The 49,601-nt window shown below is 70.7% G+C and carries 42 protein-coding genes (1 of these 42 cut by a window edge); 30 read left to right on the plus strand and 12 right to left on the minus strand.

Annotated elements, in window-relative coordinates:
• Window positions 1-1,495: the 3' portion of an OPT family oligopeptide transporter gene (locus tag U8525_RS16715; RefSeq protein ID WP_374266773.1), read on the plus strand. It extends 401 nt beyond the left edge of the window; only the last 1,495 of its 1,896 coding nucleotides appear in the window; its start codon lies off the left edge, out of view; its stop codon occupies window positions 1,493-1,495.
• A gap of 9 nt (window positions 1,496-1,504) precedes the next feature.
• Here U8525_RS16715 and U8525_RS16720 read toward each other — a convergent pair whose 3' ends face one another.
• The 3 genes from U8525_RS16720 to fusA form a co-directional block, all read right to left on the minus strand.
• Window positions 1,505-2,419: a flagellar motor protein MotB gene (locus U8525_RS16720; RefSeq protein ID WP_374266775.1), complete on the minus strand. Its 915-nt coding sequence runs from the start codon at window positions 2,417-2,419 to the stop codon at window positions 1,505-1,507.
• A 110-nt stretch (window positions 2,420-2,529) separates the two neighbouring features.
• The gene (locus tag U8525_RS16725) at window positions 2,530-4,452 is read right to left on the minus strand and encodes an ABC-F family ATP-binding cassette domain-containing protein (protein WP_374266777.1); all 1,923 of its coding nucleotides are present in this window, start codon (window positions 4,450-4,452) and stop codon (window positions 2,530-2,532) included.
• 103 nt (window positions 4,453-4,555) lie between these two features.
• Entirely contained in the window at window positions 4,556-6,673 is a 2,118-nt protein-coding gene (gene fusA / locus U8525_RS16730; protein ID WP_374266779.1) for an elongation factor G, read from the minus strand.
• Window positions 6,674-6,829: 156 nt separating this feature from the next.
• On the opposite strand from fusA, the gene U8525_RS16735 reads away from it, so the two are divergent.
• Window positions 6,830-7,192, plus strand: coding sequence for a nuclear transport factor 2 family protein (locus U8525_RS16735; protein WP_374266781.1), 363 nt, complete (start codon window positions 6,830-6,832; stop codon window positions 7,190-7,192).
• A 9-nt stretch (window positions 7,193-7,201) separates the two neighbouring features.
• Complete coding sequence (locus U8525_RS16740) at window positions 7,202-7,522, plus strand: hypothetical protein (protein WP_374266783.1); 321 nt, start codon at window positions 7,202-7,204, stop codon at window positions 7,520-7,522.
• An 18-nt stretch (window positions 7,523-7,540) separates the two neighbouring features.
• Here U8525_RS16740 and sthA read toward each other — a convergent pair whose 3' ends face one another.
• The 4 genes from sthA to U8525_RS16760 all read right to left on the minus strand — a co-directional run bounded on the left by sthA (window position 7,541) and on the right by U8525_RS16760 (window position 10,896).
• Window positions 7,541-8,944, minus strand: a complete 1,404-nt coding sequence (gene sthA, locus U8525_RS16745) for a Si-specific NAD(P)(+) transhydrogenase (protein WP_374266785.1) — start codon at window positions 8,942-8,944, stop codon at window positions 7,541-7,543.
• 45 nt (window positions 8,945-8,989) lie between these two features.
• Complete coding sequence (locus U8525_RS16750; RefSeq protein WP_374266787.1) at window positions 8,990-9,784, minus strand: pseudouridine synthase; 795 nt, start codon at window positions 9,782-9,784, stop codon at window positions 8,990-8,992.
• Window positions 9,785-9,829: 45 nt separating this feature from the next.
• On the minus strand, window positions 9,830-10,042 hold the full coding sequence (locus tag U8525_RS16755) for a hypothetical protein (protein ID WP_374266852.1): 213 nt from the start codon (window positions 10,040-10,042) through the stop codon (window positions 9,830-9,832).
• A 107-nt stretch (window positions 10,043-10,149) separates the two neighbouring features.
• Complete coding sequence (locus U8525_RS16760; RefSeq protein ID WP_374266789.1) at window positions 10,150-10,896, minus strand: RNA methyltransferase; 747 nt, start codon at window positions 10,894-10,896, stop codon at window positions 10,150-10,152.
• 271 nt (window positions 10,897-11,167) lie between these two features.
• On the opposite strand from U8525_RS16760, the gene U8525_RS16765 reads away from it, so the two are divergent.
• Both U8525_RS16765 and pbpC read left to right on the plus strand, forming a co-directional pair.
• Window positions 11,168-16,873: an MG2 domain-containing protein gene (locus U8525_RS16765; RefSeq protein ID WP_374266791.1), complete on the plus strand. Its 5,706-nt coding sequence runs from the start codon at window positions 11,168-11,170 to the stop codon at window positions 16,871-16,873.
• A 6-nt stretch (window positions 16,874-16,879) separates the two neighbouring features.
• Entirely contained in the window at window positions 16,880-19,234 is a 2,355-nt protein-coding gene (gene pbpC, locus U8525_RS16770) for a penicillin-binding protein 1C (protein WP_374266793.1), read from the plus strand.
• Here the strand turns inward: pbpC and U8525_RS16775 are convergent.
• Entirely contained in the window at window positions 19,228-21,045 is a 1,818-nt protein-coding gene (locus tag U8525_RS16775) for a CotH kinase family protein (RefSeq protein WP_374266795.1), read from the minus strand. The genes pbpC and U8525_RS16775 overlap by 7 nt on opposite strands.
• Window positions 21,046-21,403: 358 nt before the next feature.
• Between U8525_RS16775 and U8525_RS16780 the strand changes: the two genes are divergently transcribed.
• Window positions 21,404-21,874 (plus strand): hypothetical protein, encoded by a 471-nt coding sequence (locus U8525_RS16780; RefSeq protein ID WP_374266854.1) that lies wholly within the window; start codon window positions 21,404-21,406, stop codon window positions 21,872-21,874.
• 45 nt (window positions 21,875-21,919) lie between these two features.
• Here the strand turns inward: U8525_RS16780 and U8525_RS16785 are convergent, their stop codons facing one another.
• Window positions 21,920-25,558: a tolB protein precursor protein gene (locus U8525_RS16785; protein ID WP_374266797.1), complete on the minus strand. Its 3,639-nt coding sequence runs from the start codon at window positions 25,556-25,558 to the stop codon at window positions 21,920-21,922.
• Window positions 25,559-25,741: 183 nt separating this feature from the next.
• Here U8525_RS16785 and U8525_RS16790 point away from each other — a divergent pair, with 183 nt between their 5' ends.
• Both U8525_RS16790 and U8525_RS16795 read left to right on the plus strand, forming a co-directional pair.
• Window positions 25,742-27,193: an LVIVD repeat-containing protein gene (locus tag U8525_RS16790; protein ID WP_374266799.1), complete on the plus strand. Its 1,452-nt coding sequence runs from the start codon at window positions 25,742-25,744 to the stop codon at window positions 27,191-27,193.
• Between the two features lie 15 nt (window positions 27,194-27,208).
• Entirely contained in the window at window positions 27,209-28,297 is a 1,089-nt protein-coding gene (locus U8525_RS16795) for an EAL domain-containing protein (RefSeq protein WP_374266801.1), read from the plus strand.
• Here U8525_RS16795 and U8525_RS16800 read toward each other — a convergent pair.
• From U8525_RS16800 to U8525_RS16810, 3 genes are all read right to left on the minus strand, one after another.
• Window positions 28,287-29,840 (minus strand): hypothetical protein, encoded by a 1,554-nt coding sequence (locus U8525_RS16800; protein ID WP_374266803.1) that lies wholly within the window; start codon window positions 29,838-29,840, stop codon window positions 28,287-28,289. The genes U8525_RS16795 and U8525_RS16800 overlap by 11 nt on opposite strands.
• A gap of 73 nt (window positions 29,841-29,913) precedes the next feature.
• Window positions 29,914-31,239, minus strand: coding sequence for a flavin monoamine oxidase family protein (locus U8525_RS16805; protein ID WP_374266804.1), 1,326 nt, complete (start codon window positions 31,237-31,239; stop codon window positions 29,914-29,916).
• Between the two features lie 128 nt (window positions 31,240-31,367).
• On the minus strand, window positions 31,368-31,952 hold the full coding sequence (locus tag U8525_RS16810) for a hypothetical protein (RefSeq protein WP_374266806.1): 585 nt from the start codon (window positions 31,950-31,952) through the stop codon (window positions 31,368-31,370).
• Window positions 31,953-32,231: 279 nt separating this feature from the next.
• On the opposite strand from U8525_RS16810, the gene U8525_RS16815 reads away from it, so the two are divergent.
• The 22 genes from U8525_RS16815 (at window position 32,232) to U8525_RS16920 (ending at window position 49,337) form a co-directional block, all read left to right on the plus strand.
• On the plus strand, window positions 32,232-32,516 hold the full coding sequence (locus U8525_RS16815) for a hypothetical protein (protein WP_374266856.1): 285 nt from the start codon (window positions 32,232-32,234) through the stop codon (window positions 32,514-32,516).
• Window positions 32,517-32,657: 141 nt separating this feature from the next.
• Entirely contained in the window at window positions 32,658-33,218 is a 561-nt protein-coding gene (locus U8525_RS16820; protein ID WP_374266808.1) for a hypothetical protein, read from the plus strand.
• 95 nt (window positions 33,219-33,313) lie between these two features.
• Window positions 33,314-33,748 carry a tetratricopeptide repeat protein gene (locus U8525_RS16825; protein ID WP_374266810.1) on the plus strand — a complete coding sequence of 145 codons (435 nt, stop codon included), beginning with the start codon at window positions 33,314-33,316 and terminating at the stop codon, window positions 33,746-33,748.
• A gap of 25 nt (window positions 33,749-33,773) precedes the next feature.
• Window positions 33,774-34,169, plus strand: a complete 396-nt coding sequence (locus U8525_RS16830) for a hypothetical protein (RefSeq protein ID WP_014398430.1) — start codon at window positions 33,774-33,776, stop codon at window positions 34,167-34,169.
• Between the two features lie 9 nt (window positions 34,170-34,178).
• Entirely contained in the window at window positions 34,179-35,015 is an 837-nt protein-coding gene (locus U8525_RS16835) for a sigma-70 family RNA polymerase sigma factor (RefSeq protein WP_374266812.1), read from the plus strand.
• A complete protein-coding gene (locus U8525_RS16840; RefSeq protein WP_233610300.1) occupies window positions 34,897-35,457 on the plus strand; it encodes an ATP-dependent helicase HrpB in 561 nt (186 codons plus the stop codon). Before U8525_RS16835 ends, U8525_RS16840 begins: the two co-directional genes overlap by 119 nt.
• 107 nt (window positions 35,458-35,564) lie before the next feature.
• Window positions 35,565-36,386 carry a type III secretion protein gene (locus U8525_RS16845; RefSeq protein ID WP_374266815.1) on the plus strand — a complete coding sequence of 274 codons (822 nt, stop codon included), beginning with the start codon at window positions 35,565-35,567 and terminating at the stop codon, window positions 36,384-36,386.
• A 113-nt stretch (window positions 36,387-36,499) separates the two neighbouring features.
• On the plus strand, window positions 36,500-38,578 hold the full coding sequence (locus U8525_RS16850; RefSeq protein WP_374266817.1) for a hypothetical protein: 2,079 nt from the start codon (window positions 36,500-36,502) through the stop codon (window positions 38,576-38,578).
• A 24-nt stretch (window positions 38,579-38,602) separates the two neighbouring features.
• Window positions 38,603-39,280 carry a FliH/SctL family protein gene (locus tag U8525_RS16855; RefSeq protein WP_374266819.1) on the plus strand — a complete coding sequence of 226 codons (678 nt, stop codon included), beginning with the start codon at window positions 38,603-38,605 and terminating at the stop codon, window positions 39,278-39,280.
• Between the two features lie 44 nt (window positions 39,281-39,324).
• On the plus strand, window positions 39,325-40,638 hold the full coding sequence (gene sctN / locus U8525_RS16860) for a type III secretion system ATPase SctN (protein ID WP_374266821.1): 1,314 nt from the start codon (window positions 39,325-39,327) through the stop codon (window positions 40,636-40,638).
• 62 nt (window positions 40,639-40,700) lie between these two features.
• Window positions 40,701-41,189, plus strand: coding sequence for a flagellar assembly protein FliH (locus U8525_RS16865; RefSeq protein WP_374266823.1), 489 nt, complete (start codon window positions 40,701-40,703; stop codon window positions 41,187-41,189).
• A 37-nt stretch (window positions 41,190-41,226) separates the two neighbouring features.
• Complete coding sequence (locus tag U8525_RS16870) at window positions 41,227-42,132, plus strand: flagellar hook-length control protein FliK (RefSeq protein WP_374266825.1); 906 nt, start codon at window positions 41,227-41,229, stop codon at window positions 42,130-42,132.
• Window positions 42,129-43,499: a type III secretion system cytoplasmic ring protein SctQ gene (sctQ, locus tag U8525_RS16875; RefSeq protein ID WP_374266827.1), complete on the plus strand. Its 1,371-nt coding sequence runs from the start codon at window positions 42,129-42,131 to the stop codon at window positions 43,497-43,499. Before U8525_RS16870 ends, sctQ begins: the two co-directional genes overlap by 4 nt.
• A gap of 102 nt (window positions 43,500-43,601) precedes the next feature.
• Window positions 43,602-44,312, plus strand: coding sequence for a flagellar biosynthetic protein FliO (locus U8525_RS16880; protein WP_374266829.1), 711 nt, complete (start codon window positions 43,602-43,604; stop codon window positions 44,310-44,312).
• Between the two features lie 10 nt (window positions 44,313-44,322).
• Window positions 44,323-45,147: a type III secretion system export apparatus subunit SctR gene (gene sctR, locus U8525_RS16885; RefSeq protein WP_374266831.1), complete on the plus strand. Its 825-nt coding sequence runs from the start codon at window positions 44,323-44,325 to the stop codon at window positions 45,145-45,147.
• Window positions 45,148-45,163: 16 nt separating this feature from the next.
• Window positions 45,164-45,430, plus strand: coding sequence for a flagellar biosynthesis protein FliQ (fliQ, locus tag U8525_RS16890; RefSeq protein ID WP_014398418.1), 267 nt, complete (start codon window positions 45,164-45,166; stop codon window positions 45,428-45,430).
• Complete coding sequence (locus U8525_RS16895) at window positions 45,427-46,245, plus strand: flagellar biosynthetic protein FliR (protein WP_374266834.1); 819 nt, start codon at window positions 45,427-45,429, stop codon at window positions 46,243-46,245. Before fliQ ends, U8525_RS16895 begins: the two co-directional genes overlap by 4 nt.
• A gap of 27 nt (window positions 46,246-46,272) precedes the next feature.
• The gene (gene sctU, locus U8525_RS16900) at window positions 46,273-47,355 is read left to right on the plus strand and encodes a type III secretion system export apparatus subunit SctU (RefSeq protein WP_374266836.1); all 1,083 of its coding nucleotides are present in this window, start codon (window positions 46,273-46,275) and stop codon (window positions 47,353-47,355) included.
• Between the two features lie 10 nt (window positions 47,356-47,365).
• Window positions 47,366-47,650 (plus strand): EscU/YscU/HrcU family type III secretion system export apparatus switch protein, encoded by a 285-nt coding sequence (locus U8525_RS16905; protein ID WP_374266838.1) that lies wholly within the window; start codon window positions 47,366-47,368, stop codon window positions 47,648-47,650.
• A gap of 46 nt (window positions 47,651-47,696) precedes the next feature.
• Window positions 47,697-48,179, plus strand: a complete 483-nt coding sequence (locus U8525_RS16910) for a hypothetical protein (protein WP_374266840.1) — start codon at window positions 47,697-47,699, stop codon at window positions 48,177-48,179.
• A gap of 3 nt (window positions 48,180-48,182) precedes the next feature.
• Window positions 48,183-48,659: a SycD/LcrH family type III secretion system chaperone gene (locus U8525_RS16915; protein WP_374266842.1), complete on the plus strand. Its 477-nt coding sequence runs from the start codon at window positions 48,183-48,185 to the stop codon at window positions 48,657-48,659.
• Between the two features lie 93 nt (window positions 48,660-48,752).
• Window positions 48,753-49,337, plus strand: a complete 585-nt coding sequence (locus U8525_RS16920; protein WP_374266844.1) for a hypothetical protein — start codon at window positions 48,753-48,755, stop codon at window positions 49,335-49,337.
• Window positions 49,338-49,601: the final 264 nt, after the last annotated feature.

The raw sequence follows: 49,601 nt of genomic DNA on the forward strand, positions 1-49,601 counted from the left end.
CGCGCTGCTGATGCTCACCGGCACGCTGCCGTCGTCCGGCTGGTTGATGGTGTGGTTCGCCGTCATCTCCGCGCTGGGCGTCTTCGCCGCCATCCCCATCAAGCGCCAGCTCATCAACATCGAGGCGCTCCCGTTCCCCACGGGCACCGCCACCGCGGAGACCATCCGCGCGCTGCACGGCCACGGCGAGGTGGCCCGCCGCAAGTCGCGCATGCTGGGCCTGGCGGGGCTGGTGGGCGCGCTCCTGGTGCTGGTGCGCGACGCGCGCTTCACGTGGCTCAAGAACCTGCCGGAGAAGGTGAGCCTGCCGTTCAGCATCCTCGGGCGCGAGGCGGGCAAGTGGTCCCTGTCCTTCGACTTCAGCCTGCTGCTCATCGGCGCGGGCGCGCTGGTGAGCTTCCGCACCGGCTGGTCCATGCTGCTGGGCGCCATCCTCAACTACGGCTTCCTGGCGCCGGCCATGGTCAGCCAGGGCGTCATCCCGGAGGTGACGTACAAGGCCATCAACAGCTGGTCGCTGTGGACGGGCTCCGCGGTGCTGGTGTCGTCCGGCCTGCTGTCGTTCGCGTTCCAGTGGAGGAGCGTGGTGCGCTCGTTCTCCGCGCTGGGCGGGCTGGTGGGGATGAAGCCCAAGGAGGGCGCGCGCGAGGATCCGCTGGCGGACATCGAGTGCCCCCCGTCGTGGTTCCCCCTGGGCTTCGCGCTGCTGGGCCCGGTGGCCGTTTTCCTCATGGCCTACCTGTTCCAGATTCCCTGGTGGGCGGGCGTGCTCGCGCTCCCCCTGGCGGTGGTGATGGGCGTCATCGCGTCGCGCGTGACGGGGGAGACGGACACCACGCCCACGAAGGCGCTGGGCCCCGTCACCCAGCTCATCTTCGGCGGCCTGGCCCCGGGCAACATCCCCGCCAACGTGATGAGCGCCAACGCCACGGGCGGCGTGGGGCTGCACTCGGCGGACCTGCTCACGGACCTGAAGTCCGGGTGGCTCTTGGGCGCGTCGCCGCGTCAGCAGTTCTTCGCGCAGCTGTTCGGCGTGGTCGCGGGCGCCATGGCGGTGGTGCCCATCTTCAAGCTGCTGGTGCCCACCGCGGACGTGCTGGGCACGGAGCAGTTCCCCGCGCCCGCCTCCATGGTGTGGGCCGGCGTGTCGAAGATGCTCGCGTCGGGCGTGTCCGCGCTGCACCCCACCGCGCGCATGGGCGCCCTGTGCGGCGCGCTCCTGGGCGTCACGCTCGTGTTGCTGGAGCGCTGGGCCCACCCGAAGGTGAAGGCCTTCCTCCCCACCGCGTCCGGCCTGGGGCTGGCCATCGTCATCCCCGGCTCCAGCTCCATCAGCCTCTTCGTGGGCGCGGCGCTGGCGGCGCTGCTCAAGCGCCTGAAGCCGAAGCTCGCGGAGGACACCGTGCTGCCCGTCAGCTCCGGCTTCATCGCGGGCGAGAGCCTCCTGGGCATCGCCATCGCGATGGTGAAGGCCTTCGGCTTCATGCCCAAGTAGGCCCCCCGGTCAGTCCACCTTGCTGGTGGCGAAGGACACGCCCGCGACGAAGCGGAAGGTGGGCGTGTCGAACCCCGCGCCCACGCCCGGGCCGCCCAGCACGTACAGGTCCAGGTTGGACAGGGCGTGGCGGCGGATGGCGATGAGCAGCTCCGCCCCCACGCGGCCCCCGTCCAGCGGGATGCCCGTGAGCACGCTCACCTCGCCGCGCGTCGTCTCGCCGTGGAGCGACGTCACCGTGGCGCCCAGGCGCAGCTCATTGCCCGCGACGTCGCGCGGATCATAGGACACGGGCGCCAGGTCCTGGCGCTTGCGCAGGAACACGCCGGCCTCGCCGCCCACCTGGAAGCCCTCGCCCGCGTAGCCCAATTGCAGACGCGGCTGCAACGCGTAGTCCTCGTGCGCCTGCGCCGCGCGGCTGCCCACCGGCAGGCCCGCCGTCAGCGCCACCGCCACGTTGATGGGGGCCCCGCTCGACTGGCGCAGCAGCGCCGCCCGGGCGCTCAGCCACGGCGTAGCCAGTCCTCCGCTCTTCGGCCCGAAGTACTCCAGCGTGGGCTTTCCCCCCTGCGACAGGATGAAGGGCAGCTCGGCGCCCACGTCCAGCCAGGGCAGCACGCCGAAGCCCACCGTCAGGTGGGCGGTCATCTTGTTCTCCACCAGGCCCGTGCCCTCGCCGGGCTCCCAGCGCGTCTGGAAGTGCAGGGGCAACTGCTCGTAGTGGTAGTTCAACGCCACCCGCAGCTGGCCCTGCGCCAGCGTCCGGCCCGTGCCCACCACCAGCGAGCCCAGCGCCTCCGGGTCCAGGTGCAGCCGCTGCAGGTCGAACACGGGCAGCGGGCGCTTGGGGCCGCTTTCCAGCGCGTGGGCGGAGAAGGGGAGGGACAGCAGGGCAGCGGCGAGGACCGAGGCCGGACGAAACACGTGACGACTCCCGAGGCGGAGGGACGCGAACTCTAGCCAGAGTCCCCCCGCTCGAAAATCATGCACGGCGTGCGGCGGTTTGTGATTCCCGCCATGAAAAGCCTGACAACTCAGGACGTGCCGGCGGCCAGGTCCTGCAATTCCTGCCATCGCGCATAGAGCCGGTCCACTTCGGCGGTGGTGGCTTCCAGGGCCTGATTGACTTCCGCGACCTTGGGGCCGTTGCTGTAGACGGCGGGGTCGGCGAGCTGGGCCTCCAGCTCCGCCTTGCGCTGCTCCGCGGCCTCGATGGTGGCCTCCATGCCGTCCAGCTCGCGCTGGTCCTTGTAGGAGAGCTTCCCGGGCTTCTTCGCCGCGGGCCTCGCGGCGGGCTCCTCGCGGGGTTCGTCCTTCTTCGGCGGGGCGGCCTTGAGGGCGGCGGCCTGCGACTGCTCCTTCAGCCGCTTGTACATCTCGTAGTTGCCCTCGTAGCGGGTGACCTTGCCCTCGCCGTCGAAGGAGAGGATGGCGGTGGCCACCTTGTCGAGGAAGTACCGGTCGTGCGTCACCAGCAGCACGCTGCCGGCGAAGTCCAGCAGCAGCCGCTCCAGGATGTTGAGCGTGACGATGTCCAGGTCGTTGGTGGGCTCGTCCAGCACCAGCACGTTGGCGCCTTCCAGGAAGAGCCGCGCCAGCAGCAGCCGGTTGCGCTCGCCGCCGGACAGCGCGCCCACCTTCATGCGCTGCATGGGCACCGGGAAGAGCAGGTCGTCCAGGTAGTCGCGCAGGGCCACCTTGCGGTCGCCCAGCTCCACGTGGTCCTCCCCCTGCGAGGCCGCGTCGTACACCGTCTGCTCCGGGTCCAGCTGCGCGCGCTGCTGGTCGTAGTAGGCGACCCGGGTGTTCTTCCCGATGACGAGCGTGCCGCCGTCCGCGGGCAGCTCGCCCAGCATCACGCGCAGGAACGTCGTCTTGCCCACGCCGTTGGGGCCCAGGAAGCCCACGCGCTCGCCGCGCTGGAGCCGGAAGTCCACGCCGTCCAGCACCTTGCGGTCCCCGAAGGACTTCTTCAGCCCCTCGGCCTCAATCACGGTGTGCCCCAGCCGGGGCGCCGCCGCCACGCGCAGGTCCGCCACCTTGGGGCGCTGGAAGCCCTTCTCCGCCAGCAGCTTCTGCGCCCGCTCGATGCGCGCCTTGCTCTTGGTGCGCCGCGCCTCCACGCCCTTGCGCAGCCACGCGACCTCCTGGGCAATCCAGCGCTCGCGCTTGTGCTCCGCGACCTCCGCGTTCTGCTGGGCCACGAGCTTCTGCTCCACGTAGGCCGCGTAGTTGCCGGGGTAGGAGACCAGGCCGCCGCCGGGCTGGATCTCCACGATGCGGTCCACCAGGTCGTCCAGGAAGTAGCGGTCGTGCGTGACGAGCAGCAGCGCCCCGGGCAGCTTGTCCAGCTCGTCCTCCAGCCAGTCCACGGTGTCCGCGTCCAGGTGGTTGGTGGGCTCGTCCAGCAAGAGCAGGTCCGGGCGCGTGAGCAGCGCGCGGGCGATGGCCACGCGCTTGCGCAGGCCTCCGGACAGCTGCGCCACCGGTCGGTCCCAGTCCTTCACGCCCAGCCGGTCGAGCAGCGTCTTCGCGTGGTGCTCCGTGTCCCAGCCGCCCGCCTGCTCAATCCGGTCGCCCAGCGCGGACAGCTGCTCCAGCAGCTTCGGGGTGGCGTTCGCGGGGTCCGCCTCCAGCCTGCGCGACAGCTCCGCGTGCGCGGCCAGCGCCTCCTTCAGCGGCGCCTGCGACACGGCCAGCTCGCTGGCCACGGTGGCGCCCTCGGGGAACTCCGGCTCCTGGGGCAGGTAGGTGACGCGCGCGCCCCGGCGCAGCTGCAGCTCGCCCAGGTCCGGCCGGGCCGCGCCGGCCAGGATCTTCATCAGCGACGACTTGCCGGAGCCGTTGACGCCCACGAGGCCCACGCGCTCGCCCTCCTCGATGGTGAAGGTGAGGCCCTCGAAGACGGTGCGGCTGCCGAAGGCGAGCTGGACGTTGGCGGCGCGAAGCAGCGTCACGGAAGGGAACCTTTCGAAAGGGGGACGGAAGAAAGCAGAAGGGCGCCCCCCACTTGAAGCGGGGAGCGCCCTTCCTACAGCCAGCGCGGCGTGGGCACCCGGACTACTTGCGGGCGGCCTGCTCCGCGGCCAGCTTCTCCTTGTACTGCGCCATCAGGGCCTCGGCCTCGTTGCGCGGGACCGGCAGGTACTTGGAGAACTCCATCGTGAACTCGCCCTTGCCCTGGGTCGCGGAGCGCAGGTCGGTGGAGTAGCCGAACATCGTGTTGAGCGGCACCTCCGCCACGGCCGTGACGTAGCCCTCGGCGGTGCCCGTCTCCAGGATGGTGCCGCGGCGCTGGTTCAGCTGGCCGACGACGGAGCCCTGGAAGTCTTCCGGCGCCGTGACCTCCACCTTCATGATCGGCTCGAGGATGACCGGCTTGGCGGCGGCGTAGCCCTCGCGGAAGCCCATGATGGCGGCCGTCTTGAACGCCTGCTCGGACGAGTCCACCGCGTGGAACGCGCCGTCGTTGATGACCACGCGCAGGCCCACCACGGGGAAGCCGATGAGGCTGCCCTTCTTCACGGCCTCCTGGAAGCCCTTGTCGCACGCGGGGATGAACTCGCGCGGGATGGAGCCACCGACGATGTCGTCCACGAACTCGTACTGCTGCACGGCGTCCGCGGGCAGGGGCTCCACGTAGCCGCACACGCGCGCGAACTGACCCGAACCACCGGTCTGCTTCTTGTGCGTGTACGCGAACTCGCCCTTCTGGGAGATGGTCTCGCGGTAGGCCACCTGCGGCTTGCCGGCCACCACCTCGCAGTTGTACTCGCGCTTCATGCGCTCGATGTAGATCTCCAGGTGGAGCTCGCCCATGCCGGAGATGATCGTCTGGCCGGACTCCTCGTCGCGGCGCACGCGGAAGGTGGGGTCTTCCTTGTTGAAGCGGTTGAGCGCCTTGGAGAAGTTGGTCAGCGTCTCGCGGTTCTTCGGCGTCACCGCCAGCGAGATCACCGCGTCCGGCACGAACATGGACGTCATCGTGTACTGCACGGTGCCGTCGGTGAACGTGTCGCCGGAGGCGCACTCGATGCCGAAGAGCGCCACGATGTCGCCCGCGGTGGCCTCGTTCACGTCGTGCATCTCCGACGCGTGCATGCGGACGATGCGCGGAACCTTGACCTTCTTCTGGTTCACCTGGTTGATGATGAAGTCACCCTTGGCGACCTTGCCCTGGTAGACGCGCATGTACGTCAGCTGCCCGTAGCGACCGTCCTCCAGCTTGAACGCGAGGCCCACGAAGGGCTTGGTCGGATCCGAATCCAGGACGACCTTGGCCTCGTTGTTCTTCTGGTCCAGCGCCTCGTTGACGGCTTCCTTCGGGTTGGGCAGGTAGCTGCACACCGCGTTGAGCAGCAGCTGCACGCCCTTGTTCTTGTACGCGGAGCCGCACATCACCGGCGTCATCTTCAGCGCGATGGTGGCGCGGCGGATGGCGGCGCGCAGCTGCTCCTCGGTGATGCTGGCGGCGTCCATGAGGAACGCCTCGCCCAGCTCGTCGTCCACGTTGGCGACGCCCTCGAGCATCTCCTCACGGCGCAGCTTGGCCTCGTCCAGCATGTCCGCCGGGATGGCCTCCTCGCGCACGGTCTCGCCGCTCTCACCGTCGAAGTAGTACGCCTTCATCGAGATGAGGTCGACGAGGCCTTGGAAGCGGTCCTCGGCGCCGATGGGGTACTGGAGCTTCACGGCGTGGTGGCCCAGCTTCTCCTTCAGCTGGCCGGCGACGCGGTCGTAGTTCGCGCCCGAGCGGTCCATCTTGTTGACGAACGCGATGCGCGGAACGCGGTAGCGCTTCATCTGGCGGTCCACCGTGATGGACTGCGACTGCACGCCCGACACGGAGCAGAGCACCAGGATGGCGCCGTCGAGAACGCGGAGCGCGCGCTCCACCTCGATGGTGAAGTCCACGTGTCCCGGGGTGTCGATGAGGTTGATGTTGTAGTCGCCCCACATCGCGTACGTGGCGGCGGACTGGATGGTGATGCCCTTCTCACGCTCCAGGTCCATCGAGTCCATGACCGCGCCCACGCCGTCCTTGCCGCGGACCTCGTGGATCTCGTGGATCTTGCCCGTATAGAACAGGATGCGCTCGGACAGAGTGGTCTTGCCCGAGTCGATGTGGGCGGAGATACCGATGTTACGAATCTTCTCGATGGGTGCGTTGGAGGCCACGATCCGGTCCTTCTTCGATTGAAAAAATTGCCTGAGGGAACAGAGCAGGCGGGGCCCTTACTTCCCACAGGACCCAGTTACCAGACAAATCCGCATGACGTGGGGCGCACATCCGCCTACGTTGCGCCGCCCTGTTTCGACTGAGGTGCCATAACAATGAGCGCGAGCGAAAACTTCTCCCTGGCCCGGGCCTGGCTCAAGGCCTTCAACGCCCACGACGTCCCCGCCCTGGTGGCGCTGTACGCGGAGGACGCGACCCACACCTCTCCCAAGATTCGCGTCCTGCACCCGGAGACGGGGGGGCGCCTGGTGGGCCGGCCGGCCCTGGAGCGGTGGTGGAAGGACGCCATCGCCCGGCTGCCGGGCCTGCGCTACGAGGAGACGGCGCTCACCGCGGACGGCGACCGGGTGTTCATGGAGTACCTGCGGCACGCCCCCAACGAGGCCCCCCTGCCGGTGGCGGAGGTGCTGGAGGTGAAGGGCGGGCGCATCGTCGCGTCGCGCGTCTACCACGGCTAAGGTGCCCCCATGGCGATCCCCAACTTCGACCGGGACTTCGGATACCTGGCGCCCTTCCTGGACAAGGTGGCGGCGGCCGCGTCGGACCTGCCGGACGCCTCCGCCCGCGAGGAGCTGGGGCGGCTGATGGCCGAGGAGAAGGTCCGCTGGGAGCGCATCCGGGAGCTGCTCCAGGGCGCCCCGGGGCCGCGCGGCGCCGCCTCCCAGGCGCCCAGGGCCCGGCCGACCGCCGCCGCGTCCCCGCTGGCCCGGGTGTCTGCGGACGAGGTGAACCGGGCGGCCCCCCGCGAGGCGGGCTTCACGGTGGGCAGCCTCAAGGATTCGCGCTAGCGAGCGCGGGCCGGTGGATCAGGCGCTGCTCACGCGGACCTGATCCAACGCGTCGTAGGTGGCGGCCTTGTAGGCCTCCGACAGCGTCGGGTAGTTGAAGCAGGTCTCCACGAAGAGCTGCGCGGTGGCGCCGGTGAGCAGCGCGGTGAGCCCCACGTGCACCAGCTCCGAGGCCTGCTCGCCCAGCACGTGCACGCCCAGCAGCCGCATGTCGTCCTGGTGGAAGAGCAGCTTCAGGAGGCCCTGCCGCTCCCCGATGATCTGCCCGCGCGGGTTGGTGTCGAAGGTGGCGCGGCCCACGACGTAGGGGATGCTGCGCGTGCGCAGGGACTCCTCCGTCTCGCCGGCCATGGACACCTCCGGGATGGTGTAGATGCCGTAGGGCAGGATGGGCGTGAGCGTGCGCTTGCCCGGGCCGAACGCGTGCTCCACGGCGATGCGGGCCTGCTCCATGGAGGTGGAGGCCAGGGCGGGGAAGCCGATGACGTCGCCCACCGCGTAGATGTGCGGGACGGCCGTCTGGTACGCGAGCCCCACCTCGATCTGACCGCGCTTGCCCTGCTTCACGCCCAGCGCCTCGATGCCCAGGCCCGCGGTGTTCGCGGTGCGGCCGGAGGCGACCAGCACCTGGTCCGCCTCCAGCACCTCGCCGGAGGACAGCTTCAGGCGGATGGGCTCCTCGTGGGACTCCGGCACGTGCGCGGCCTCCACCGTCTGCCCCAGGCGCAGCCGCACGCCCAGCGTCTCCATGCAGTCGCGCAGCAGCTGGCCGATCTCCTGGTCCAGGAAGGACAGGAGGTCGTTCTTCACCTCCACCAGCGTCACCGGGATGCCCAGCGCGGCGAACATGCACGCGTACTCGCAGCCGATGACGCCGCCGCCCACCACCACCAGCGTCCGGGGCAGGGTGGTGATGTCCAGGATCTCATCCGAGTCGTGCACGCGCGGGTCGCCGAAGGGGTACAGCGGCGGGCGGTACGGGGAGGAGCCGGTGGCGATGAGGACCGTGCTGGCGGTGAGCCGGGCGACCTCCGCGCCCTCGCGCTTCACCGCGACGGTGTGCGCGTCCACGAAGGCGCCCGCGCCCTGGAACACCGTCACGCCGTGGCGCTGGAGGTTCCGGTGGATGCGCTCGCGCTCCATCTGCTTCACGCGGCGCTCGCGGAAGAGGAAGTCGGAGACGGTGGCCTCGTGGCGCAGCGTCGCGTCCACGCTGTAGAGGCCGCGCGCCTTGAAGCCGGACAGGTGCAGCGCCGTCTCGCGCAGCGTCTTGGAGGGGAGGGTGCCGGTGTTGGCCGCGGTGCCGCCGAGCACCGGCTCCCGCTCCACCACCGCCACCCGCTTGCCCGCGAGCGAGGCCTGCACCGCGCCCCATTCCCCCGCGGGGCCTGAGCCGATGACCACCAGGTCGAAGTCCGCCATGGACCGCACCCTAACCCCACCCAGGGGGGCCATGGCACCCGGAAGTCAGTCCCGGCCCGGGTAGTGCAGCTTCTCGCGGACCTCCGCCTCGGTGAGGAGCCGGAAGCCACCCTCGGGGACGCCGTCCAGGTCGATGTCGCCCACCGCCTCCCGGTGGAGCGCCCGGGCGGGCAGCCCCACGGCGCCCAGCATGCGCTTCACCTGGTGGTGGCGCCCCTCCGTGAGCGTGACCTCCACCGTGTGCGCGTCGCGCACGCGCACCGTGGCGGGGCGGGCGGGGCCGTCATCCAGCGTCATCCCCTGGCGCAGCGGCTCCACCTTCGCGTCGTCCGCGGTGCTGAAGACCGTGGCCACGTAGCGCTTGGGCAGGTTCGTCTCCGGGGACGTGCAGTGGGCCACCAGCTTGTCGTCGTTGGTGAAGAGCAGGAGTCCCGTGGTGTCCACGTCCAGCCGGCCCACGGCGTGCCACGTGAAGCGGTTCAGCTCCAGGGGCAACTGGGGCAGGAGCAGCTCGAAGACCGTGCCCGTGCGGTGCTGGCGCGCGGTGGAGGTCAGCACGCCCGCGGGCTTGTGGAAGGCCAGCACGTGCGTGGGCGCCTGCTTGCGCACCGGCAGGCCGTCCACCTTGAGGACGGCGTCGGGGGGCACGGGCGTCAGGGGCGTGGTCGCCACGCGGCCGTTGACCGTCACGCGGCCCGCCTTGATGGCGGCCTCCGCCTCCTCCTGGGGCATGGCGCCCGCGCGGGCGAGCGCGCGCGACAGCCAGTCCGGCTTCTCCTTGCCCTCCCAGCGGTGGGGGCGGGGCGGGGATTTGGGGGGCCGTTCGGACTTGCGAGCCATGGGCGCGGCACTGTAGCCGCGCTCGGGCGGCGGCGTGGCCTCCAGTTAGTGCCGGACGGGCTCGTCCGGGTCCTCGCCCTCGGCGGAGCCCGGCGTCGGGCCCGGCTCGTCCGCCATGCGGTGGGGCTCCTCCTCCAGCCCGCCGTCCTCCGCCGTCCCGGGCGTGCGGCCGGGCTCCTCCCAGGCCTCCCCGAAGGGCGGCTCCTGACGGCCAGGGCCGGGCTCGGTGCCTCCCACGATCATCGATTCGTACGGCATGTGGTTCACGCGGTGCTCCTTTCCGTGAGGATCCGGTCGTTCTGGGAAAGGTAGCGACGCCCAGGGTTCCCGCCGCGCGCGGGGACGGGGGGCGTCCCCCTGCCTGCTCAGGCTTCGTCCGGAGGCGGTCCGCCGTCGCCGGGGAAGCGCTTGCGCACGGTGTGCAGCGCGGCCAGCCAGAGCCGGGCCTCGTTGCGCGTGAGCCGCGAGCGGCGGAGCGGCGCCACCAGGTCCCGCACCGCCGTGCGCCCGGGCCTGGCGTCCACGAGGAAGCCGCCCGCCGCGAGGAGCGCCTCCAGCGTGGCCTCCACGCGGGCCAGCTCCGCGTCCGTGGCGGCCAGGGGCAGGGGACCCGGCGGCGGCGCGGTGTCCGCGAGGTGGGCCATGCGGACCTCGTAGGCGTAGAGCAGCACCGCCTGCGCCAGGTTGATGGAGGGCTGCTCCGGCGCGGTGGGCACCGCGGACAGGTCGTGGCAGCGCTCCACCTCCGCGTTGGTGAGGCCGCTGCGCTCGTCCCCGAAGACGAGCGCCACCGGCCCCTGCTTCGCCCTCGCCACCAGCTCCTCGCCCACGGCCCTGGGCGCCAGGCGGCGTTTGCCCTCCACCTTCCGGGAGCTGGTGCCCACCACCCAGACGCAGTCGGACACCGCCGCGTCCAGCGTGTCCGGCCGCTTCACCCCCCCCAGCACGTCCTCGGCGTGCACCGCGAGCCGGTGGGCGGGGCCCAGGTCCTCCACCTCGGGCGTCACCCAGGCCCAGTCGGACAGGCCGCAGTTCTTCAGGGCGCGGGCGGCGGCGCCCAGGTTCTCCGCGTTGCGCGGGCGCATGAGGACGAATCGGACGGGCAGCACCATGGCGGCGCACCCTACCGCCCCGGTGGCCGGGCAGGGACCCCAGTTGACCGCCGAGGTGTCTCACCGCCACGCTGCACCGCGAAATCCCGCGTCCCACGCGCAGTCCAGGGGCCACCCGCGAGTGTGGCTGCCCGGACACCCTGTGGGCCCGCGGACGCGCAGGGGGGAGCGCCGGCACGTGGTCGCCGGGCCGCACCTCCCGTGCGCCTCCGAGGACCCCACGCGCGGCACGCGGCATGAAATCGGCTCCGCCGCCACCCCTGGAGGAAACATGTCCCCGCAGTCCGCTGTCCCGCCGAAGGCCGCGCGCGCACCTCGCGCCCGCTGGCTGCTGTCGGCGTTGCTCGTGGGCGCGCTCGCCGCGGGCTGTCCGCAGCAGCCGGAGGCCCCGACGCCCGGCGCGACGTCGCAGGCCCCGGATGCGTCCACGCCGGCGTCAGACTCCCAGACGTCACGGGCCCCGGCGGTGACGCCCTTCATCCACGAGCTGGCCAGCGAGAACGCGCTGCCCACCGGCGTCACCATCGAGTTCGCCCTGCCGGTGCGCCCCCGCTACGAGTCCGTGGACGGCACCGTCGTCACCGTGACGCCGGAGGTGCCCGGGACCTTGCAGTGGACGGGGCCCTCCTCGCTGCTCTTCACGCCGGCGACCGGCTTCCAGGCGGGCGTCACGTACACGGTGTCGGTGGAGCAGGTGAACACCGACGCGGGCCTCCTCAAGCCGCCGTCGCCGCGCGAGTGGCGCTACACCTTCGCCACCTACGCCTTCAAGTTCGCCCAGCTGTCCCCCACGCGCATGGACCTGGTGAAGGGGCAGGTGGAGCTGAACGTGGACTTCACCGGCCCGGTGGACCTGGCCGCCGCGCGCTCGCGCTCCACGTTCCGCCTGGGGGAGACCGTCCTCTCCGACGTGAAGTGGAGCATCCGCGCGGGCCGCCCCAACTCGCTCGCCGTGGTCCTCACCCACCCGAAGCTCAAGGCCGGGGCGACGGTGCGCTACGCGCTGGGCGCGGGCCTGACGCCCTCGGGCTCCAGCAACGCCCCCGCGGCCCCGGCGGCCACCGCCACCCTGCCGCTCAACGGCGGCAAGCGGATGGACATCACCTTCATGAAGCTCGAGGAGGGCACCAACGGCTTCTACGTGGAGCTGAGCTGCCGCGACGTGGAGTCGGACGCGCCGCCCAGCCCCGTCGACGAGCAGTGGGACTCCTACTACTACGACAACGACAACCGGGGCTGCTCGCTGAGCGAGGCCACGGCCCAGGAGGCCATCCGCATCAAGCCGAAGGTGAAGTTCTCCGTGGCCCCGTCGCGCCGCGGCTTCCGCGTCTTCGGTGACTTCAAGCGCGGGCCGTACACGCTCACCCTCGCGGAGGGCACCGTGTCCGAGGGCGGCGGCACGCTCATGGGCGCCTGGTCGCGCGGCATCTCCGTGCCCGCCCGCCAGCCCCAGGTGCGCTTCACCTCCAACGGCCGCTACCTGCCGCGCAGCGCGTGGCGCAACCTGCCGCTGCAACACCTCAACCTGCGCGAGGTGACGCTCACGGTGCGCAACGTGCCGCCGGAGAACCTCGTCTTCTGGATGAGCCAGGAGTACCAGGAGAACGCCGATGAGCGGACGAGCAACGTCCTGGTGGAGAAGGTCCTCCCGCTGAAGGCGACGCCGGACGCGCTGCTCACCACGTACATCGACGTGGCCTCCCTGGTGCCCGCGAACACGCGCGGCCTGGTGGAGGTGCTGGTGCGCTACGGCGACTACCGGGCCGCCGCCCGCATCCTGCTCACCGACCTGAGCCTCGTCGCCAAGCGCGGGGGACCGGCGCCGGGCTCGCAGGACTCGGGCGAGGTGTGGGTCTGGGCGCTGGGCCTGGAGAGCACGGAGCCCCTGGGCGGCGCGGAGGTGACGCTGGTGAAGAAGAGCGGGCAGGTGGTGGCCCGCTGCACCACGCAGGGCGAGGCCGGCTGCCAGCTCAAGGTGCCCGCGCCGGGCGTGGACTCGAGCCAGCCGTTCGCGCTGGTGGCGCGCAAGGGCGACGAGCTCACCTACCTCAAGTACGACGAGCTCAAGACGGAGATCGCCAACTCGGACGTGCAGGGCGAGCCGTACCGCGGGGAGCAGCCCTACCGCGCGTCCGTCTGGTCCGACCGCGGCGTGTACCGCCCCGGTGACACCGCGCACGTGGCGGCGGTGCTGCGCGGCCAGGACTCCCTGGCGCCGCCCGCGGGCATGCCGGTGGAGGTGCGCGTCATCGACTCGCGCGAGCGGGAAATCCGCAAGGAGACGCTGAAGACGAACGCGGCGGGCGTCATCGCGCTGGATCAGCCGTTCGCGGCCTTCCAGGACACGGGCCGCTACTCCGTGCGCCTGAGGGTGGCGGACCGCGACGTGGCCTCCTACGGCTTCAGCGTGGAGGAGTTCGTCCCGGAGCGCATGAAGGTGACCGCCGCCGCGAAGGCGCCGGGCTACCAGCAGGGCACGGCCATCCCGGTGGACGTGGAGGCGGCCTACCTCTTCGGCGGCTCGGCGGAGGGCAGCGAGGTGGAGCTGACGTGCCGCCTGGACCCCGTCGTCTTCGCGCCGAAGCAGAACACGCAGTACACCTACGGCCTCTGGCGCCAGGACGGCGGCACGCCCCGCTCCGTCACGCTGGGCCAGGTGAAGGGCACGCTGGACGCCAAGGGCCAGGTGCTCCTCGAGTGCCCGGCGCAGCCGCAGTCCGGCCCCATCAAGAGCGCGGCGCGGCTGTCCGCCGTGGCCAGCGTCTTCGAGTCCGGCAGCGGCCGCTCCACCATCGGCGAGGCCACGGTGCCGGTGCATCCGGAGGCGTACTACCTGGGCCTCCAGGCCAGCACGCAGAAGGTGAAGGCCAACACGCCCTTCACCGTGTCCGGCGTGGTGGTGGACTGGCGCGGCGAGCTGCTGTCGGGCGGCAAGGCCCCGAAGACGGTGGAGCTGGAGTACCTGCTGCTGGAGGAGAACTACGGCTACTACTACGATGAGGACTCCGGCTACGAGCGCTACCAGCGCTACCTGCGCCCGCAGCGCGAGGGCGCGGTGACGGTGAAGGTGGAGAACGGCCGCTTCAGCGCCAACGTGCTGCCGGGCCGCGACGGCGCGGGCTACCTGGTGCGCGCCCGCGCGGGCAACACCCAGACGGACCTCACCGTCGAGGGCGACGGCCGCTACTACTGGTGGGGCGAGGGCTCGCGCGTGGACCAGACGCCGCGGCCCGCGAAGCCCACGGCGCTGGAGCTGTCCATGCCCGCGAAGGGCAGGGTGGGCGAGGCCCTCACGGTGAAGATGAAGGCGCCCTACCGGGGCCGCGTCCTCTTCACCGTGGAGACGGACCGGGTCATCGCCACGGGCTGGAAGCAGGTGGAGCCGGGCGAGGTGTCCTGGAGCTTCACCCCGAAGGAGTACACGCCCAACGTGTACGTGAGCGCGTTCCTGGTGAAGGACCCGCACCTGGAGTCCGCCCAGGCCTTCATGCCGGACCGCGCCTTCGGCGTGGGCAGCGTCTCGCTGGAGCCGGTGGACTACACGCAGGCCGTCTCGGTGTCGGTGCCCAGGGAGGTCCGCTCCAACGACACGCTCACCGTGGACGTGACGGTGGAGGGCGTGGAGGGCCCCACCTTCGCCACCGTGGCGGTGGTGGACGAGGGCATCCTGTCCCTCACGCGCTTCCAGAGCCCGGATCCGCTGAAGGAGGTCTTCACCCGGCGCGCGCTGGGCGTGGACACCTATGAGACGGTGGGCTGGGCGCTGCTGGTGCCCCCGGGCGGCAACTCCAGCTCCACGGGCGGTGACGAGGGCGGCGCCGAAGGCCGCGTGCAGCCGGTGAAGCCCGTGGCCCTGTGGAGCGGCGTGGTGGAGGTGCCCGCGAGCGGCAGGCTGCGCGTGCCCTTCCAGCTGCCGCAGTACCGGGGCGCGGTGCGGGTGATGGTGGTGACGGCGGGCAGCAAGCGCATCGGCCGGGCCAGCGCGCAGGTGCTGGTGCGCGACCCGCTGGTGCTCCAGACGACGCTGCCGCGCTTCCTCACCCAGAACGATGACCTCCAGATCCCCGTCTTCGTCACGAACCTGTCCGGCAAGGCGCAGGAGGTGAAGGTGACGCTGGCCGCGGAGGCGCTGGCGGTGCCGGGGCTCGCGATGCCGGAGGGCCTGGGCTCGCCCCTGGAGCTCAAGGGCAGGAGCGAGGGCCGCGCGAAGCTGGAGGACGGCAAGTCCCGCACCTTCGTGTTCCAGGGCCGCGCGGTGCAGTCGGTGGGCGCGGCGCGGCTGACGGTGACGGTGGAGGGCGGTGGCTACACGTCGCGCGAGCAGCTGGACGTGCCGCTGTCGCCCGCGGGCCCGCGCGAGCGCCGCATCCAGCAGGTGGAGCTGGCGCAGGGCACCACGGACGTGAAGGCGCTGCTCCAGGGCTGGGTGCCCACCACGGAGCGCACCACCGTCTGGGTGACGAACAACCCGTACGCGAAGTCGCTCCAGCACCTCTCGTACCTGGTGCGCTACCCCCACGGCTGCATCGAGCAGACGACGTCCTCCACGCGGCCCCTGCTGTTCGTGAGCCAGCTGGTGGAGCGCGTGGACCCCACGCTGGTGTCCACGTCGAAGGTGCCGGACATGGTCCAGTCGGGCATCAGCCGGGTGCTGTCCATGCAGACGGCGTCGGGCGGCTTCGCGTACTGGCCGGGCAACACGGAGCCGGTGGCCTGGGGCACGGCCTACGCGACGCACATGCTGCTGGACGCGCGCAAGCTGAAGTACCCCGTGCCGGAGGACCGCCTGGACAGCGCCATCGCGTGGATGGGCGACGAGCTGACCCGCACGGAGGGGCGCGTGGCGCAGGACGGGCACTCGGAGCAGCACGCCGAGCCGTACATGCACTACGTGCTCGCGGTGGCGGGCAAGGGCCGCAAGGCGCGCGCGCTGGCCATGGTGAACGGCCTGGAGGCGGAGGCGAAGAAGCAGCCGCTCACCGGCGAGCAGCAGGAGGACCTCTACCTGCTCAAGGCCGCGCTGTGGCTGTCGGGTGACCGGCGCTACGAGCGCGACCTGCGCAACCCGGACGTGTCCAACGTCACCGACGAGCGGAAGAACAGCTGGTCGTTCTATTCGGACCGGCGCCGCCGCGGCCTGATGCTGAGCACCTTCCAGGACCTCTTCGGCGACGCGCCGGAGGGCGAGCCCCTGGCGCGCATGGTGGCGACGGCGCTCCAGTCGCGCACGTCGGCGTACTACTCGACGCAGGAGCTGGTCTGGGGCATCACCGGCCTGGGCAAGCGGCTCCAGGGCTCGGCCACGACCTTCACTCCGCCCACGCTCACCGTGGCGGGCAAGGCGGTGACGCCCGTCGCGGAGAAGGACGCGCGCGTGTCGGACCGCACGTGGGCCCTGGCCCGCGCCAGCGAGCGCGCCAGCCTGTCGCTGGACCTGAAGGAGAAGGGCGGCGGCAGCGTGTACCTCATCCTCAACAGCGAGGGCGTGCGCACCACGCCGGAGGTGAAGGCGGGTGGGAAGGGCCTGACGCTCAAGCGCACCTGGCGCACGCTGGACGGCACCGCGCTGGACCTGAAGGCCACGCCGGTGAAGCTGGCGGACCTCATCTACGTGGAGCTGGCGGTGACCAACACCACGGGCGAGCGCGTGCAGAACATCGCGCTGGTGGACCGGCTGCCGGCGGGCTGGGAGATCGAGAACGCCCGCCTGGGCCGCGGTGGCGGCGTGGACTGGGCGGACGCGGAGTCGCTCTGGGCGCCGGACTACGTGAACGTGCGCGACGACCGCATGGAGGCCTTCGGCGCGCTGGCCGCGGGCGAGACGAAGAAGGTCGTCTACGCGGTGCGCGCGGTGACGGCGGGGTCGTTCACGCTGCCGTCCGCGGAGGCGGAGGCGATGTACGACTCCTCGCTCTGGGCCCGTGATGCGGCGGGCACGGTGCAGGTGGTGGGGCCCTGGAAGGAAGACCTGCTCTAGGGCTCCATGCTTCGCGTTCGCTTCAGGAAGTGGGCGGGGGTGGCGCTGGCGGGGCTCGTGCTCATGGGCGCGGCCCTGCTGGCCGCCTGGTGGGTGCCGCTGCCGGAGCGGCTGGCGGCGCCCCCCTCGGTGGTGATGGCGTACCGGGACGGGACGCCCGCGTACGTCTTCCTCGCCCCGGACGAGCGGTGGCGCATGCCCGCGCCGAAGGACCGCATCGACCGGGCCTACCTCCGGGCCCTGGTGGCGCTGGAGGACAAGCGGTACTTCCGGCACCCGGGCGTGGATCCGCTCGCGGCCGTGCGCGCCCTCGGGCTCAACCTGAGCCGGGGGCGCCGGGTGTCGGGCGCGTCCACGTTGACGATGCAACTGGTGCGCGTGCTGGAGCCCCGCCCCCGCACGTTCACCTCGAAGGTGATCGAGTCGTTCCGCGCCGCGCAGTTGGAGCTGCGGCTGTCGAAGCAGGAGCTGCTGGACGCGTACCTCCAGTTCGTGCCCTACGGGCGCAACGTGGAGGGCGTGGAGGCGGCGGCGCTCGCGTACTTCGGGCACACGGCCCAGCACCTGAGCCCGGCGGAGATCGCCACGCTGCTGGCGGTGCCGCAGAACCCGAACCGGCGCTTCCCGTCGCCGGACAACCTGGACCGGCTGCGCTCGGCCCGGGACGACATCGCGAGGCGCCTGCTGGACTCCGGCGGCCTGGGGGTGGACGGGGTGTCGCGCGAGGCGGTGCTGGCGGAGGTGCGGGAGACGCCGGTGCCGGGCGTGTTGAAGCCGTTCCCCCGCGAGGCGCCGCACGCGGCGGTGTGGCTCAAGGCGAGGCAGCCGGGGACGACGTGGCTCGCGACGACGCTGGACGCGGGCACGCAGCGCTTCGTGGAGCGCACGCTGGGGGACGCGGCCCGGCGGCTGGAGCGGCAGGGCATCCACAACGGCGCGGTGGTGGTGGTGGACCGCGAGTCCGGCGACGTGCGCGCGCTGGTGGGCAACTTCGACTTCTTCGATGAGAAGAACGGCGGGCAGATCATCGGCTTCGCCACGCCGCGCTCGCCGGGGTCGGCGCTCAAGCCGCTGCTGTACGCGATGGGCATCGACCAGGGGCTGGTGGGGCCGGAGACGCTGGTGCCGGACATCCCGGTGTCATACGGCGGCTACCAGCCGCGCAACTTCGACGGGCGCTTCCTGGGGCTCGTGCGGATGCAGTACGCGCTGTCGCAGTCCCTCAACCTGCCCTTCGTGCGGCTCCTGGAGCGGCTGGGCGTGGAGGGCTTCCTGGGCGCGCTGCGCGGCGCGGGCGTCACCAGCCTGGACCCCCGGCCGGGGCACTACGGCCTGTCCGCCGCGGTGGGGGGCCTGGAGGTGACGCCGCTGGAGCTCGCGGGCGTGTACCTGGCGCTGGCGGGGGACGGGAAGGCGAGGCCCCTGCGCGTGCTGCGGGAGGACGCGCCCACGCGCGAGCCCCCCTCACTGATGTCCCCCGGCGCGGCGTGGCTGACGCGGCAGGCGCTGTCGCTGCGAGACCGGCCGGACTTCCCGGAGCGGCGGCGGCTCACGGGGCTGCCGGCGCGGGTGCACTGGAAGACCGGCACGAGCTTCGGCAACCGGGACGCCTGGGCGGCGGGCTCCGGGCCCAGGCACACGGCGGTGGTGTGGCTGGGCAACTTCGACCACGCCTCCAGCGTGCACCTGGTGGGCGCGGAGAACGCGGCGCCGCTGCTCTTCGACATCCTGGAGGGCGTCGGGCCGCGAGGCACGGCGCTCCACGAGGAGGACGCGACGCCGCCGAAGGACCTGGTGAGCGTGGAGGTGTGCGCGTACTCGGGGCACCTGCCCACGGACGCGTGCACGCAGCGCAAGAAGGTGGACGCGGTGCGCACGGCGGTGCCGACGACGCCCTGCCCGTACCATCACCGCGTGGAGGTGGACGTGGACTCGGGGATGGCGGTGGGCCCGGGCTGCCGCGAGGGGCGCCGCACGGAGTCGCGCGTGTACCTGACCTGGCCGTCCAGCCTGCGCCGGTGGTTGGCGGAGCAGCAGCGCCAGCTGCCGGAGCCTCCGCCCATGGCGCCCGGCTGCGTCGTGGGCGGCGAGCGGGACACGCCCGTCATCCTGTCACCCCCCGAGGGCCAGGTGGCGCTGCTCATCCCCGGCCTGGACGCGGAGGCGCAGAAGGTGCCGCTGGAGGCCGAGGCCGCCCACGACCGCGAGCTGACGTGGTTCGTGGACGGCGCCGTGCTGGGCACGGCGAGGGCCGCCGAGCGGCTGTGGTGGAAGCCGTCCGTGGGCACGCACGACATCCTGGTGACGGATGACCGCGGGCTCACCGCGCGCCGGACGCTGGTGGTCCGCGAACGTCAGTAGCGCATCTCCCAGCCCTTCTCGCCACGGGCGTAGTGCGCGCCCGCGGGCAGCTCGCCGTAGAACAGCGCGTCCTTCATGCCCACGACGGACGCGCCGTCGAACAGGCCCACCTCGCCCTTGGCGGGGAAGGTGATGCCCAGCGCCGCGGCGGTGAGGCGCACCGTCTGGCCCGGCGCCACCGTCGTGTCGCCCAGCACCGCGCCCATGGGGGGCTTCACCTGCGTGGGCGCGTAGTCCCCGCCCGCCAGGCTCACCCGCAGGTTCGTGGTCAACGTCATGCCCCGGAGCGACACCGCCTGCGCGCCGTGGTTGCCCACCTCCACCCAACCCTCGCGCGGGTCGAAGGCCTCCAGCACCAGCGTGGACTGCTGCCCCTTCAGCCGCTTCACCTCCGCCATCACGAACTCGCGGCGCACCGTCACGAAGCGCTTCATGTATGCCTTGCCCGCGGTGAACTTCGCGTAGTCCATGTACCCGTCCCCCTGCATCGAGCTGTCGATCAGCGCGTGGAGCTGGTCGATGTACGGGTCCATCACCTGCGAGGTGAAGAGCTCGGCCAGCGCCTTGTCCAGCCGCGCCTCCAGCCGGGCGCGCAGCTCGGGGTTGAGCACCACGCGCGTGCCCATGTTGGAGAACGTCGGCAGGTAGCCCGGGTAGCTCTGCTGCTCCAGCTTGCGCTGCTGGTACATCTTCTCCACCCAGCCATCCAGCAGCGTGAAGCTGAAGAGCGGGTGCTTCATGTTGCTCGTGGTGGCGGACATGTCCGTGATGGTGTTCTGGTACCACCAGCGCGCATCGACGTTGTTCAGGTCCCAGGGCACGTAGCGCCAGCGGCCGGTGATGTCGTCGTGCATGAAGTAGCTCTCGGAGTCCTCCACGTAGTTGTTGGACATGAGCGCGTCCAACACCATGGAGCGCACGTAGGACTCCAGCTCCAGGTTCTTCTCCAGCGCCTCCACGAGCTGCGGCTCCGGCGTGTGGTTGATGACGTCCAGCACCTCCCACAGCGCGTCGTCCGGCTCGCTCTCGTTGGTCTTCTTCTGCCAGTCACCCTGGTAGGGCACCTTCCACGTCTTGAACTCCGTGTCCTTCCAGCCCGCGCGGTAGATGGTCGGGTCGTCGTCCGGGAACTGCCGCGCCTTGACGAAGGCCTTGTTGACCTGCTCCACCTCCAGGAACACGCCCTCGTAGTGGCCGTTCACGGACAGGCGCACGAAGGTCGCCTTCGACGCCGGCACCCGCATCGCCGCCAGCAAATCGTAGGCGATCTTCTCCGCGAGCATCGACGCGTCGGCGTACTCGGCGATCAGGTTGAGGGACGTGCGGCCCTCGAACTTGTCCCCATCCGCGAAGCTCACGTTCCAGCTCTTCTTGTCGAAGTAGCGCGCGGAGGCGCCGCGCAGCCGCACCTTCACCGGGAACGTCTTGCCGTTCGCCTGGAACGTCGCGTCCTGCTCCCCGGTCAACGGGTCCTTCTTGAACTGCTCCAGCACCTCCGGGGGCATGGTCAGCGCGTACTCCGGCACCGACGTCGGGACCTTCGGCAGCGTGAACGGCCGCTCCACCTCCGGCACGGGCTGCGGATCCGCGCCGCCGCCATCCGCGGGGTCCGGGGTGCCCGAGTCCGCCGCGCCGCCATCGGGAGCCCCGGCGTCCGGAGCGCCCGCGTCGGGAGCGCCGGAGCCCGGCGTGTCGGGATCCGTGATGCCGGGATCCGTCACCGAGGGCGAGGAGTCATCGGGGGTCGACGTGCCGCCGCCGCAGGCGACCAGCAGCATCGAGAGGCTGAGCAGGAGTCTGAGACGCATCATCGCCCGACCCGTGAGCAAGCCCCATGCCTTCCCGCCGGAGTGTCAACGGGCCGCCGCCCCCCGCGCGCAGGCCCCTGGGGGCAGCCCATGGGGCCCGGAGCGCCCAGCGGTAGGAAAACACTTTCCCATCCTGGAATGCTCGCCTGCACTCCCAGGGCGCATGTGACGGACCGCGCGACGGGCCCGACCAGGACTGCCCGCCTGCTCGGCGGCACAGGGGAGACAGGCGTCATCGCTTCCGGGGCGGGCAGGCGGGCTACAGCCACGGAGATGCCGCGCTGTGCACGGACGCGGCCGCCGGACCTAGCTTTCTTGAGGGCAGGCTGGAGGACGGCCCGAGTCCGCCAAGGGAGCGATGATGGAGTCCTGGAACCAGACCTCGACTGATGCCGTGCGCGCCCACGCGCCTTCCACGATGAACCGGCGCATCGACGCCCACGTGGAGTCGTGCGTCCGGTACATGGCGGAGCAGGGGGACCGCCCGGAGATGAGCCGCTACCTCGAGAAGCTGGAGCACGAGTGGGACGTGCACCGGACCCTGATCGTGGGGGTCCCCGCCGTGGCGCTGGCCGGCCTGCTGCTGAGCCACAAGGGCGGCCGCGGCCTGCGCATGCTCGGCGGCGTCACCCTGGCCCTGCTCCTCCAGCATGGCCTCACCGGCTTCGGGCCCCTGTCCGTGCTGGTGCGCGCGCTGGGCATTCGCACCCGCCGGGAGATCGACCTGGAGAAGTTCGCCATCAAGGCCCTGCGCGGGGACTTCGAGCGCATCCCCAACGACGGGGGGCCGCTGGCCCGCGCCAACGCCGCCCTCGTCGCCGCGCAGTCCTGAGGGACGCACGCCTCCCCGGCGACAGGGAGGCGCATGTCCGGTGCCTCAGTGCACCAGGGGCGTCGTGTAGCCGCCGCCCAGCGCGGGCATCAGCGCGGGGCCCGGCGTGCTGGAGCCCGGCCTGCGGTCGCCCTGGGTGTCGAAGAAGCCGTTGAGGCCGGCGACGCCGATGGAGAAGTTCGTCACCCAGCCCTCGTCGGGCTTGCCCTCGGCCGCCTTGATGTCGAAGGGCCGCGCGAAGTGCAGGCGCAGCAGCAGGGGCCCCAGCGACAGGTTGAAGCCGACGACGGCGTTGAGCACGCGGTGGTCCCAGAGGTCCCTCGCGCCGTCGCCCACGCCGCCCGCGTCCATCGCGGCGATGGCCTCCAGGTCGCTCAGGAACGCCACCCGGATGATGTCGTTGAGGGGCAGCTGCGCCTCCACGGTGCCGTAGACGAAGTGCTGGCCCAGGAGCCACCGCTCGTCGCCGAAGTTCACGCCGCGCAGGGTGTCGAAGCTGGACAGGTAGTAGGAGCGCGCGTAGCGGCCGCCCACCGTGGTGCCCGCGCCCAGGCGCGTGAAGAAGTTCGTGCGGCCGTAGATGGGGAAGTACCGCTCCGCGTCCAGGCGCAGGTTGCCATACGCCTGACCGTCGAAGGGCTGCACGCCGGCGGTGGCCTCCAGCAGCACGGAGCTGCCCGCGAGCGGCCCGGTCGCGTAGTGGTACTTGATGGTGTCGTAGCCGATGCGCCCGCTCAGCTCCGTCTGGAAGCGGATGTGCTGGTTGTCCGCGCGCCACGCGGACAGGAGGTCCTGGTTCGCCTCGTTGCGCTCCGGGAACGCCAGGTAGAACTCGCTGAAGTCATCCAGGAAGTACTTCGTGCCGCCGATGCTCAGGTCGCCCTGGAGGTAGAAGAAGGTGCTGAGCGGGTAGCGCAGGCTGCCCAGCGCGCCGAAGTAGCGCTCCGACGACACGAAGAACGGCCGCTGCTCCACCGGCAGGTTGTCGAAGGTCTTGTCCACGCGGAAGCGCAGCGACTGGAACAGGCCGCCGCCCCACGTCGAGCGCTTCTCGTCATTGACGTAGAGCAGCAGGCCGTCCGTCAGCTCGAAGGAGCCGTACACCGCCAGCGTGAGGACCACCTGGTGGTCGCGCAGCCGGTCCGACGCGGACGCGAACACCTGGCCCACGAAGCCACCGCCGCCCGCGCCCGCGAAGCCGAAGATGGGCCCCAGCTCGATGTTCTCCCGCTTGAAGGGCCTGTAGGCCTGCGCCTCCGTGAGCGACTTGAGCGCCATGGGGGAGGGCGGATCCGCCTGAGGCTCCTTCGGCGTCTCCAGCGACAGCATGCGCGGCGGGCGCAGCAGGGACGGCTTCCGCTCGCCGCTCATGTGGAAGAGCATCCACAGGCCGCCGTCCGGGCCGGCGCCCGGCTCGAAGACGCCGGTGGTCAGGTCGGTGCGGCGCACGATGCGGCCGTCCGCCAGGAGCTCGTGCAGGTCGGAGCTGCTCTTGTTGAAGGCCACGAAGAACACGCGGCCGTCCGGCAGCGCCAGCGGATCCGCCTCGTCGCGCTCCTCGCTGGTGAGACGCTCGGCCTGGCCCACCGGCGCGTCCGGCTTCACGCGGAAGAGGTTGTACTTGCGGTGCGACGTCGCGTCGGACGTGTAGATGATGCCGGACGGGCCCCAGGTGAGCTGGCGCTCGGCGAAGGCGTCGTCGGTGAGCTTGCGGATGGGGGCGTCCTCGCCCTGCGTCAGGTCCAGCAGGTACACGTCGCGCAGGCCCGCGTCGTTGATGCCGATGAACGCGATGTAGCGCCCGTCCGGGGAGAAGGCCGGCGAGTAGATGGCCAGCACGCCCTGCCTGTCGACGCGGTACGTGCGCCGGTCCCCCGTCTCCAGCTTCACGCTGAGCCCCACCTCCGTGCCGATGCCGGTGCGGACGGCGGACCGCCGCACCAGCACGTCCGTGGCGCGCTTCTCGGAGACGTGCACGTAGTCCTGCACGTACAGCACGTCGCGCCCGGTGCGCTCCGCCACGAACGCGAGCTTGTCCCTGGTCAGCGCGAAGTTGCGGCCGGACACCGGGTGCAGCGACTCCACGCCCGGCACGCCGTCACCCGCCACCTTCACCGTCTTGCCCGGCGTGCGCGGATCCGTGAGGTACAGCCGGCTCTCGCCCGTCTCCGGCACGATGGTGCGCAGCGCCAGCACGTTGCCGTCCGGGCCGCTGGCCATCGCGGTGACGATCCCCGGCGTCTCGCCCAGCGAGTCCAGCGCGGGCGCCGTCTGCGACGACTCCAGGTACGTCTTGAACGACCGGCGCTTGAGCCAGTTCTCGAACCGCGCGGAGATGCGCTTGGGGTCATCCCCCGTCAGCCGCTCCAGCAGCTCCTCGAACTTGAGCGACGGCGAGTCGCGCGAGCCGCCCACCAGCCGGGGCGCCTCCTCCAGGAGCCGCTGGGTGATGCCCGCGCCGTACTCCTCCTCCAGGAACGCCACGCGCGCCTGGCCGACCTTGTAGATCCACAGGTAGCCGTAGGGCCCGGGGGAGAAGAAGTCGAGGAACGCATAGCCCTTCATCAGGTCCGGGTTCACCAGCAGGTCCCGCACCATCATCTCCGCCTCGGGGTCCAGGCCGCGCTTGGCGTAGAACTCCGCCAGGCCTTCGATGAACCACAGCGGATAGCCGCCCAGCGGATCCCCGAAGGTCTTCGCCTGCTCGGCCACGGTGCGCACCTTCTGGATGGTGAACTGGTGCGCCAGCTCGTGCGTGCTGACCTCCTCGAAGAGGTGGTGGTCGCCCAGGTACGGCAGCGACAGCTTCAGGTCCTCCGTGGAGGTGACGCCCAGCGTGCCCTCGGAGACCGCGAACACGTTCGTCTGCAGGAACTCCGCGTAGCTGCTGTAGAGGATGTACGGGAACGTCTCCGTGGGGACGTACTTGAACTGATCCACCAGGTACCGGTACGCCTCCTCGACGATGGGCGCGGCCCGCTCGGCCACCTCGCGCTCGCGCTCGTAGAAGTAGAAGCGCACGCCGCCCGTCTTCGCGCCCAGGTCCCTCGCGTAGGTGTACTTGAAGCCGCCGTCCGCGCTGCCTCCCAGCATCAGCGGCGCGCCGGAGAACACCGCGCCGCCGTCCGCGCTGGTGATGTCCGCGACGGTGCCCGCGTCACCCGCCGTGCCGCCGTCCACGCCGGTGATGTCCGCGACGGCGCCCGCCTCTCCCGCCGTGCCGCCGTCCGCCAGCGCCACCACGCCCGGGGGGGGGATGCCGCCGTCGGGCAGGCCCGTGACCGCCGGAGGGACGCCGGCGTCGGACGCGCCCATGTCGAGCGCGATGCCATCCGGCCTGGGCATCGAGTCACGCGGCGCCGGCGACGACACGTTGCCGGAGGGCGTGACCTCCGCGCCTTCCGGCGGTGACTGGCTGTCGCCCGTCTCGGACGACGTGGTGGGCGCCTGCGGGTTGGGGCCGCCCTGCGTGCCGGGCGGCTGATCATGCGCGGTGTGGTCGGCGGGCTTCGCCAGGCCGGTGGCGGCGGGCCCCACGAGGATGTCGATGTGCCGCCACTCGAACTCGAAGCTGTTCACGGGCGTCTTCCCCGCGCGCCGGGGAACGACGAAGACCTGGGCCAGCGCGAGCTCCGGCAGGAGCAGGGCCAGCAGCACGGCGATGACGTGCGGACGGGGGTTCAAAAAGCACCTCGGAAAGGCGAGGAGACAGGCTATCAGGGGCCCGGAGGAAGGCTCCCTCTCCCACCGGAAACGCACAAGCGGTCGTTTTGTTTCTTTGCGTTGCGGTGGACGTCCCGGCTCATCTCCCTCTGCGCGCGCCGGGGGACTTGGCGTCGGTCGGGATCGCCCGGTATGGAGGAGGGAATGAATCGTTTCCCTCTCGTGCTGACCATCGCGTCCCTCGCCGTCGGTTGTGGCAAGGACAGTTCCGCAAACAAGGCCGAGTGTCAGGTTGAAGCCATCGACCTGACCGGATGTGACAGGTCGACGTTGAGTGCCGTCCAGGCCGAGGGCATCTGGAACGCGAACATCAACTTCGATGACGGCTATACGGGCCCCTCGTCCATCCGCTTCTCGCCCGGGGAGCCGCTGGTCGTCGGCCTCGCCATGACGGCGAAGCAAGTCACTGCGGACACCTTCTACCTGGCCGGCGACGCGACGGGCTCGGACGGCTCGGCGGTGCGCTACGCGTTCTCCGGCTGCAAGGCCTCCGGGCCGGGCGAGGTGCTGGGCGTGGCGCGCGTGTGCCGCAACGGCGCGACGGTGCTCCAGGGCACCTTCACCGCGAGGCGCGTGGAGCGGCGCGCCGGCGAGGCCGAGTCCGACCGCGTGGAGCTCCTGGGCCAGGGCGTGCTGCCGCGGGGCGCCGCCAACGGCGTGTCGGTGGCGGGCGACTACGCCTACGTCATCGCGGGCAGCGAGGGGCTGTTCGTCTTCAACGTGAGCGACCCCGCGCACCCGACGCTGGTGTCCGAGCAGAAGCTCCCCTCGGAGACGTACACCAGCACGCTCATCAGCGGCACGACGCTCTACCTGGGCACCTACGCGACGGGCATCCGCATCTGCGACCTGGCCGCGAACCCGGCGGTCCCCACCTGCGACAAGACGGTGCTGGCGGACCTGACGGTGCGGGTGGACGGCATGGCGAAGGAGGGCAACCTGCTCTACGTGGCGTCGCCGCTGCCCAAGTCGGACATCGTCATCCTGGACGTGACCCAGCCGTCCGCGCCGACCCTCGTGGTGCGCTACACGGTGGAGGGCTCCTCGCCGGACCTGAGCGAGTACCCCTACGCGCTGGCGGTGCAGGACGGCCGGCTGTACGTGAGCAACTGGAGCTACGGCATGACGGTGACGGACCTCGCGCCGCTGGCGACGACGACGAAGCTGCCCAAGATCCTGGGCCGCTTCGCCGGGCCCTCCACCAGCGCGCTGGCGGTGGGGAAGCTGGGGGACGCCACCGTCGTCTACCAGGGCTCGGACGCGTGGGGGTCCTCACTCCTGGCGTTGGACGCCACGCACCCGGAGAACATCGTGCAGCGCGGCGAACTGGCCCTGCGGCCCGAGGCGACGCTGGGCGGCATGGCCCTGTCGGGCACCACGCTCTACGTGGCCAACTACCAGGACGGCCTGCGCGTGTATGACGTCTCCACGCTGGGGACGCCCAAGGCCGCCGGGTACTTCAACACCTGGAGCGAGACGGACGCGGGCCGCGGCCTGAGCTACTTCGACGGCTTGCAGGGCGTTCACGTGGCCAACGGGCTGGTGTATGGGTGGGACACGACGCGCGGACTGCTCATCTTCCGCCACACCCCGTGACGCCAAGGCTGTGTCATGACCCCGTTGAACGGATGTGGCCGCTGCCAGACCCTCCCCGAGACGCCGGACGTACCGGGGCGCCTCTTCCTGTGGCCGCCCGTGGGCCACAGCATGGGCAAGCTGGTGGCCCACCTGCGTGACTCGGGGGGCACGTATCAGCTGCGCGCCGACGCGCAGTGTGTCGTGGTGGGGATGGGGGTGGGCGGCCTGCGGCAGCTCTCCACGCACCTGCGCAACGTGCTGACGGCGGAGGAGGTGCGGGGCACGCGCGCCCTCTTCGTCGAGGGCGACGGCGAGCCGGGCATGGCGGACTTCCCGCGCGTGGACTCACTGCAGCGGCTCACCATGCTGCAGCAGTCCGGGTGGCTGGTGGACATGCTGTCGGAGTCGCGGCTCACCACGTTCTTCCAGCCCATCGTCCACGCGCAGGACACCTCCCGGGTCTTCGCGCACGAGGCGCTCCTGCGCGGGCGTGAACGGGATGGCGCGCTGGTGCCGCCGAACCGGCTGTTCGACACGGCGCGCGAGGCGGACCTGCTGTTCCAGTTGGACCTGTCCGCGCGCACCACCGCCATCCGCGAGTCGGTGCGGCACCAGCTGCGCACGCACCTGTTCGTCAACTTCACGCCCACGGCCATCTACGATCCGGCCTACTGCCTGCGCTCCACGGTGGCCGCCATCCGCGAGTCGGGCATCCCGGAGTCGCACGTCGTCTTCGAGGTCGTCGAGTCCGACCGGGCCGCGAACGCGGCGCACCTGCGGGCCATCGTGGACTTCTATCGCGCGGCGGGCTTCCAGGTGGCGCTGGACGACCTGGGGGCGGGCTACTCGTCGCTGAACCTCATCCACCAGCTCCGGCCGGAGTTCATGAAGCTGGACATGGAGCTGGTGCGGGGCGTCCACGCGGACCCGTACAAGTCCTCCATCGTGCAGAAGCTGCTGGAGATCGCCCGGCAGCTCGGCATCCAGACGGTGGCCGAGGGCATCGAGACGCCCGAGGAGCTGTCCTGGGTGCGCCGGCACGGGGTGGACTTCGTGCAGGGCTACCTCATCGCGAGGCCCGCGGAGGCGCCGGCCCGTGCCACCCCGCGCATCACGGATTGAGCAGGGTGTTGGCCGTGCTCGAGCGCTCCAGGTTCGCGGCGCGCGCCAGTCGCAGCTCGTCGCCCGCGTTCTGCAGGGCGATGCGCGCGGCGTAGATGTCGCGGCGGTTGGCGGCATCTCGCGCGACGGCGATCTGCGCGCGGATGCGCTCGGAGTGGACCACGATGGTGCCCTGTCCGAAGGTCGAAGCGCTCTGGCCCACGACGGAGAAGTCCTCGTCGGCGATGCCCAGGGCGTTGTCCACGCCCAGCTCACCCTGTTCCAGCGCCTGGTCCGCCGCGAGCATCCACTGGCCGCCGGACTGGATGCGCGCCAGCCGTTGTTGCCGGGCGCGCTCGGCCTCGTAGGCGCGCTGTTCGTGCGTGTCCACCTGGGTCTGCACGGACTGGGTGCGCTCGGTGGCCTGCGCGTCGCGGGCTTCCACTTCCTTCTCCAGGTCCGCGACGCGCTGGCGCAAGCGGGTCAGTTCCTCATTGGCCGAGGCTGCGGCTTGCGTCGACGGGGGCTGCTCCTGCGCGCCCTGGGGCGCTTGCGCCGTCGGGTTCGAAGGTGTCACGGCCGACGTGCCACCCTGGTCTGGCGTCGTCGTACCTTGCGGCGTGGCGGTCCCAACCCCAGCCGCGCTCGCGCCGCCCGTCGCGCTCTCCGGTGTGGTCGGCGTGGAAGCCTCCGTCGTCGTGACTTGCGGTGTGGCGGTTCCGGTCGTCCCAGCGCCACCCGTCGCGGGCTCGGGCGTGGCGGTCCCGGTTCCCGTCGTCCCGGCTGCGCTCGTGCCGCCCGTCGCGCTCTCCGGTGTCGTCGGCGCGGGAGCCTCCGTCGTCGTGCCCTGGGGCGCGGTGGTTCCGGTCCCCGTCGTCCCGGCGGTGCCCGCGCCACCCGTCGCGGTGCCCGGCTCCTGCACGGTCACTCGGGACGTATCCAGCGGCTGCTCACCCGTGCCGCCAGGCGCCACGGAGCCCGGCGCCGTCGAGGAGGTCGCGTCCGTATTGTAGGTGCCTCCGAAGCCCGGCGCTTCCGCGCTCGTGGGACCCGACGTCGGCGATGTCCCGGCGGCGCCCGCCCCCGTGCTGGACTGCCCCGCGGTGGTTCCCCCCACGGTCGAAGCGGTTCCCGCCGCCCCCGCCCCTGTGTCGGGCTGTTCCGTGGAGGTCCCGGCTGTGCCCGCGCCCCCCGTACCCGTCGAGGGCTGGGATTCATCCGTCTCGCCAGAGGCGGGCTGCTGATCAAAGACCGTGGGAACGGGGGGCGGCACATAGGTCTGCGACTGCTGGACCGCGACGTCGCCGGACGTCACGGGAGGACTGCCATCGGGCAGCAACGGCGTCAGTCCGCGGTAGTTGCCCTGGGTCGGGTCCGTCGGAGTCTGGATGGCATATCCCTGGGGAGGACGCGCACCGTCCAGGTCGTCCGCGGCCTGCTCATAGGCATCCTGAAGGGCCGCGGCGGCGGGATCCCTCACGGACGGATCCTCTGGAGGCAACGGCACCACGTCCTGCGACTGTCCCAGGCTCAACCCCGCGATGATGGCGATCCAGAGGCGCATGCCTTGAAGATGTCCACGCGCGAACGCTTCCACATCGCCGCCAGCGCGCCCGCGCCCGCCGGCCCGCCAGGGCTCAAGCCTTCGAGCGCCGGGACAGCAGCTCGTCCGCCGCGCGCCGGCCCGTCTCGAGCGCGCCATGCACGGTGCCCTCGTCGCCACCCACGTGCGTGGCCTCGCCAGCGAAGAAGAGCGTCCTGCCCACGGGCTTCGCGAGCGCCTCGACGGCATCCATCGCGCCCGAGGGGATGACCGCATAGCCGCCGCGCGTGTACGGCTCGCCCTGCCAGTCCTGCACGCGCCACGCCTCCAACCGAGCGTTCAGCTCACGCACCGAAAAGGGGAAGAGCTGGGACAGGCCCCGGAGCGCGTGTCCCAGCACGGCCTGCTCGCTCAAGCGGGACAGCGACGCGGCGGCCGGGCCGCCACTCCAGCCCACCAGGTGCCGCGTGCGGCGGTGGGGCGACAGCGTCCACCACGTGGGGAACGAGGAGGTGGGCGAGTGGAAGAAGCCGAAGCGCGCAGTGGCCTCCTGCTCACGCCAGAACGCCGTGCGGAAGCGCAGGAGGACCTTGACCAGGGAGCCCATCGCCAAGCGGTTCCAGGCGCGCTCCTGTGTCCGCACGCGCGGCACGAAGCGCACGGCGCCGGGCGCGGGTGGCTTCGCCTGCAGCACGCCCACGGGCAGCGTCACCACCGCGTGCTCACCCTGGAACGTCCCCAGCGGAGTGCCCTGCCGGGTCCGGGCCCGCACACGGACCGAGCCCGGGCTCCAGCGCACCTCCTCGGCCACGGCGTTGAGGAACAGCGTGCCGGGCCTCGCGAGCAGCTTCGCGGCCATCGCCAGCGGGACGCGGTCGTACCCCTCCAGCACGCGAGAGGGCATCGTGCCGCCAGAGGCGTCAGCGGTGCGCTCCATGCGCGCGATGGCGAGCGTGCTCGCGACGTCCGGAGCCGCCGCGTAGAAGCCCCGGACATACGACCGTGCCATCGCGCACACGAGGGGCGTCCATGCGTGGATGCGCGCCTGCTCCTTCACCCACGCCGCCATGGGGCGGTCGGGGCCCCTCGCGGACATCAAGGGCGCATGGAACGCGAAGGCGTCCTCGCGCTCCTCCAGCTCTCCCCGCCACAGGAGCGCATGCGTGTCGTTGCACGGGCTCACCGTCAAACCTGCCCGGTGGATCCGCTTCAGCAGCGCGGAGGGCCTGCCATGGACGAACTCAGCCCCCAGCTCCAGGGACACGTCCGTCACCGGGTCCCGGAGCGTCGCCACGCGGCCGCCCACGCGGTCGCGCGCCTCCAGCACGATGACCCGCAGGCCCTGGTCCAGCAAGCGCTCGGCCGCGGCGAGCCCCGCGACGCCAGCCCCCAGGATGACGACATCCGCCTTGTGGTCCATGCCGCTCCTGCTCCGCCGCGCGGACGGGGCCCCATCGCGGAAGACGACGCCCGCGACCCCACGGATGAGCGGGGCCGCGGCCAGGTCCCCTCCCACGCGGGAGAGGAACGGGGAGGGGAGAGACGGCGCTAGTAGGTCTTCGGCGAGCTGCTGGAGCCCGTGCTGGAACCCGTGTCCGGGTTCATCGTGGAGTCCTGCTCGCCGCCCAGGTTCTTGTTGGAGTCATCCATGCCCGAGCCGCCGGTCCCCTCGTTGATGGACTTGTCCGGCGACATCACGTCGGTGCCCGAGCCGCCCGTGCCCGTGCTCGGCGAGATGCTGGTCGCCATGTTCCGCTCGTCCTTCACCTGGAAGCTGGCGCGGATCTCCTGGCCCTCCTTCAGGCTCTTGGCGTTCTTCAGGCTCGGGTCGGTGAACTGCGTCTTGCTGTCGATGTCCAGCGGCACCACCGCGCCGTTGTCGCTGCTGATGTAGACCTTCTTGCTCTCGCTCTTGACGACCCGGCCTGTCAGCTCGTTCGAGCCCATCGTGCTCGAGGACGAGCCCGAGCCGCCCGTGGCATCCGTGCTGCCCATGCTGCCGCCGGAGGAGCCCTGCGTGCTGCCAGATGATGTCGACGGCTGCTGCGAGCCCTGCGTCGTGCTGTCCTGCGCGAAGGCCACGCCCGAACCCAGCAGCGCCACGGACGCGAAAACCCCAATGAGCTTCTTCATGGAACTCTCCCGGATGATGTGAGTGGGACGAGCGGCCCCCTCGGAGGCCGCTCGTTGGGAAAAAGCTAGGGGTGGTGGTGGCAGGGGACAGGTCGGAGGGGGGAGACCGCGTGCGTGCCCGTTCCCTCTCCGACCCGTGGGACGTGGCCCGGACACGACAACCGGCGCTCCGGCCGTCGGGTGGGGTGCTTGAAGCCTTTGCGGGATTCACCTAGCGTACTGGGCAAAACGCGGAGCCTGGCCGCATGGCCTGCGCTCCGCCAGGAGACCGTGACCTCGATGCCCCCGTCCGCCAGGCCCTCCGCGCCGCAAGCCCAGCCCCAGGAACTGCCTGTCCCGTCCTACCCCGCCGTCGAGGCCTTCATCGAGAAGGCCTCCGCCAGCGACATCCAGGCGCTCTTCGCGCCCGTCAAGGAGGGGCTCGCTGGCCTCAAGGGACCCCGCGCGGAGATCGGCAAGAAGGCCCAGGCTGCGATCGCGCGGTCCGAGGAGCTGCTCGGCATGCTCGTGGATGTCCGCGAGAGGCTCGTCGAGGAGTCGAAGCAGTCCAAGGGCCGGAAATGACTGGCTTTTCCGGAGCCTGGTCGATTTCTTGTCACCAGCAGGCAACCGGCGGCCGACTCTCCCGATAATCCATTGAAAGAGCCACGGGATGATCCCCGGCTCCCCTTTTGAATCAACGCTGGCACCAGCGCGGAGGCTGAAATGAGCGTCAAGATCGACAGCGGCATGATGGGTCCGAACCTGCGCATGAACACCCAGATGACCACGGCTCGGCAGACGCCGAACACGAGCTTTGGCGCGCGCGTGCAGAACGGCCTGAACAGCACCGTCGGCGCGGTGGGCGCCGGCGTGGGCGCGGTGGCGGGCTTCGTCCCCGGCGCGGGCATCGTCTCCGCGGCCGTCTCCTCCGCCCAGACCTTCTCCGGCGCCTCCGGCTCCGGCATGCAGGGTGGCCCGTACGTGGGCGTGATGAGCACCGGCGCCGGCGCGGTGCCGACCACCAACCTGCCTGGCGTCGGCACGGGCACGTCCACGGGCAGCTCCACCGCGCTGGGCACCAGCGTCGGCGGCGTCAGCTCCGGTGGTCAGGTGTCGGACCAGCTGACCAACAACAGCAGCCTCAAGACGATGATGGACGACAACGTCAAGCTGCTGAACCTCCAGTCGGCCATGCAGCACGAGTCGCAGCTCTTCACGGCTGTTTCCAACGTGATGAAGTCGCGGCACGATACGACCAAGAACTCCATCGGCAACATCCGCTAGTCTTCACGGACAGCGGAATCTGACCGGTGCAAGGAAGGCGGCCCACGACGGCCGCCTTCAGTGCTTCCGGCGACAGGAAAGGAAGCGCGACGTCCATGGCGGAGACCCCTTCGGAGATTGCCAACAGCCTCGTGCCCCTGGCGCGCCAGCCGGCCATGGTCCTGCTGGAGTCCGGCTATCTGTGGCTGGACATGGGTCACTTCGACAAGGCCAAGGAGGTCTTCGTCGGCGCCGCCGCGCTCATGCCCAAGAGCGAGGTTCCCCAGATTGCGCTGGGCGCCGTGGAGTTCGCGCAGGGCAAGCACGACAAGGCCCTCGCGGCCTACCGGGTCGCCCAGCGGCTCGCACCCCTGTCGTCGCTGCCCCGGGCACACGCAGGCGAGGCCCTGTTGTTCATGGGCAAGGTGCCGGAGGCCCTCAAGGAGCTGAAGGCCGCCATCGACCTGGAGCCGGACAGCGACGGCGCGAAGCTGGCCCAGGCGCTCATCCAGGCGAAGGAAGCGGGGGCCCTGCCGCCGCCGAAGAAGTAGTCGCTGAGAAGAAGGAGGTACGTCGATGGCTGTCGGTGGAGTCGGACGTGGGGGTGGGAAGGGCCGCGCGGGCGGTGTCAAGGGGGCGTCCGGTCCGTCGGGGGCCTCCGGCGCGTCCTTTGGCGGCAAGGTGGACCGCACGGAATCGCTCGTCGGGCCTTCGGGTCTGGTAGGCTCCAGCAACGTTCAGGGCCCCCAGGCCACGGATCCGATCGCGGCGCAGGCGCTCGCCATCGCCAAGCGGCTGAAGAACGGGGGCTTCAAGAGCAAGGAGGAGGCGACGAAGGCGCTCGTCTCGGAGGTGCTCCAGGAGAAGTTGAACATGAAGTCCGCTGCCCTCACGGGCCGCATCGCCGGGGCGCTGCAGGATGATCCCCGGCTGAACCAGGTTCTCGAGCGGCTGTGGTCCAAGGCCGAGTGAGCGCGCCGCTTGCCTCTGGGTGAAGACAGGAAGGTCATCCTGGAGAAGTACGGCCCGTACGTGCGGTCGCTCGCGGCCACCGTGCGCAAGCAGTTCAATGCCCAATTGGAGCTGGATGAGCTGCTGGCCTACGGGCAGATCGGCCTCCTCGAAGCCGCCGAGCGCTTCGACCCCAAGGTTGGCGCCAACTTCCTTACCTTTGCCCACTACCGCATCAAGGGCGCCATCTTCGATGGCCTGAGAAAGATGGGCGTCCTGCGGGGCTCGGACGCCCGCACCGCCTACCAGGGCGAGCGCGCGACGGCGTATCTGGGAAATCTGGCGGACCGCGAGCAGGGCGCAAGCAACCGCGGGTCGTCATTCGACGATGATATTGGTGACATCTCGGATGCCGTGGCGGGCCTCGCGGCGGTGTTTGCAGCGGGGGCGGAAGGGGCGGAGGCGGCGGGCTACGTGGATGAATCGCTCCCGGCGGATCAACGCCTGGAGATGGAGCAGTTGAAGAACCGGGTGCGCTCGGCCATCGAGAAGCTTCCGGAGAAAGAGCGCAAGCTCCTGCAGGGCTATTACTTCCAGGGTCGTACGCTGGAAGAGGCAGGGGCGGAGATCGGGCAGTCGAAGAGCTGGGCATCGCGGCTTCATGCGCGGGCCATTGATCGGCTCAAGGAACTCTTGAACGAGGAGGAGGAACTCCCTCCCACCTCGACGGATGCAAGGAGGGTGTCACATGGCGGCTCCGATGAGCGGCATCTCCGCGGGACAGGTGGCGCAGCAAAAGCTGCAGGATCAGGGCGCGCAGCAGACGCAGAAGACGGGCGCGTCGAAGTTCGACGGAGTTCTCGCTGACAAGGCCCAGGGCGCCGGCCAGGTGGACGCCGCCCAGAACGTCAACAAGGCCCAGGCCGCGCAGGCCACCCAGAAGGTGGACACCGTCCGCCAGGTCGAGACCGTCAACAAGGCGGAGAAGGCCAACCTGAACAAGGTGAGCGGCGCCGCCCAGCAGCCCGCCACCGCCAAGGGCGCCGAGCCCGTGGACGCGAAGGCCGAGGCCTCCAAGACGACCAAGTCGGGCGGCATGGTGTCCGACCTCGTCTCGGGCCTGGAGAAGGGCCAGGTCAGCATGGACAAGCTGATCAAGGAGGCCTCCTCCGGCAAGAACATGTCCAACGCCGAGCTGCTTGGTCTCCAGGCGTCCATGTACAAGTACTCGCAGGAGCTCGACCTCACGTCGAAGGTCGTCGAGAAGGCCACCAGCGGCCTGAAGGACGTCGTCAAGACGCAGGTCTGAAGTCCCACCCGCCGGGCCATGGCGGCATGTGAAGGGCGGTCCCTCCCAAAGTCGGGAGGGGGCGCCCTTCCGCGTTTTGCAAGGGCCCTGTTAAGCTACGCGCGCCCATGACTCGCCGAACGCCCGTCTTCGCCGCCCCGCTCCTCGCCCTGCTGTTCCTCACTGGCTGCTCCATCGAGCTGCAGCACGAGCTGACGGAGGCGGACGCCAACGAAATCTACGTCCTGCTCAGCAAGAACGGCATCAACGCCAAGAAGGAGAAGTCGGAGGGCGGCAATGAAGTGCGCTTCACCATCGTCGTCCCCAAGGGCGACGCCGCGCAGGCCGCGGAGCTCTTGAAGCGCAACTCGCTGCCGCGCCCGGTGGAGAAGGGCCTGTCCCACTTCGCCAAGGGCAGCATGGTGCCCACCGCCACGGAGGAGCGCGCCATGCTCCTCAAGGCCATGGCGGGTGAGGTCTCCAACGCGCTCAACCAGATCGACGGCGTGCTGGAGGCGCGCGCCATCGTGATGGTGCCGGAGAACAACGACCTGTCGCAGCCGGAGAACAAGCCGATGCCGTCGGCCTCCGTGTTCATCAAGTACCGCACGCTGGAGGGCGGCAAGCCCCCCGTCACGGTGGACGCGGTGAAGCAGTTCGTCGCCAGCTCCGTGTCGGAGCTCAAGCCGGAGGCCGTCACCGTGCTGATGACGGAGGCCATGGCCCCCACGGCGGAGACCACGGAGACCAACCGCCTGCAGGACGTGCTCGGCGTGCGCATGACGGCCGCCAGCGCCAGCACCTTCAAGATGATCCTCGGAGGCGCGTTCGCGCTCATCCTGGCGATGATGGGCGTCACCGCGTGGACCTTCATGCGCGGGGGCTCGGGTGGCGCGGCCCCTGCCGCGGCGGCACGTCCCGCGCGTGCGCGCGGCGGTCGCGCGGAGTAGTCCCGCACGTCGCTTCCCGCGGCCCTCCTGGGGTGGACCGCGGGACGCGTCCTCCAGGCCGGGGACGCGCCTTCTATTTTCAGCGGGCCACCTGGGGGCCCGCGAGGTGACCGTTGGATTCCTTCTTCACCTCGCTCAGCAAGCGCCAGACCATGATGCTGCTCACCGCGGTCACCTTCGGGGGCCAGGAGAGCACGGCGGCGCTGGAGCACCTGCCCGACGAGGAGAGCGCGCTCCTGCGCCACCGCGCGCAGGAGATCCTCCAGATTCCGCGCGAGAAGCGCCTGCCCGCCGTGGTGCAGGAACTCAAGCGCCTGATGAAGGACCGGCGCGGCCAGCTGTGGAGCGCGGATCCGGAGCGGCTGGCGGCGCTGCTCCAGCGTGAGCGCGGCGCGCTGGTGGAGGTCACGCTGCGCGCGCTGCCCGGCAACATGGCGGAGGCGGTGCGCGGCCACCTGCCGCCCTCGCGCGTGAAGCTCACCCGCGACGTGCGGCCCCAGGTCCTGGACATCATCCGCTGGAAGCTGGAGGAGGCGCTGGCGCGCGAGGTCGCTGGCCAGTCCGCGGGCTTCAAGTTCGCGGATGTGCTCAACCTCCAGACGCGTGAGCTGCTCACCGTGAGTGATCGCCTGGGCGCGCGCGTGCTCGGCCCCGCGCTGGCGGGCCTGCCCGAGGAAGAGCTGAACGGGCTCATGGAGTCGCTGCCGCCGGACCTGCTCCAACTGGCGAGCAAGTCCGTGGCGGCCAATGCGCCGCGCAAGCTTGCGGAAGAGGACGCGCGCGCGCAGCTCAACCTGCACGACGGCTTCACCCGCCTGGCCGGTGCCATCCGCAGCGCGGGCGTGCAGCGGCTGGCGCGCGCGTGCGTGGCGCAGTCGCCGGAGTTCGCCGCGCGCATGCTGGAGAAGCACCGCGGTGAGTTCGGCCACCTGCTGGCGAAGTGGGTGCGCGAGGAGCGCTCACGGCCCACGGCCCGCGGCGACGGCGGACGCACCGACATCGTCATGGACCTGGAGCGGCTGGCCCTGCGCGGCCTCATCGAGCGGCCCGTGCGGTTGACCGCGCCACCGCCGCGTCCCTCCGCCGTGCTGCCGCCACCGCCGGGAGCGCGCAAGCCGGCGCCGGCAGGGGTCCGCCCCGCAGCGGCTCCGGGGGGCCGTCCTGCGGCCCCCGCGCCGCGCGAAGGCCTGCGCACCACCGCGCCGGATCCGTCGCGCGCGCCCGCGCTCCGGGCTCCCAAGGCGCTGCGGGGTGGCGCCGCCGCTGGCGAGGCTGCGGGGGAGGCCGGTGCCCGCCGCGACTTCATGGCCGAGCGCGCGGCCCGTCGTGCGGGTGCGGCCTCCAGCCGTGACGGAGGGCCGGGGCCGAGCCCGACCCCTGGCGGACGTCCACGTCCGGCTCCGGGGGAGGAGCGGGGCTCGTCCATCGGGCCCGCGCCGCGCGCATCCATGGCCTCGCCAGAGGGCGACGCGAATGGTTCGCGGATGCGCCGCATGCCGGTGGAGCGCGAGCGGGGGCCCGCGCCCCGGGCCTCCACGGGCGCTCCGGCAGGGGATGCGAACGGCTCCCAGATGCGCCGCATGCCGGTGGAGCGCGAGCGGGGGCCCGCGCCTCGTGCCTCCACGGGCGCTCCGGAAGGGGACGCGAACGGCTCCCAGATGCGCCGCATGCCGGTGGACCGGGGCTCGTCGGTGGGCCCCGCGCCCCGCGCCTCCACCGGGGCCGTTCCGGGCCGCAGGGAGCCAGAGGGCAGCGCCCGGCCGTCGCGTCCCGCCCGGCCGGATCCAGAAGGGGCCCGCATCGGCCCTCCGCCCTCGCGGCTGGGCGCACGCGGTGCGTCACGGCCGCCGGCGGAGCCGGCCTCGCCGGAGGGGCGCTCCGTCCGGGTCGAGCGCCCCTCGCGTCCCCCCGCCGACGCGGCGGAGCGCGCCCCCCGGCGCCCGGAGCCGTCCGGGGAGCCCTCCGAGGGGGCCCGGGTGCTTCGCTCGCGCACCGGCGGCCGTCCCTCGGCGCGTCCTGGACCGGAGGGCGAGCCGGAGCGTCCCCCGCGCGTGCTCTCCAGCCAGGCGTCGTCCTCCCGGTCCTCGGAGGGAACCCAGGTGGGCCGCCGGCGCCCCCCTCCCACCGACCGGCCGGGCCCGGATGACGCGGGCGGCCCCGGAGGGCGTGGACCGCGCGGCGGAACGCGCTAGCATCCGGTCTCCAAGGAGCAACCCATGGCGATCGGCAAGGTAATCAAGGGGGACGGGTTGGCGGAGTCGGTGGTCGTCGCCACGTCCGAGCGACCGGCGCTGCGTCCGCCTCGCGCGGGCGTGATGAACGCCGAGGTCTTCGAGGCGCGTCAGGGGGCCCAGGGCATCATCGAGGAGGCCCAGCGCGAGCGTGAGCGCATCCTCGCCGAGGCCCAGCGCGAGAAGGAGGAACTCTTCGCCAAGGCGAAGGACCTGGGCCGTCAGGAGGGCATTGCCCAGGCCACGGAGCTGCTCCTGCGCGCGAAGATGCAGGCCGGGGAGATGCTCAACTCCCACGAGCAGGACATCATCGCGCTGGCGCTGAAGATGGCGGAGAAGATCCTCGGCCGCGACCTGGAGCGCGAGCCGGAGCTGCTGGTGGACATGTGCGCCGCGGCCATCGACAACCTCCGCAACGCGCGCGCCATGGTCTTGCGCGTGCACCCGAAGACGGCCACGGTGCTGCGCGCCAAGCGCCCGGCGCTGATGGAGCTCATCGGCCGCACGGTGGACCTGGCCATCAAGGAGGACCCGGAGGTCGCCGCCGTGGGCTGCATCGTGCAGACGGAGTACGGCACCGTGGACGCGCAGTTGCCCACGCAGCTGGAGATGCTCCAGAACCTCCTGCAGCCGGACACGGCGCGCAAGAACGGGCCTCCCTGAGCCTTCCGGCCCCCGCCGCGCCCTAGAGCCTCCAGGAGTCCGCCATGGCCATCGACCTCTCGCGCTACTACGACCTCATCAAGGAAGCGTCCCTCGTCCGCGTGCGCGGCCGTGTCACCGAGCTGACGGGCCTCGTCATCAAGGCGAGCGTGCCCAACGTGCGCATCGGCGAGGTGGTGCTCGTCAAGAACCGCCAGCGTGGCCTGATGAAGTCGGAGGTCGTGGGCTTCGTGGGCGATGAAGTCATGCTCATGCCCCTGGGCGAGCTGTACGGCATCGGCCCGGACAGCGAGTGCATCCCCACGGGTCGTCCGCTCACCATCAAGTGCGGCGACGGGCTCCTGGGGCGCGTGCTCAACGGCATCGGCGAGCCCATGGACGGCAAGCCCCTGGAAGGGGAGGGCTTCATCGACTGGTCCGTGGACCGGGACTGCCCGGACCCCTTCACCCGCCAGCGCATCGAGCGGCCGCTGCCCCTGGGCGTGCGCTGCATCGACGGGCTCCTCACCGTGGGCGAGGGCCAGCGCGTGGGCCTCTTCGCCGGCTCCGGCGTCGGCAAGTCCACGCTGATGGGCCAGATTGCCCGCAACACCCAGGCGGACCTGAGCGTCGTGGCGCTCATCGGCGAGCGCGGTCGTGAGGTGCGCGAGTTCATCGAGGACGCGATGGGCGAGGAGGGCATGAAGCGCGCCGTGCTGGTGTGCGCCACGTCCGACCAGCCCAGCCTCGTGCGTCTGCGCGCCGCCTACGTCGCCACGGCCATCGCGGAGTACTTCCGCGAGCGCGGCGGCAACGTGCTGTTCATGCTCGACACGGTGACGCGTCTGGCGCGCGCCCAGCGCGACATCGGCCTCGCCATCGGCGAGCCCCCGGCGCGTCAGGGCTACCCGCCCAGCGTCTTCTCCATGCTGCCGCGCATCCTGGAGCGCACGGGCAACTCGGCGAAGGGCAAGTGCACCGCCATCTACACCTGCCTCGTGGCCGGCGGTGACATGGAAGAGCCCATCGCCGACGAGGTCCGAGGTATTCTCGACGGCCACTTCATCCTCAACCGTGAGCTGGGCGCGCGAAACCAGTGGCCCGCCATGGACGTGCTCCAGAGCCTCAGCCGTGTGATGAGCGGCATCGTCAGCAAGGAGCACAAGAAGGCCGCCGGCAAGCTGCGCGAGACGCTCGCCACCTACGAGAAGCAGCGCGACCTGATCCTCCTGGGCGCCTACCAGGCGGGCGCGGACCCCAAGACGGATTACGCCATCGAGAAGTACGACGCCATCATCGACTTCCTCAAGCAGGACACCCACTCCAACTCCCCGTACGAGGAGACCGTGGAGCAGCTCATCGCCCTGTTCGAGGAGTGACCCGGGCCCGCTTCCGGGCGGTGTGGGTGGACGGGGCGGTTTTTGGGTAGGATGTCCACACCATGCCCCCGTACCGGTTGCAGTCGTTGCTGGATATGCGTGAGAAGGCGAAGGAGGAGGCCGAGCAGGCCTTCTCCGACGCCGTCAAGGCGCTGGCGAAGGAAGAGAAGGAGCAGGCGCGCCTGGAGGCGGAGCTGGAGCGCCGCCGCAAGGAGCGCAAGGCCAAGGTCGCCGAGTACTTCCAGCAGATCATGGCCAAGGGCGCCGGCATCAACGGCATGAACATGATGGGCCGCTTCGAGGAGCGCCTGAAGGACGAGGAGGCCCAGGTCTCCCTCCAGATCGAGCACCAGAAGGAGGTGGTCCGGACGGCGGGCCGCCTGGTGGAGCAGCGCCGCATGCTGATGGCGGAGGCGGCCAAGGAGCTCAAGGCCATCGAGAAGAACAAGGAGAAGTTCGTCAAGCAGGTCCGCAAGGAACGCCAGGAGCGGGAGGAGTTGAACCAGGAGGAGATCGGCAACGCCTTGTTCCTGGCCCGCCAGCGCAAGTAACCTCCCGCCGCCTTCCGCCCGAGTCTGGAGAGACGCCATGAGCCGAGTTGATGACGATCGCGATGCCGCGCGCTTGGCGGAGCGGATGATCCAGGAGCGCAAGCTCGCGGAGGCGAAGACCCAGAAGCGCCTGCAGGGCGAATCCGTCTTCTCCAAGCTGGTCCAGCAGGGCCAGGCCGAGCAAGCCCAGCCCAAGCAGGCGCAGGAGCTGAAGCAGCCCCTGGGCAAGCAGGTGCTGGCGCGCCTCACGCAGGGGCAGGGCAAGACCTTCGACGAGAAGCTGGCCCAGAAGGAGACCCCCTTCGCGAAGCCGGGGGAGACCACCCAGGGCGCCCAGCAGTCCCAGCGCAACAGCGAGTCTCAGCAGCTGTCCAAGGGCGGGGAGGCCCGCCGGTCGGAGGTCGTGGAGGAGAAGCGCTCCACCGACGTCCGCGAGGGCGACATGACCAAGGCCGAGGGACAGGCCGGCCGGCTGAGCCAGGAGAAGGGCGAGCTGAAGATCGACGTCAACGCCGGCGGCGGCAAGGGCTCGGGCGGGGGAGGCAGCAAGGAGAAGGACGACAAGGGCGGGCAGATGGCCGCCGCGGGCTTCCGCTTCAACCCCGCGCTGATGGCGCCGGTGCCGGTGGCCAAGCCCAAGGACACGGCGGGCTCCGAGCGGCTGCGCGCCATGGCGAACGAGATCGCCCAGAAGATCGTCGAGCGCGTGCGCGTGGGCACCAACGCCGCGGGCAACGCGGAGTTCCAGATCGACCTGCGCGGCGACGTGCTCAACGGCCTGTCCATCAAGGTCAGCGCGAAGAACGGGAAGATCTCCGCCGTCTTCAGCGGCAACGACCGCGACACCTTGAAGATGCTGGAAGAGCAGAGCGACGGCCTGCGCAGCGCCCTGGGCGGCCGGGGACTGGCGCTTGAAAATCTGAGGTTCGAGGCCAAGACATGAGCCTGGAGCCGGACGACGAGCCCGGAGTCTTCGAGCGCACCATGCTGGTCGACACCCGGAAGCTGGGGCCGCCCCCGAAGCCCGCCCAGCCTCCGGCGCCGGCCCCCGCGCCGGTCTCGCAGTGGCGGCCGTTCGCGTTCACCAACCTGGAGAAGGTGGGGCGCGCGCAGGGGCAGCTGGCGGAGCGCCTGCGGTGGCTGACGCCCAGCGCGGGCACGCTGGAGACGGTGTGCGCGCGTCTCAAGTCCCTCTTCGACGTGGACGTGCGCCTGTCGGTGGAGTCCGCGCAGGCGCGCCCCATGACGGAGCTGCGCCGCTTCCTGGGCGACCCGTCCTTCCTCGCGGTGCTGGCCCCCGGCGCGCTCAAGGGCCGGGCCATCCTCGAAGTCGAGCTGTCGCTGGCGCACTCGGCGGTGGACCTGCTGCTGGGCGGCGCCGGTGAGACGGTGGGCCTGCGGCCCCTGACGGACATCGAGGAGGGCGTGATGGGCTACGTCGTCCTGGAGGCCCTGAAGGAGCTGGTGCCCGGGCTGCAGCCGGGCGTTCCCCGGCCCCGGCTGGACGGCGTGGCGCGCGGCGTGGATGAGGTCTCCGCGCGCCTGGGCGAGGACGGCCCGATGCTGGCGGTGCACCTGAACGCGGTGGTGGGCACGCACCGCGGCATCGTGCGGCTGGTGGTGCCTTCCGCGGTGCTGGAGGCGGCCGAGCCCGCCGTGGAGAGCGCCCAGCGGCGCGAGCAGCGCCGTCAGGACATGAGGGCCAACGGGCGGCGCCTGTCCGCGCTGCGCGACTGGCTGCGCGCGGAGATCGGCGTGGCGGAGCTGTCCGCCCAGGACCTGGCGTCGCTGCGCGTCAAGGACGTGCTGCTCCTGGACCTGCTGTCGGCGCGGCCGGACCGGGGCGAAGCCGGCACGGCGCAGCTGCGGCTGGGCCTGGGCCGCACCGGCCACATGGCGGCGGACGTGTTCGTGGAGAGCGGCCGCTACCGGGCGCGCATCACGGACATCATCCCCGGCGAGCCGGGCAACCCCCAGGGTGGGGAGCCCGGGAGCGGGTCGGGAGAGAACGAGGACTTCACCAACCCGGAGCTGGGCGTTCCTCCGGAACTCGAAGGGGCGGCATTGGACGACAACAACCGGGACGGAAGCGATCTGCTCAGCGACCTGCCCCTGCAGGTGGCGGTGGAGCTGGCGCGCGTGCCCATCACGGCCGAACAGGTGGTGGGCCTGCGCACAGGCCAGGTCATCGACCTGCGCCGCGGGGCCGGCGAACCCGTGGACCTGTCGGTGAACGGCAAGGTGGTGGCCCGGGGCGAGCTCGTGGAGCTGGAGGGACAGCTCGGCGTGCGCATCATCCACCTGAGCTGATGCGCTTGCGCCCGTGCGTCACACGGCAGGCGGGCAGGGAGGCGTGCTCGTGCCCGGGCCCGTGGCGGTCCTGACTCGGGTGCACTAGGCTCGCGCCCACCCATGGCGGTCCTCGGTCTCTCCTCCTCGCGCCTGTTGCTCGGCGCCGTGCTCCTCTTCGCGTCGCCCGCCGTGCTGGCGCAGGCGCCCGCGGCCTCGTCGCCGGACGCCTCCGTGGCGGCGCCGGCCCCGGAGGCGACCGTGCCCGTGGCTCCGACGGCCGCGAAGGACGCGGCGCCTCGGGAAGCGACTCCCCACGAGGCGGCTTCCACGGAAGCGGCTCCCGCGGTGGCTCCGGCCGCCGTGGGGGATGGCGCGGCCCGCGCGAAGCGGCACGCGGACGAGCTGGACCGCGAGCTGGGCGTGCCGGAGTCCGAAGCCGCCGAGGCGCAGGAGAGCCTGGGCTGGGTGGTGGTGCGCACGGTGGCGCTCCTGGGCGCGGTGCTCGCGGCCATCTACCTCACGCTCAACGTGGGCCTGCGCCGGCTGATGGGGTTGCAGGGCGTGCCCGTGGGCAAGGCGTCGGTCGTGTCGGTGATGGAGCGCATCCCGTTGGATCAACGGCGCACGCTCTTCGTCGTGAAGGCCGCGGACGAGTACCTGCTGGTGGGTGGCGGCGAGGGTGGCGTGCAACTGGTTTCGAAGCTGGACCGCGACGCCGTGGAGCGCATCCGCACCGCGCGCCCTCCGTCGTCGCCGGTCTCCCTGAGTCCTTTCCTCCAGAAGCTCCTCTCCCGCCGGACTGGTGGCACCACGCCGCCGCCGGGCGTCTGAAGGCCGTCCCGTGAACCGTTCGTCTGCTGCCCGCCCGCTCCTGTTCCGCGCTCCGCCCTGGCTCTTCGCGGCGCTCGTGTCGCTGCACCCCTTCGTCGCGTCCGCGGCGAAGAAGGGCGGGGACGCGATTCCGGACGCCGTGGTGAAGGAGGCGGTGAGCACCGACTCCTTCACCTCCCGTCCGCTCATCCTCATCCTCGCGCTCGCGGCCATGTCGCTGGTCCCGTTCGCGCTGATGATGGTGACCAGCTTCGTGAAGATTTCGGTGGTGCTCTCCATCGTCCGCTCGGCGCTGGGCACCCAGCAGATTCCGCCCACCCAGGTCATCACCGGCCTGGCCATCATCCTCACCGTCTACATCATGGCCCCCGTGGGCCAGGAGATGTACCGGGCGGGCGGCCTCGACATCTGGTCCCGGGGAACGTCGGTGTTCTCCTCGGAGACGGTGGGCACGATGCTGGGGGCCGCGGACAAGTCCAAGGAGCCCCTGCGCGAATTCCTGATGAAGAAGGTCACCAACAAGGACCGCACGCTCTTCTTCAGCCTGGCGAAGAAGATGCGCAAGGAGGAGGACCGCAAGGACATTGGCCCGAACGACTTCATGGTCATCGTCCCGGCCTTCGTCGTGTCCGAACTGAAGGAGGCCTTCCAGATTGGCTTCCTCTTGTTCGTGCCCTTCATCGTCATCGACATGGTGGTGGCCAACATCCTGCTGGCGCTGGGCATGCACATGCTGTCGCCCACGACCATCTCCATGCCCTTCAAGCTCTTGTTGTTCGTGCTCGTGGACGGCTGGTACCTCATCGCCAAGGGCTTGGTCATCGGCTACCTGTAAGGAGCCCCGTACTTCCATGAATCAGCTCACGTTCATCACCCAGGAGGCGCTGTTCCTGGTGCTCGTGGTCTCCGCGCCGCCGGTGCTCATGAGCCTCCTGGTGGGCTTCCTCATCTCCCTGTTCCAGGCCACCACGCAGATCCAGGAGCAGACGCTCACGTTCGCGCCCAAGGTCGTCCTCGTCTTCGGCGTGCTGGCCATGACGGGCCCGTGGATTGGCGGCCAGCTCCTGCGCTTCACGTTCCACGTCTTCGACCGCTTCCCGGCGCTCATCGGCAGATGAACATCGGCGAGGCCATGGCCGAGCTGGGCGCTCGGGTCAACCTGTCGGTCATCATCTTCACGATGGCACTCATCATGTGCCGCGTGATGCCCATCCTCATCTTCAGCCCGTTCCTGGGCGGCGAGGTCGTCCCCTCGGAGATGAAGCTGGGCCTCGGCCTGATGGTGTCCGCGGTGCTCTTCCCGTCCGTCGCGGACCGGATGGACAAGATCCCCCTGAGCGCGCTCCCGTACATCGGGCTCATGCTCAAGGAGATCTTCATCGGCGTGGCGCTGTCGTACGTCGTGAACATGGTGTTCGACGCGGCCCGCACGGCCGGCACCCTGATGGACACCATGTCGGGCAGCAACAACGCCCAGCTCTACGTGCCGCAGCTGGGCACCCAGGTGTCGCTCTTCTCCAGCCTCAAGGTGCAGCTGTGCGTGGTGCTGTTCCTGTCGCTGGACGGGCACCACATCATCATCCGCGCGCTGGCGGAGAGCCTCGCCGTCGTGCCGCTGGAGGGCTTCCCTCACTTCAGCCGTGGCGTGTGGCCCTTCTTCGACCTGATGATCCGCTCGTTCGCGGACCTGCTGAAGATCAGCCTGGCGCTGGCGGGCCCGGGGATGGTGGCGGCGTTCGTCACCGACCTGTCCCTGGGCGCCATCAACCGCGTCGCGCCGCAGATCCAGGTGTTCTTCATCTCCATGTCCCTCAAGCCGCTGGTGGGCGTGTTGATCATGTTCATCGCCGTCCATGTCGTGGTTGGCCGCATGCAGCAGGAACTGGCCAACATGCTCCGCATGGTCCAGCACGCCATCCAGCTGCTGGCCTGAGCCGCCTGAGCCTCCCGGGATTCCTCCATGTCGGACGAGAGTGGCGACAAAACAGAAGAACCGTCGCATAAGAAGCTCGACGACGCGCGCAAGAAGGGGCAGACCTGGAAGAGCAAGGACCTGACGGGCGTGGCCGTGCTCGTCGCGGGCCTGGGCATCGTCAAGGGCTCCTGGGACAAGGTGGAGACGGAGCTCTCCACGCTCTTCCGCTTCAGCTTCGACGCCATCGCCCACTCGCAGGACCTGCGCCTGGCGACGTTGCAGCTGCTCATCATGGGCGTGCGCACGCTGCTCCTGCTCACCATCCCGGTGGTGGCGGGGGCGGCGGTGCTGGGCGGGCTGATGGACTTCCTGCAGGTCGGGTCGCTCTTCACCATCGACCCGCTCATCCCCAAGTTCGACAAGCTCAACCCCATCGCGGGGTTGAAGAACATGTTCTCCAAGAAGTCCTTCGTGGAGCTCTTGAAGAACCTCATCAAGATCTCCGTCGCCGCCTACGTCGTCTACGGCGTGGTGCGCGACTCGATGCCGCTGGTCATCGAAACGGTGCGGCAGGACCCGCACGGCATCATGGCCATCATGGGGGAGATCATCTACCGGGTGGGCGTGCGCATCGTGATGCTCTTCGTCATCTTCGGCGTGTTCGACGTGTGGTGGCAGCGCAAGTCGTTCATGAAGGACATGATGATGACGAAGGAGGAGGTGAAGAAGGAGTACAAGCAGAGCGAAGGCGACCCGCACCACAAGGCCAAGCGCAAGGAGCTCCACCATGAGATCATGGAGGGAGCCCAGATGGAGGCGGTGAAGGACGCGAGCGTCATCGTCACCAACCCGGACCACGTCGCGGTGGCGCTGCAGTACGACCAGAACAAGGATGGGGCGCCGCGGGTGCTGGTGAAGGGCATGGACGCCAAGGCGGAGCGCATCAAGGCGCTGGCGCGCGAGGCGGACGTGCCCCTCCTGCGCAACGTCCCGCTGGCGCACGCGCTGTTGCGCGTGGAGGTGGGCGAGGAGGTCCCGGAGGAGCTCTACGACGCCGTCGCGGAAGTGCTGAACTTCGTCTACGGGCTCAAGCAGCAGCAGAACGCGGCGCCGCCAGCGCGCGCCTGAGGAGGAGGCCATGGCCAGCGACGACGAGGCGGACATCGCCATCGCCATCAAGTACGACAGCAAGGCGGACGGCGCGCCTCGCGTGGTTGCGAAGGGCATGCGCCTCAAGGCGGAGAAGATCCGGGAGATCGCCAAGCAGTACGGCATCCCGGTGATGCGCAACGTGTCCCTGGCGCACGCCCTGTACCGGGTGGACGTGGGGCAGGAAGTGCCCGAGGAGCTGTACGACGCGGTCGCGGAGGTGCTGAACTTCGTCTACGCGCTCCAGCGGGAGCAGCAGGCGGGCGGACGCTGAAGGGGGCTGGACGCGGCCCCCCCACCTGTATTGAAGTCGGGCCACCATGGCCAGAATCAACAATCAACCCCCCAGCACCGCGCTTTGGCCCTGGGGAGGTCCCCGCAGCGTCCGCGAGCGGCTGGTGGATCCGTCCCAGCTGGATCGGGCGAAGAAGCTCCGCAAGGCAGGCAATCCGAAGAACCCCTCGCTGGCGAGCGCCGCGCTGCTGGACTTCATCGGGCCCGCGCATTCGTCGGAGGAGCTCCGGCTGCCGCTGCCGCCGCACCCGGGCGGGCACGACGCGGACCTGGAGGGCTTCAGCGACCGGCCGCACCTGGCCAGCGTCGCCGGACGTGGGGACGACGGGCAGCGCCGGATGCTGGAGCGCGGCCTGGCCCGCGTGAACGCGCCGCCGGAGCGCCTGGAGCGCCTCAAGGCCCTCCTGCATCGCGAGTCCGCGATGCTGGGCCTGGTGGATCAGGTCAACGCGGAGTCGCAGGAGATCATCCGCCGCATGTGGGAAGAGCAGAAGGACGAGGGCTACTGACCCATGGCGGCGCTGGACCCGGAGGACCCGCAGGACGAGGCGAAGCTCACCGCGCTCCTGCAGCGCTGGGCGGAAGGGAAGGCCACGCTCCGCGAGGTGCGCGGCTATTCCAACGACGAGCTGTACGCCATCGCCAAGACGGCCTACTTCTTCTTCTACCAGGGCCGGGTGGCGGAGGCCCGCACGCTCTTCCAGGGGCTGTACGCCATCAACCCCACGGACGTGTACTTCGCGAAGGCGCTCGGGGTGGTGGAGATGGCCGCGGGCAACGGGCAGGGCGCGCTCGCCGCCTTCGACGTGGCCGCGAAGCTGGCGCCGCAGGACCCCGCGGTCTACGTGGGCCGGGCAGAGGTGAAGTTGGCCATCGGACAGAAGCCGCAGGCGCTCGAGGACCTCCGCCGCGCCGCCGCCATGACGCCCGCGGATGATCCGGTGGTGCGCAAGGCCGGCGCCATGGTGAACGCGCTCACCCGGCGCTGATCCTCGGTGGGGCGTGTCACCGGGACGTTGGCTGTGGAAGCCGAGTAAACTCTGTTAGGCTCGAATCATTCACTGCAACCGATGGAGAGGTTCATGGCCCCCCCCACCCAGAAGAAGGAAGTTCCGCAGCTGCCGCCGGAGCCGCCGGAGCTCACCGCGAAGCGCGAGAAGCTGCTGGTGGATCTGGACGAGCAGTCCAAGTCCGCGACGGGTGTGTTCCAGCAGGTGCTGCGCAACATGCGCAAGCTGGTGGCGTCCTCCGCCCCTACCGCGCCGTTGGACCAGCAGCTCTACACGGACGTGAAGGACGCGCTCACGCGCTTCATGAAGGAGCCCATCCTTCCGCCCCCGCCCATCCTCGGCCAGGTGGTGGAGTACCTCCAGTACCGCATCACCACCTACGGCATGACCATCCAGAAGATGGCGCTCGAGATGAACCCCGAGATCGCCGGCAAGATGGCCATCCCGGCCCCGGGGGCCGCGGCCCCCGCGCCGGCCGCACCCGCCGCGCGCGCCAACCCCAAGGGCCCGTCCGACGGCTTCGAGAGCTCCAGCAAGGGGAAGATGAACCTCAACCCCGAGTTCGCGGGCACGCCTGATCCGAAGGCGGAGCAGCAGCAGCTGGAGTCCTTCAAGGCCTGGATGAAGAATCCGGCGCTTGGGAAGTTGAAGGGCTGACAGTTCGGCGGTTCCCGGAAGGGCAGGAGGAGTGGGAAAATGATCCTGGAAATCCCCCACGAAACTCCAACCTCCTTCCAGCGATAAACTTGTTGTAGCTGCTTCGATACCAACCTCTCGTCTCCTGAAGGAGTCCCCCATGGCCAGCGGCCTCGCGAACGTCCTCTCCACCGCCATCAGCACCTCCAACTCCCAGCGCTCTTCGATGGACGACATGATCGCCCAGGCGCCGCCGGAGCAGCGCGGCTTCCTGGAGGCGCAGAA

This window comes from Corallococcus sp. RDP092CA, assembly GCF_041903675.1.
In the GTDB taxonomy this organism is placed as follows: Bacteria; Myxococcota; Myxococcia; order Myxococcales; family Myxococcaceae; genus Corallococcus.

Excerpts from the sequence above, each read along its gene's own strand:
- sthA (WP_374266785.1), bottom strand. The coding sequence starts at position 8,944 with ATGGCGGACTTCGACCTGGTGGTCATCGGCTCAGGCCCCGCGGGGGAA.
- U8525_RS16880 (WP_374266829.1), top strand. The coding sequence starts at position 43,602 with ATGGCGGTCCTCGGTCTCTCCTCCTCGCGCCTGTTGCTCGGCGCCGTG.
- U8525_RS16815 (WP_374266856.1), top strand. The coding sequence starts at position 32,232 with ATGCCCCCGTCCGCCAGGCCCTCCGCGCCGCAAGCCCAGCCCCAGGAA.
- U8525_RS16735 (WP_374266781.1), top strand. The coding sequence starts at position 6,830 with ATGAGCGCGAGCGAAAACTTCTCCCTGGCCCGGGCCTGGCTCAAGGCC.
- U8525_RS16795 (WP_374266801.1), top strand. The coding sequence starts at position 27,209 with ATGACCCCGTTGAACGGATGTGGCCGCTGCCAGACCCTCCCCGAGACG.
- sctU (WP_374266836.1), top strand. The coding sequence starts at position 46,273 with ATGTCGGACGAGAGTGGCGACAAAACAGAAGAACCGTCGCATAAGAAG.
- U8525_RS16760 (WP_374266789.1), bottom strand. The coding sequence starts at position 10,896 with ATGGTGCTGCCCGTCCGATTCGTCCTCATGCGCCCGCGCAACGCGGAG.
- U8525_RS16800 (WP_374266803.1), bottom strand. The coding sequence starts at position 29,840 with ATGCGCCTCTGGATCGCCATCATCGCGGGGTTGAGCCTGGGACAGTCG.
- U8525_RS16830 (WP_014398430.1), top strand. The coding sequence starts at position 33,774 with ATGGCTGTCGGTGGAGTCGGACGTGGGGGTGGGAAGGGCCGCGCGGGC.
- U8525_RS16845 (WP_374266815.1), top strand. The coding sequence starts at position 35,565 with ATGACTCGCCGAACGCCCGTCTTCGCCGCCCCGCTCCTCGCCCTGCTG.
- U8525_RS16825 (WP_374266810.1), top strand. The coding sequence starts at position 33,314 with ATGGCGGAGACCCCTTCGGAGATTGCCAACAGCCTCGTGCCCCTGGCG.
- U8525_RS16920 (WP_374266844.1), top strand. The coding sequence starts at position 48,753 with ATGGCCCCCCCCACCCAGAAGAAGGAAGTTCCGCAGCTGCCGCCGGAG.
- U8525_RS16905 (WP_374266838.1), top strand. The coding sequence starts at position 47,366 with ATGGCCAGCGACGACGAGGCGGACATCGCCATCGCCATCAAGTACGAC.
- U8525_RS16870 (WP_374266825.1), top strand. The coding sequence starts at position 41,227 with ATGAGCCGAGTTGATGACGATCGCGATGCCGCGCGCTTGGCGGAGCGG.
- U8525_RS16775 (WP_374266795.1), bottom strand. The coding sequence starts at position 21,045 with ATGATGCGTCTCAGACTCCTGCTCAGCCTCTCGATGCTGCTGGTCGCC.
- U8525_RS16780 (WP_374266854.1), top strand. The coding sequence starts at position 21,404 with ATGGAGTCCTGGAACCAGACCTCGACTGATGCCGTGCGCGCCCACGCG.
- sctQ (WP_374266827.1), top strand. The coding sequence starts at position 42,129 with ATGAGCCTGGAGCCGGACGACGAGCCCGGAGTCTTCGAGCGCACCATG.
- U8525_RS16740 (WP_374266783.1), top strand. The coding sequence starts at position 7,202 with ATGGCGATCCCCAACTTCGACCGGGACTTCGGATACCTGGCGCCCTTC.
- U8525_RS16810 (WP_374266806.1), bottom strand. The coding sequence starts at position 31,952 with ATGAAGAAGCTCATTGGGGTTTTCGCGTCCGTGGCGCTGCTGGGTTCG.
- sctN (WP_374266821.1), top strand. The coding sequence starts at position 39,325 with ATGGCCATCGACCTCTCGCGCTACTACGACCTCATCAAGGAAGCGTCC.
- pbpC (WP_374266793.1), top strand. The coding sequence starts at position 16,880 with ATGCTTCGCGTTCGCTTCAGGAAGTGGGCGGGGGTGGCGCTGGCGGGG.
- U8525_RS16755 (WP_374266852.1), bottom strand. The coding sequence starts at position 10,042 with ATGCCGTACGAATCGATGATCGTGGGAGGCACCGAGCCCGGCCCTGGC.
- U8525_RS16765 (WP_374266791.1), top strand. The coding sequence starts at position 11,168 with ATGTCCCCGCAGTCCGCTGTCCCGCCGAAGGCCGCGCGCGCACCTCGC.
- U8525_RS16805 (WP_374266804.1), bottom strand. The coding sequence starts at position 31,239 with ATGGACCACAAGGCGGATGTCGTCATCCTGGGGGCTGGCGTCGCGGGG.
- U8525_RS16895 (WP_374266834.1), top strand. The coding sequence starts at position 45,427 with ATGAACATCGGCGAGGCCATGGCCGAGCTGGGCGCTCGGGTCAACCTG.
- U8525_RS16910 (WP_374266840.1), top strand. The coding sequence starts at position 47,697 with ATGGCCAGAATCAACAATCAACCCCCCAGCACCGCGCTTTGGCCCTGG.
- fliQ (WP_014398418.1), top strand. The coding sequence starts at position 45,164 with ATGAATCAGCTCACGTTCATCACCCAGGAGGCGCTGTTCCTGGTGCTC.
- U8525_RS16840 (WP_233610300.1), top strand. The coding sequence starts at position 34,897 with ATGGCGGCTCCGATGAGCGGCATCTCCGCGGGACAGGTGGCGCAGCAA.
- U8525_RS16865 (WP_374266823.1), top strand. The coding sequence starts at position 40,701 with ATGCCCCCGTACCGGTTGCAGTCGTTGCTGGATATGCGTGAGAAGGCG.
- U8525_RS16750 (WP_374266787.1), bottom strand. The coding sequence starts at position 9,784 with ATGGCTCGCAAGTCCGAACGGCCCCCCAAATCCCCGCCCCGCCCCCAC.
- U8525_RS16820 (WP_374266808.1), top strand. The coding sequence starts at position 32,658 with ATGAGCGTCAAGATCGACAGCGGCATGATGGGTCCGAACCTGCGCATG.
- U8525_RS16855 (WP_374266819.1), top strand. The coding sequence starts at position 38,603 with ATGGCGATCGGCAAGGTAATCAAGGGGGACGGGTTGGCGGAGTCGGTG.
- U8525_RS16915 (WP_374266842.1), top strand. The coding sequence starts at position 48,183 with ATGGCGGCGCTGGACCCGGAGGACCCGCAGGACGAGGCGAAGCTCACC.
- U8525_RS16790 (WP_374266799.1), top strand. The coding sequence starts at position 25,742 with ATGAATCGTTTCCCTCTCGTGCTGACCATCGCGTCCCTCGCCGTCGGT.